Genomic DNA, 57,671 nt, shown 5'->3' on the forward strand with positions numbered 1-57,671 from the left:
TTCAGAGGGGGGCTCCGCAAGCCTTTTTTACAAATTCGTGAAAATAAGTTTTGCGAGGTGCCAGCGCGGGCCGGAAATCAGCCCGCCAGGTCGAACAGGTGGTACTTCTTCTTGCCCAGGCGCAGGATAAAGAAACGGCCGTGCAAGGCCCTGCCGGCAGCAAAAACCCCGGCCGGGTCACCGTTGCTGTCCATCCCCACGGGCTCGCCGTTGACCAGCACGGCATTGCGGCCCAGCGCGTCCTTGACCTGCTTGCCGGATTGGGCCATGCCCGCCTCCACCAGCAGGTGGATCAGGGTCTGCTGGCCAAACTCGCCCGGCAGTGCAGAGCTGGGCAGGCCATCGAGGCGCAGTTGCTCCAGGTCTCCCAGCGACAACTCGGCACTGTCGCCGGAGAAGAGCGCATGCGAAATGCGCTCGGCAGCCTGCAGCCCCTCCTCGCCGTGCACTTCGCGGGTCACTTCCCGCGCCAGGATGCCCTGGGCCTCGGGCCTGCCGGCGCGCTCGCGGTCCGCGGCCTCGACCGCATCGATTTCGTCGACCCCCAGGAAGGTGAAGTAACGCAGGAACTTGTAGACATCCGCGTCGGCGGTGTTCAGCCAGAACTGGTAGAAGGCGTAGGGTGAGGTGCGGCCGGGATCCAGCCAGATAGTGCCGCTTTCGGTCTTGCCGAACTTGGTGCCGTCGGACTTGGTCACCAGCGGCAGCGTCAGGCCGAAGACCTTGCCGCGGTGCTGGCGCCGGGCCAGGTCCACACCGCCGGTGATATTGCCCCACTGGTCGGAGCCGCCGATCTGGAGGGTGCAGCTGTGGCGCTGGTAGAGCTCGGAGAAGTCCATCGACTGCAACAGTATGTAGGCGAACTCGGTGAAGGAGATGCCCTCGCCTTCCCGCTGGATCCGCTGCTTGACGGATTCCTTGTTGACCATATTGTTGACGGAGAAATGTTTTCCTACATCTCTGAGGAAATCGAGCACACTGAGGTCTTTGGTCCAGTCCAGGTTGTTGACGACTGCGGCACTGTTTTCACCACAGTCAAAGTCGATAAAACGGGACACCTGGGCCCGGATTTTTTCCACCCAACCGGAAACCACCTCCGGTGTATTGAGGCTCCGCTCCTGCGCCTTGAAGGAAGGGTCGCCAATCAGGCCGGTTGCGCCGCCAACGAGTGCGATCGGTTTATGTCCTGCCGCCTGAAACCTCTTCAACGTGAGAAGTGGTACTAGACTGCCAATATGCAGGGAATCCGCGGTGGGGTCGAAACCGCAATAGAGTGTGCGACTCTCCGCCAGGTGCTGTGTCAGCTCGCCGTCGCCCGTGGCCTGATTGATCAGCCCGCGGCGGTCCAAGTCTTTAAGCAGTGTCGCATCGACCCCGGCCATGGTTTTCCCTCGTCTATTTCTTACTGAGAACGCCGCCTTGCGGCGGCAAAATGGGCTGCAACATTACCGAATACAGCGGTAAATACAAGATCAGCGGTCAGGTGTAAACCACTGCCAGGGAACCGGTGCAGAGGAACCGAATCATGGATAGACAGGTCAATTACTCCGTGAACAAGGGCGTGAATTTTGTTATAAAGCCGCTTTGGTGTTCGTTTTTTAGGCACGAGATCGTTCCACCAGTAGCAGTAGTACCGACAGTAGCAGTAGTACCGATAGTACCGACAACAATCACAAGCAGCGCCATCCGTTAAGACCATGCACAATCAACGCAAACCGACGCCAGCGCGCCTGCTCGGCGCCCTGCGCCAGCATTTCCCGCGCACCCACGCCCTGGCGGCCGGTGCCGCCAGTTTTGCCCTGGCGCTGACCATGTTCGTCTCCACCCCGGAAGTGGAGGCGCGAAAGCATTCCCTGCCAGTGAAGTTGACGGCGATCGCCGCCGGGGAGGCACCGGCGACGGCGGCAGAAGCACCTGCCGCCGAACCGACCGCAATCGAACCCTCCCTGAGTGAGCGCACGCTGGAGGTCGGGAATGGGGATACCCTCTCAGACCTGTTCCAGCGCGCCGGCATCAGCGCCGCAGAGATGTATGAACTGCTGTCGAGCAGCGAAGAGGCCCAGCAGTTGGCGAAGCTCAATCCCGGCGAGGAGCTGACCTTCCACATCGACAACGACGGGGCGCTGCAGAGCCTGGAAGTCCACCGCGACCGCCTCAACCTGGTGGAATTCTCCCGCGGTAACAGTGGTGTCTACCAACACATCCTGCACCAGCGCCAGCCGGACAGCTACACCGCTTTCCGCCAGGGCGAAATCAACAGCTCCCTGTTCGTGGCCGGCAATGAAGCCGGGCTCAGCAACAACCTGATCATGGAAATGGCCCAGGTATTCAGCTCCGATATCGATTTCGCGCTGGATATCCGCAAGGGCGACAGTTTCAACGTGATGTTCGAGGAGGAATTCCTCGACGGCGAGAAAATCGGCAACGGCGCCATCCAGGCGGCCTCCTTCACCAATCAGGGCAAGACCTTCAGCGCCGTGCGCTACATCGACAGGAACGGCGACGCCAGCTACTACACCCCGGACGGCAAGAGCATGCGCAAGGCGTTTATCCGCACCCCGGTGGATTTCACCCGTATCAGCTCCCACTTCAACCCGCGCCGTCTGCACCCGGTATTCAAGACCCGCCGGCCGCACAACGGCACCGACTACGCGGCTCCCACCGGCACCCCGGTCTACGCCGCTGGCGACGGCCGGGTCGTCAAGGCCGGCTACAGCAAACCGAATGGCAACTATATCTTCATCCAGCACGGCCAGCGCTATATGACGCGCTACCTGCACCTGAGCAAACGCCGGGTCAAAACGGGCGATCGCGTCAAGCAGCGCCAGTTGATCGGCAATGTGGGCTCCACCGGCTACGCCACCGGCCCGCACCTGCACTACGAGTTCCTGGTCAACGGCCACCACCGCAACCCGGCCACCATCGTGCGCAAGCTGCCCAAGGCAAAATCCATCCCCGACTCGGAGATGGCCCGCTTCAGGGCGCAGACACAGCCGCTACTGGCACAGCTGCAGAGCTACGAACAGCCCGCACTGGCGCAGCGCAGCGAAGACAACGAGAACAACAACGTCAACTAACGGACCCCTTCCAGATGCCGGATCTGTATATCGGCCTGATGTCCGGCACCAGCGTCGACAGTATCGACGCGGTGCTGGTCGATTTCGGCGATCGAGAAAACAGCAAACCCAAAATCCTCACCGCTATCGGTCACCCCATAACCTCATCGCTGCGCGAAGCAATACTGGCCCTCTGCGCGCCCGGGCCATCGGAACTGGACCGCGCCGGCCAACTGGACCGGCAGATAGGCCAGGTGTTCGCAGAGGCGGTGCAGACGCTGCTGGCCCGTGCCGGCGTCGACCCCGGCGATGTCTCCGCCATCGGCAGCCACGGCCAGACGGTGCGCCACCGCCCACCGGGCAGCGTGGCCTCGCCCTTCACGATACAGCTGGGCGATCCCAACACCATCGCCGCCCTCACCGGTATCACCACCGTGGCGGATTTCCGCCGCCGCGACATGGCCCTGGGCGGCCAGGGCGCGCCGCTGATGCCGGCCTTCCACCGCGCCGCGTTCGCCACCGACCGCAACCGCGCCGTGGTCAATATCGGCGGCATGGCGAATATTACCGAGCTGGCCGCGGACGGCAGCGTCTACGGCTACGACACAGGTCCCGGCAACGCGCTGCTCGACTACTGGATCGGGCTGCACCAGGGGCATCCTTTCGATCGCGATGGCGCCTGGGCCGCCAGCGGCCGCGTCCACCCGGAGCTGCTGAACCGGCTGATGGCCGATCCCTACTTCGCCGCCGAGCCGCCGAAGAGCACCGGTCGCGAAACCTTCAACCCCAGCTGGCTGGAGCAGGCCTCCGCCGGCCTGCAGATAGCCCCGGCGGATGTACAGGCGACCCTGGCCGAAGTCACCGCGGCCAGCGTGGCCGAGGCCGTGCACCTGTTTGCCGATGGCGGTGAACTGCTGGTGTGCGGCGGCGGCGCCAGGAACAAGGACCTGCTGTCGCGCCTGCGCCGGCGGCTGCCCACCTGGTCCATCGCCTGTACTGGCAGCTACGGTATCGACGCCGACTGGCTGGAAGCGGTGGGATTTGCGTGGCTGGCCCGACAGACACTGCGGGGCCTGCCGGGCAATTGCCCCAGGGTGACCGGGGCGAAAGAGGAGACGGTGCTGGGGGGGATCTATCCGGCCTGACGCCGCGGTCCATCAATGGCCGTGACGATGCCAACAGGCGGGCTCCCCGATTACAGATCAGATGGAGAAAGAGGAGCCACAGCCGCAGGTAGAGGAGGCGTTGGGATTGGTGACCACAAAACGGGAACCGGACAACCCCTCCTCGTAATCGACGCTGGCACCCACCAGGTAGGGGTAGCTCATGGCGTCGACCAGCACCTCGATGCCGTCTTTCTCGACCACGGCATCATCCTCGGCCACCAGTTCGTCGAAGGTAAAGCCGTACTGGAATCCGGAGCAGCCGCCCCCGGTGACAAACACCCGCAGCTTGAGCTCGGGGTTGCCCTCCTCTTCCAGCAGGTTCTTGACCTTGGCCACTGCCTTGTCGGTCACCATTACCGGTTCGGGTGAAAAGGATACAGCTTCAGACATAGGTCTCTCTCAGAACTTACAGGCGCTTACCGCTCGTACAGAAATTATACTGAGCCCCGCCCCAAGGCGGCCATCTTGCTAAAACCCAGAAATTCAGTCAAGTATTGGATGGCCGCGGACCCGGCGCGGCGGGTCCGCAAGTGCCCCGGATGGGGCCGGGAAGGGATCAGTCGGCGTCGATGACCGTCTCTTCTTCGGAAGAGTACTCGATCATGCGCGGCTCGCCAGTGGTGTCCATATCCACATTCGACACCAGCGCGCCGTTGACCTGGGCGCCCTTCACCATCTCGATCAGCTTGTAGTGGACATTGCCCTCCACCATCGCCTTGGAGGACAGCTCCAGGTGGCGCGCGGCGTAGACATCGCCATTCACATTGCCGTTGATCACCACGTGCGGTACGCGAATCTCGCCCTCCACGGTACCGCCGTCGACGATCTGCAGGCGCGCGTCGCTGTCGCTGTGCGCGCTGACATTACCCTTCACCTTACCCTCGACCACCAGGTTGCCGCGGAAGTGCATATCGCCGGACACTTCGGTCTGGCGTGCAATCAGTGTCGTGTGGTTGCTACCGGAGCTGGCCATAGTGCTGTCAACCTTTTCTTTTTTACTAAACATAACTCGTGTCAAACCTCATGCATTCAACGCCGGGCTAGCTCTTCTGCACCAGCCAGCCGTAGCGCTGCTCGATGTTGAAACCCTTGCGCCCGCTGGACTTGAGCGACAATTCCACCCCTTCCGGCTCAAAGCCCTGGGGCAACTGTAGCTCGCCCTCGATATTCTGGAAGTACTTGAAGCGCAAAAGAATCTTTTCGCTGTCCACCTGCCGCGACAGAGCGCTGAGCGGATAGCGTTTTGGCTGTCCATCCTGGCTGCCCACAACGATGAAGGAAGCGTACCCCTTCACCACGTTGTGCCGCGTGGCCGACTGCTGCACCAGCAACTTGTACTGGTAGCGGCGCGCATCGGACGTCTGCGAAATACTGAAGCGGCCGATGGAAACGCCGTCGCTGCCATCGGCCGGGGCCATCAGGCCGCGGTAAAAGGAAATTTCCTGCTTGAGCTCGGCGATGCGGCTCTCTTTCTGCACCAGCTCGGCGCGGACCTTGTCGTTGGCCTGCTCGCCGATGGTCAGGGACTGCTCCGCAGTGGCGACACGCAGGCGCAGCGTCTCATTTTCGCTCTTCAGCTTGTCGAGCTGCCCCAGGGCCGACTCGTGCGCCCGGGATTTCTTGTCGAGACTGCGGCTCAGGTGATACTGGCCGGCGTAGTAGGCCGAGGCCGAGGTCACCAGCGCCAGCAGCGCCGCGCCGACAATGGACACGACTCCGGAAAACGGGCGATGAGGCACCACCTTCATGCGGTACTGCTTGCTGCCTTTGACTTTGCGCGCCATGGAATCCGCTGTGTTGTTCTGGTTATAGGTGATTGGTCGGGGTAAGAGTGCCGATTCTAAGGCAGCAGCGCCGGCCTCTCCAGTGCCAGCGTCTCATTTAACCCGAACATGATATTCATATTCTGAATCGCCTGCGCCGAGGCGCCCTTGGCCAGGTTGTCGATGACCGAAAGCACGACAACGGTATCACGCCCCTGGGGCTGCAATACCGCCAAACGGCACAGGTTGGTACCGCGCACACTGCGGGTCTGCGGGTGGCTGCCGGCGGGCAATACATCGACAAACGGCTCACCCGTATAGCGACTCTCGAACAGCTGCTGCAGTTCCTCGATACCCGTACCTTTTTGCAGGTTTGCGAACAGGGTGGCATGGATACCGCGCACCATCGGCAGCAGGTGCGGTACAAAGGTCACGCGCGCGGCGTCGCTGCCGGCCGGCTGCACCCGGTTCAGCCCCTGCTCGATCTCCGGCAGGTGGCGGTGGCCGCCGGCGGCGTAGGCGCGGAAGTTGTCGCTGTTCTCGGCGAACAGCAGCTCCGTCTTGCCCTGGCGCCCGGCGCCGGTGGCGCCGCTGGCAGCGCTGGCAACCAATTGTTTCGGGTCCACCAACCCCGTCTCCAACAGCGGAATCCAGCCCAACTGGATCGCCGTGGGGTAACAGCCCGGACAGGCCACCAACTGGGCGCCGGCAATATCCGCGCGGTTGACCTCCGGCAGCCCGTAGACCGCCTGCGCCGCCAGCTCCGGTGCCGCGTGCGGCTGGCCGTACCACTCTTCCCAGGTGGGGATATCCACGATGCGGAAATCCGCCGACAGATCCACCACCCGCACACCGCGGCGAATCAACTCCGGCACCTGCGCCTGGGCCACGCCGTGGGGCGTGGCGAAGAACACCAGGTCGCAGCGGCCCAACTGCTCGATATCCGGTTCGCAGAAGGCCAGGTCGCAATGGCCGCGCAGGTTCGGGAACAGTTCCGCCACCGGCGTCCCCGCCAGCGCGCGGGACGTGATCGCAGTCAGTTCCACTTGCGGATGGGCCGTCAACAGCCGCAACAATTCCACGCCCGTGTAGCCGGTCCCGCCGACTATTGCTACCTTGATCACCTTTTACGAATCTCCTGTGCTCGCGCGCCACCGCCCTGCGCGGCGGAAGGCCCCTGTATAATCAGCCCAGCACTCTACCACAAGCTCCGACCCGAATAAGGATGTGTCGTGTCACAGCGCCCCGGCGACCCCGGAAAAAAAACAGCCCCCCTGTGGCCACAGCGCGAGCGCGGCCTGGAAAAACTGCGCCTGCTGCTCTCCTCCCAGGAGGCGCTGGGCCCGCTGGTGGCGATGGCCCTGATCACCGGCATCTGCGCCGGCGCGGTCACCGTGGCCTTCCGCATCGCCAGCGAATGGCCGGCCGGTTTTTTCCTGGCGATCCCCGACCGCTACGAATCCCTGCCACCCCACTGGCGTTTCGGGCTGCCGGTGATGGGGTCACTGATTCTCGGCGGCGTGTATCACCTGCTGCAGGCACGGCGCCGCCAGGTGGGCGTGGTGTATGTGCTCGACCGGCTGCACAACCACCAGGGGCAGATGCCGGTGCAGAATGCGCTACTGCAGTTTTTCGCCGGCGCCACAGCACTGGTCAGCGGCCACTCGGTGGGCCGCGAGGGCCCCGCCGTACACCTGGGCGCCACCAGCGGCAGTTGGGTGGGCGGGCGGCTGAAGCTGCCGCACAACTCGATGCGCAGCCTGTTGGGCTGCGGCGTCGCCGCCGCCATCGCCGCCTCCTTCAACACGCCGCTGGCGGGCGTGGTATTCGCCATGGAAGTGGTGATGCTGGAGTACTCGGTGGCCGGCTTCCTGCCGGTCATGCTGGCCGCGGTGGCCGGCAGCGCCATCGCGCAACTCGCTTTCGGCAACCAACCCGCATTCAATGTGCCCGCCATCCAGATGAACTCACTGGCCGAGCTGCCGGTACTGTTCCTGTGCGCGCTGGTGATCGGCACCCTGTCGGCGCTGTTTATCCGCGCCCAGCGACTGCTGGTGCGGCAGCAGTACCGGCCACCGATGCTGCGCTTCCTGGTAGTGGGGCTGGTCACCGGCACCCTCGGCATCTGGGTGCCGGAAATCCTGGGCGCCGGCTACGACACCCTGGAAATGGCCATGCTCGGCGAACTGGGCCTGACCGCACTCGCCGTCATCGTCGCCGCCAAGCTGGTGGCCACGGCGGTGGGCAGTGGCCTCGGCATTCCCGGCGGCGTCATCGGCCCGAGCCTGTTTCTCGGCGCCTGCATGGGCGGCATCGCCGGCGGCCTCACCAATTTATGGTTGGGCGAATACACCGCCAGCCCCGGCTTCTACGCCATGGTGGGCATGGCGGCGATGATGGCAGCGCTGCTGAACGCCCCCCTGGCCGCGCTGCTGGCGATACTCGAGCTGACCTACAACCCCAATGTGCTGTTTCCCGGCATGATGATGATCGTCGTCGCCTGCCTGGTCAGCCGGCACTTCTTCGGCACCGAAAGCATTTTCCAGGAGACCCTGCGCGCCCTCGACAAGAGCGGCACCCCCAGCTGGCGCCAGCAGATGCTGAGCCGCGTGGGCGTGGCCAGCGTCATGGAACGACGCTTTATCGTCTCCCCGCGCAATGTCAGCGAGGCCGAGGCCACGCGGCTGATCGGGCGGCATCCGCAGTGGATCCTGATCGACCAGCCGGACGAACCCACCCCGCAACTGCTGCGCGCAGCGGACCTGGCGAGCTTCCTGGAACGGGTGCGCGAGGCGCGCGAGGAGGGCCGCGAGGACAAGAAACGCGACGCCGAGGACAATATCGACCTGGTGAAACTGCCCGGCGAGCGCCTGCAACTGGCGTCACTGACCTGGCGCGCCACCCTGCTCGAGGCCCAGCAGAAACTGGACAGCAGCGGCGCCGATGCCCTCTATATCGATCGCGGTCACGGCGGCACACTGGACAAGAGCGCGGCGGGTATTATCCTGCCTGCGCATATCGATAACTATTACCGGAAGTAATCAGCGGGACTCGGGACTCGGGACTCGGGACTCGGGACTCGGGACTCGGGACTCGGGACTCGGGACTCGGGACTCGGCGTAGGGTGCGCCGTGCGCACCATCCGGTCAACGGTGCGCACCCTGCGACTGGATAAGAATTCCGAGATCGGACGCGAAGGCCCCGATGCCGGCCTCTCTTACTCGTCGACCGGATGGATCGCAAACAACTTCAAATCGAGGGGGAATAATCAATGCTGTGGGTCAAAGCCTTTCACCTGGTCGCCGTGGTCTGCTGGTTCGCCGCGCTCTTCTACCTGCCGCGCCTGTTCGTCTACCACGTGGATGCCACCGATGCCGTCAGCCGCGACCGCTTCTGCATCATGGAGCGCAAGCTCTACCGCGGCATTGCCATGCCGTCGATGATCGCCACCATCGCCCTGGGTATCTGGCTGCTGACATACAACTGGGGCTACTACAAGACCGCCGGCTGGCTGCACGCCAAACTGACTTTTGTCGTGCTGCTGATCGGCTACCACCATATCTGCGGCGCCTACGTGCGCAAATTTGCCGCCGGCACGGTGACCAAGAGCGGGCGCTTCTTTCGCGTATTTAACGAACTGCCGGTCATCGTCCTGATCGCAATCGTGATCCTGGCAGTGGTGAAACCCTTCTGACCGTGTTCAGATGGGCAGCAAATCACTCGGGACCGGCGATATGCAGCAACTAAACTGAGATGGACAGCCACCCACACAGACCGACTATGGATACGCACCAACCCGTCGTCCTGACCATCACCCATCACGACCCGAGCGGCAGCGCCGGCATCACCGCCGACACCGAGACCGCCGTCAGCCTCGGCTGCCACTGCACGTCGGTGGTCTCCGCCATCAGCGTCGGCGACACCGGCGAACTGATCGGCGTCGCGCCGGTGGACGACACCCTGCTGGTGGAACAGACGCGCGCAGTGCTGGAGGATATGCCGGTCGCCGCCATCAAGGTGGGCTACCTGGGCTCGGTGGAAAACGTGCGCGCCCTGCACAGCGTGCTGCGGGACTATCCCAATATCCCGGTGATCATCGACCCGGACGCCACCCTCGCCGACAAGGACAGCCTGCTGGCGCCGCCACTGTGGGAGGCGATGACCTCGCTGCTGCTACCCCACGCCACCATGGCCTGCCCCAACCGCCGAGAGGCCTGCGCCATGGCCGTGGAGGCCGACGTGCTGGACGCCATGGCACAGGAGCTGCTGGAGAGCGGTTGCAACTATCTGCTGGTGACCGGCGTGCCCCGCGAACAGCAACTGGAAAACCGCCTCTACGACGAGCGCGGCCTGATCCGCCAGTTCCACTGGGAGCGGCTGCCACCGGCCGCCTACGGTACCTGCGGCACCCTGGCCACCGCCATCGCCTGCCATATCGCCCACGGGCTCACCATCATTGAGGCGGTCACCCGCAGCCAGCAGTTCACCTGGAGCGCCATTGCCGACAGCCGCCGGCTGGGGATGGGACGGCCGATTCCGAACCGGTTTTTCTGGTCGAAAAGGTAGGATCGGGACTCGGGACTCGGGACTCGGGACTCGGGACTCGGGACTCGGGACTCGGGACTCGGGACTCGGGACTCGGTCAGCAGGTTGCACTAACCCGAAAAAGAATACAAAGGCCTGATGTGAAGGCCCCGAGTTACCTGACAGACTCCCGCCGTCAGAGCCCGCAACTCCCCACACTGCTCCAATAGTTTGTAGGACAGCCCCGCGGCCGCGATAATAGCCCGCCAAATCCTCCGAGCAGTCTGCAGATTCCTATGAGCAAATCAGAGCAACTCTTTGCCGAAGCCCAGCGTGTGATCCCCGGGGGCGTCAATTCCCCGGTGCGCGCCTTCCGCGCCGTGGGCGGTACGCCGCTGTTTATTGAGCGCGCCGAGGGCGCCTACCTGTACGATGTCGATGGCAAACGCTATATCGACTATGTGCAGTCCTGGGGACCGATGATCCTCGGCCACGCGCAGCCGGACGTGATCGACGCAGTGACCGAGCAGGTACAGTCCGGCCTCAGCTTCGGCGCGCCCACCGAGCTGGAGACCGAACTGGCAGAGGAACTGTGCCGCCTGTGGCCGAACATGGACCTGGTGCGCTTCGTCAGTTCAGGCACCGAAGCCACCATGAGCGCCATCCGCCTGGCGCGCGGCTACACCGGCCGCGACAAGATCGTCAAATTCGAGGGCTGCTACCACGGCCATTCGGATTCCCTGCTGGTCAAGGCCGGCTCCGGCGCCCTGACCATGGGCGTGCCCTCCTCCCCGGGCGTACCGGCGGCGCTGGCCGACCACACCATCACGCTGAGCTACAACGACGCCGACGGCGTGCGCCGGTGCTTCGACGAGATCGGCGACCAGATAGCCTGCATCATCGTCGAACCGGTGGCCGGCAACATGAACTGCATCCCGCCGGTGCCCGGTTTCCTGGAAACCCTGCGCGAAGTCTGCGACCAGCACGGCGCCGTGCTGATCCTGGACGAAGTCATGTCCGGTTTCCGCGTTGGGCTGACCGGCGCCCAGGGCCACTACGGCATCGAGGCCGACCTCACCACCCTCGGCAAGGTCATCGGCGGCGGCATGCCGGTGGGCGCCTTCGGCGGCAAGCGCGAGGTCATGGAACAGATAGCGCCGCTCGGCCTGGTCTACCAGGCCGGCACCCTGGCCGGCAACCCGGTGGCCTCCGTGGCCGGCCTGGAAACCCTGCGCCTGGTGCAGGAACCGGGACTCTACGAACAGCTCAACGCCAGGACCGAGCGCCTGGTGGAAGGCGTGCTGGCCGCGGCCGCCGAGGCCGGTATCCCGCTGACCGCCAACCGGGCCGGCAGCATGTTCGGCTTCTTCTTTACCGGGGAACCACAGGTGACCAACTACCAGCAGGTCATGGCCTGCGACACCGAGCGCTTCAACCGCTTCTTCCACGGCATGCTCGAACAGGGCGTCTACCTGGCGCCGGCGTCCTACGAAGCCGGCTTCATGTCCGCCGCCCACTCCGACGAGGATATCGACGCCACCATCGCCGCCGCGCGCAAGGTCTTCGCCGACCTCGCCTGACGGCGGCCACAGGCCCGCAGATACTGCGGGCCTTCCCTTCCACCAAGCTTCTCCCGCATTTCCCTACAATCTCGCTTGCAGATTTCTACGCTTCCCCGTAAAAATGTATACATTTTTCAAAAGGTATACATTGTGCAGCGATCCATCTGGGCGGATACCAGTCTGTCCGCCGTCAGCGCCGGCTTCGTCGCCGTACTGGTGGGCTTCGCCAGTTCCGTGGCCATCGTCTTCGAGGCGGCCCGCGCCGCCGGGGCCGGCGAGGCGGAAATGATCTCCTGGGTCGGCGCCCTGGGGCTGGGTATGGGCCTGACCTGTATCCTGTTCTCCTGGTACTACCGGGCGCCGGTGATTACCGCCTGGTCCACTCCCGGCGCGGCGCTGCTGGCCACCGGCCTGGCCGGTGTGCCCATGAGCCAGGCCATCGGCGCCTTCCTGTTCAGCGCGCTGCTGACGCTGCTGCTGGGCCTGTCCGGCGCGTTCGAGAAGGTCATGCGGCGCATTCCCACACCCATCGCCAGCGCCATGCTGGCCGGTATCCTGGTGCAGTTCGGACTGTCGGTGTTCACCTCGCTGCAGACCAGCCCGCAGTTGGTGGGCGCCATGCTGCTGACCTACCTGGCCGGGCGGCGCTGGCTGCCGCGCTACGCGATCATCCTGGTGCTCTTGGTAGGGTTTGGCGCCAGCTGGCTGCTGGGGCTGCTGCAGTTCGGCGAGCTGCACTGGGCCCTGAGCAGACCCGTGTGGGTGGCGCCCGAATTCGAGCTGGCCACGCTGCTGGGCGTCGGCCTGCCGCTGTTTATCGTCACCATGACCTCGCAGAATATTCCCGGCGTCGCCACCCTGCGCGCCAGCGGCTACGAGCGGGTGCCGGTATCGCCGGTGATCAGCGGCACCGGCCTGACGTCGCTGTTGCTGACGCCGTTCGGCGGTTACGCCTTCAACCTGGCGGCGATCACCGCCGCCATCTGCACCGGCCCCGAGGCCCACCCGGACCCGGGCAAGCGCTACACCGCCGGCATTGCCGCCGGAATTTTCTACCTGCTGTTCGGCCTGTTCGGCGCCGGCGTGGTGGCCCTGTTCGACGCCTTCCCGCGCGCACTGGTGGCCAGCCTTGCCGGACTGGCGCTGATCGGTACCATCGGAACCAGCCTGGAGGGCGCCACCCGCGATGCCGACCGCCGCGAGGCGGCGCTGATCACCTTCCTGATCACCGCCTCCGGCGCCTCCTTCTTCGGTATCGGCGCCGCCTTCTGGGGTTTGCTGGGCGGCCTGGCCAGCGACTGGATCATGCGCAGGGGAAGTTGAATGACTCTCTACGAGCAGATCAAATCGGACCTGCAGCAGGGGCGCCTGCGCCCCGGCACTGTCCTGAAGCAGACGGAACTGGCGCAGCGCTACAACGTCAGCCGCATCCCTGTTCGGGATGCCCTGCAGCGATTGAAGAGCGAGGGCTGGCTGGCGCCGCACGGCAAGCGCGGCGTCGCCGTGCCGCAGTTCGACCCGCTGGAAGTGGAGGACCTGTACTGGATGCGCGCACAGCTGGAACCGCTGCTGTTGCGGTTCGCGGCGGACAGGCTCAGCGGCGAAACACTCGGCCGCGCGCGGGATATTCTCGACTCGATGGAGCGGCAGCCGGACCTGTCCGCGGCCGCCATCGGCGACCTGAACTGGCAGTTCCACGCCTGCCTCTACCGCGCAGCGCAGCGCTCCACGCTGTTCGCGACGGTGGAGCAGCTGAATCGCCAGTACGAACGCTATATCGGCTACCAGTCCCGCAGTCTCGACTACCAGCGCACCAGCCAGCGGGAGCACTACGCCATGCTGGATGCCCTGCAGAAAGGCGATGGCGAAGCCGCCGCGACGCTGCTGGAACGGCATATTGCCGCCGCCGGGCGCAAACTGCTGGCGCACCTGCGCGACAGCAGATCCTGACTCAGGCGGCGGCCAGTGCCGCCAGTACCAGCAGCCACAGGCAGCAGGCAAAGCCCGCAAACCAGCACAGTGTGCGGGCGCTGGCCCAGTCTTTCAGGTAGCAGACACCGTACAGTACCCTCGCGGCGATAAACGCGAGCGACAGGCCGGCCAGCCAGTGGCCGCCGACACCGGCGGCAATCGCCGCAAAGACACCGGCGAGAAACCCCGGCAGTGCCTCGAAACTGTTGCGCTGCGCCCAGTCCGCGCGGCGCGACAGGCCCGACTGTTTTTCCAGGAATTCCCGCGGCGCCCGGTTGTTGTAGCGCTCGCTGGCGGTGGCCTTGGCAATGGCCGCAAACCCCGGCGGCATCAGCACCGCCACCAGCAGACACCAGAATGCAACGGCCATGACAGGCTCTCCATTTTGATATGATTGCCGCCAGCTTAGCCGCACCGCCGAGTGTGCGGCAAAACCCTTTGTTCCAGCCGGAGTGATTATTCCCATGAGCAGCAGCCTTCACCGCGGCGCCTACCCCCACACCCGCCTGCGCCGCCTGCGCGCCAACGACTTCTCCCGCCGCCTGGTGCGCGAGAACCGCCTGACCAGCGACGACCTGATACTGCCGCTGTTCGCAATCGAGGGCCGCGGCGAGACGCAGAAGGTCGCCTCCATGCCCGGTGTCGAGCGGCTGACCGTGGACCTGCTGGCGGACAAGGCCAGGGCACTGGTCGAGCTGGGCATCCCGGCGGTGGCGCTGTTTCCGGTGGTGGATCCGTCGGCAAAATCCGACGACGCCCGCGCCGCCTACGACGCCGACGGCCTGGCACAGCGCGCCGTGCGCGAGTTGAAAAACGCCGCGCCGGAGCTGGGTGTGATCACCGATGTGGCCCTGGATCCGTTCACCAGCCACGGTCAGGACGGCCTGATGGACGACAGCGGTTACATCGTCAACGACGACACGGTCGAGGTACTGGTGCAACAGGCGCTGTCCCACGCCGCCGCCGGCGCCGATGTGGTGGCACCGTCCGACATGATGGACGGCCGTATCGGCGCCATCCGCGAGGCGCTGGAACGGGAGAACCTCATCAACACCCGGATCATGTCCTACGCCGCCAAGTACGCCTCCGCCTACTACGGCCCGTTCCGGGATGCGGTGGGCTCCGCCGGCAACCTCAAGGGCGGCAGCAAGGCCAGCTACCAGATGGACCCGGCCAACGGCGACGAGGCGCTGCACGAGTGCGCACTGGATCTGCAGGAAGGTGCGGATATGATCATGGTCAAGCCGGGCATGCCCTACCTGGACGTGGTGCGCAGAGTGAAGGACGAACTGCGCGTGCCCACCTTCGCCTACCAGGTCAGCGGCGAGTACGCGATGCACTGCGCCGCGTTCGAGAACGGCTGGCTGGACCGCGAGGCGGTCATCATGGAATCCCTGCTCGGTTTCAAGCGCGCCGGTGCCGACGGTATTCTGACCTACTTTGCCGAGGACGCCGCACGGCTCCTGCGCAGCTCCTGACCCCGACAAGGCGCGGTAGCCGGATCTACCGCGCCGCCACTCCCCCGCGCTATAGTGATCCGCAAAAGATCCACCGTTCTGCTGCCCCGCGTTTTCCCGAACTGCGCTCACCCGATTCCCCCGGACCCATATTGAACGCCGCCACCAAAGTGGGACGAAGCCGGCCCCCGCTTCCGACAAGATCGGCGTAGCCGGCCGCGGGTCGGGGTTTTCGATGAGGGAGAAACCGATAATGAGAAAAATACTGATCGCAATACTGACCGCCCTGGGCCTCGCGTCGACGACCGCGGCCGCCGGCGATTTCCTGCGCACCGAGGGCACACAGATTGTCGACGGCGCCGGCAAACCGGTCATCCTGCGCGGCATGGGCCTCGGCGGCTGGATGCTGCAGGAGGGCTATATGCTGCAGTTGGGGGAATTCGGCCAGCAGCATGTGATCCGCGGGAAGATCGAGGCGCTGATAGGTCCGCAAAAAACCGGGGAATTCTACCGCGCCTGGCGCGCCAACCACGTGCGCGAGGCCGATATCAAAGCCATGGCGGACTGGGGCTACAACTCGGTGCGCCTGCCGATGCACTACAACCTGTTCACCCTGCCGGTGGAACGGGAACCGGTGCCCGGGGAACAGACCTGGCTGGAGACCGGCTTCGCGCTGACCGACCAGTTGCTGGAATGGTGCGAGAAATACGGCCTCTACCTGATCCTCGACCTGCACGCGGCGCCCGGCGGCCAGGGCAACGATTTCGCCATCTCCGATCGCGATCCGGACAGGCCCTCCCTGTGGCAGAGCGAGGCCAACCGCGAGAAGACCATCGCCCTGTGGCGCAAGCTGGCCGCGCGCTATAAAGACGAACCGAACATCGCCGCCTACGACCTGATCAACGAACCCAACTGGGGCTTTTCCGACGCCGGCGACCGCCACGGCTGCGACGAGCGATACAACTGGCCGCTGCGCCAGCTGTATCGCGATATCAGCGCGGCCATCCGCTCGGTGGACAGGAAGCACATGCTGATCATCGAGGGCAACTGCTGGGGCAACAACTACGCCAGCGTGCTGCCTCCGTGGGACGACAACCTGGTGATCAGCTTCCACAAATACTGGAACGAGAATACCCGCGACAGCATCGCCGGCGCACTGGCACTGCGCGACCGCTACGACGTGCCGCTGTGGCTGGGGGAATCCGGTGAAAACTCCAACGCCTGGTTCGCCGACGCCATCGAGCTGGTGGAAAGTGAGGGCATCGGCTGGGCCTTCTGGCCACTGAAAAAGATCGGCTTCAACAACCCGCTGGAGATACGCCCCAACCCCGGCTACCAGAAACTGCTCGATTACTGGAAAAACGGCGGCCCGAAACCCTCCGCGGAGGAGGCCTATACGGCGCTGATGCGGCTGGCACGCGAGGATATCCGCTTCGACAACAACCTGGTGCATCGCGATGTGGTGGACGCGATGCTGGACCAGCCCCACCGCGACGGCACCCTGCCGTTCCGCACGCACCGTATCGGCGCCGACGGCGGCCGGTTGCTGGCGGTGGACTACGACCTGGGCCGCCCCGGCAGCGCCTACGCCGACCGCGACACGGCCAACTACCACGTCACCACCGGCGGCCCGCGCGCGCCCTGGAACCGCGGGCACATCTACCGCAACGACGGTGTGGATATCGCCGCGCCGCAGCGGGACACACTGGTAGTGGAGATGCAAGCGGGCGAATGGCTGCAGTACACGCTGGCAGTGCGGGAAGCCGGGCGTTTCCGTGTCGAAGTCCGGCTGCCGCAACGGGATGAGGACACGGCCCTGTGGCTGCAGCTCGGCGAACGCCGCTATCCGCTGGCGCTCTCGGCGCGGGACGGCGGCGCACTGGGCATCGCGGAAGTGGAGCTGGAGGCGGGCGCGCAGGCAGTACGGCTCGGCCTCGAGCGCGGCACTGCCAGCCTGGAGCAGCTGCGCCTCGCGCCGCTCTGAATCAGAGCAGGCGGGCCCAGGCCCCCGGATCGGCGACGGCGACGAACGCCAGCCCGATCACCGCGCCCCAGAAATGCGCGTCGTGGTTGATGCGCCGGCTGCGGTCGCGGCCGGCGTAGTAGCTGTAGGCCAGGTACAGCAGGCCGAAGATCCAGGCCTGGATCGGGATCGGCAGGAACAGCAGGAAGAGTTCCGCCTGCGGGTAGTAGACGATAAACGCGAACACCACCGCGGAGATGGCGCCCGAGGCACCGACGCTGGCGTAGTCCGGATTCTGCCGCTCCTTGAACAGGGTCGGCAGGTGGCTGCCCACCAGGGCCAGGCCGTACAGCAGCGCAAAGGCAGGCGTGCCAATCTGCCGTTCCAGCGGCGGGCCGAACATCCACAGGCACCACATGTTGACCGCCAGGTGCAGCAGATTCCCGTGCACGAAGCCGCCCAGTACCAGCGAGCCCAGTTGCCGGCCGCGCCAGACGAGCCAGGGCCGGAAGGCACAGCGGGCCAGCAGCCCCGGCGCGGCGTAGAGCGCCACCAGGCTGAATGCGGTGGTCGCCACCAGCAGCACGCCGGTGGCCGAGGAGAAAAATCCGTTCACTGCCGCCCCCGCTCAACGGCCCCGTGTAGCGGGATCAGGGCCACTGGTCCTCTTCATCCGGCGGCCAGGGCTGGGCCTCTTCCACCGGCGCCCCTTCACCGCGGCTGCGGCGGAGCTCCTCGTTGCGACGCTGGCGTTCCTCGATGATGCGCCGCTCCTCTTCGGCCCGGCGCTCCTGCTCCAGGTAGCGCTGGTCGTCGCCCTGGGGCAGTTGCAGCGGTTCTTCCCCGGATTGCGGCGCCTGCTGCATCTCATCGTCGCGGCGCAGTTGCTCCTGCAACTGGCGTTCGCGCCGCTCCCGTTCCCGGCGTTGCTGTTCCTCTTTCGGGTCTATGCCCCAGCCGGGTGTCATCTCCTCCCGCGGCGCCGCCTCCCGCTGGTCGCGGTCATCGCCGAAGAAGTCCTTGAACCAGCGCCAGCGGTCGCGCCCGCGGCACTCGGGGGCCGGCTCCAGCTTGGTCTCGTAGGAAAAGGGCAGCTCGATACCGCCGCGACAGTACTCGGGATCCATGTACTGGCCGCGCTGGTTTACCGCCTTGAACTCGACCCCGCGCGGCGGCTGCACACGCCCGTGGCGATGCGGCAGCTGGCGCATGATCTCGGTCCAGATCTTGAGCGCGCCGGTGGCGCCGGTGAGGCTGGTGCGCTCGTTGTCGTCGCGCCCCAGCCAGACCACGGCGGTGACGCCGGGGGAGAAGCCGGCAAACCAGCTGTCGCGATAGTCGTTGGTGGTGCCGGTCTTGCCGGCGAAGGGCACACTGCCGGGCAGGCGCCGGTAGGCGCTCCTGCCGGTACCCTCGCGCATCACCTGTTCCATCGCGTAGCGCAACAGGTAGTCGGGCACGGCGTCGACGCCGCGGTTGCTGCGCGGGCGAAAAAACTGCACCTGTTCGCCCTCGGCATTGGCGACCGCCACCAGGGTGCGCAACTCCACGTTCTCGCCACCGTTGGCAATGGTCTGGAACATGCCGGACACCTCGAACGGCGTCAGCTCCACCGCACCCAACAGCATCGACGGCACCCGCGGCAGGTCCGCCTGCACACCCAGCCGACGGATGGTCTGGCGCACATTCTCCAGCCCCAGGTCCAGTCCCAGGCGCGCCGTGGCCAGGTTGTAGGATTTGACCAGGCCCATGTACAGCGGTATCTGGCCGTGGGCGCGCTTGTCGAAATTCTGCGGCATCCACACATCGCCGTTGTCACCCTCGATGCGGATGGGGGCATCCTCGATCGGCGTGGCCAGGTTGTAGTCGAACGGCCGTTCGAGCGCGGTCAGGTAGACCGCCGGCTTGATCAGCGAGCCGATCTGGCGGCGCGCCTCCAACGCGCGGTTGAAGCCGGGGTAGTGCGGGCGCCGGTCGCCGACCATGGCCAGCACATTGCCGGTGCCGTTTTCCACCACCACGGTGGCGGCCTGCAGTGAATCCTTCTGGATTCCCCGGTCCTGTTCCAGTTCAGCCGCGCCTTCGCTGATCGCGTCCTCGGCCAGCTTCTGCACCGATGGCGCCAGCGATGTGTAGACACGCAGGCCGGCGGTGCGCAATTCCTCGTAGGAGTAGTAGGGCCGCAGCTCTTCCAGCAGGCGCTCGGTAAAGGCCGGATAGGGATTCTGCGCCGACTCGCCGGCAGTGGCCACCCCCAGCGGTTTGGCCTGGTAGCTGTCCAGCTCATCGGTGGCGATCAGGCCCTGCTCCGCCATCAGTTCCAGCACCGTGTTGCGCCGCTCCAGGGCGCGCTCCGGGTTGCGCCAGGGGTTGTAATAGGAGGCACCCTTGGCCAGCCCCACCAGCAGCGCTATCTCCTGCGGCTCCAGCGTGTCCAGGGGCTTCTGGAAATAGAACTCGGACGCCAGGCCGAAACCGTAGATGGCGCGACTGCCCTGCTGCCCCAGCCAGACCTCGTTGATGTACTCCTGCAGGATGTAGCCCTTGTCGTAGTGCAGCTCCATCAGGATCGCCATCAGCGCCTCGTTGAACTTGCGCCACAGGCTGGGCTCGTGGTCGAAAAAGATGTTCTTGACCAGTTGCTGGGTGATGGTGGAACCGCCCTGGACCACATGTCCGGCCTTGATGTTGGCCACCATGGCGCGGGCGATGCCGCGGGGAGAGACGCCGAAGTGGCTCAGGAAGTCCTGGTCCTCCACCGCGATCAGGGTATTGGCCAGCAGCGGCGGGATATCGTCGAAGCGCACCGGGTTGCGGTCGTCGCCGCCGCCCAGCAGGGTGCCGATATTGGCGGCGTCGAGGCGGAATTTCTCGAGCCGCTCGCCGTTTTCGCCGCGCAGGTTACTGATCTCGTCGTTGCGCAGGCGGAATGAGACCCTGGCCGCCGGCTCGCGACCGTCCGGATGCACGAAGTCGCGGCGCCAGACCTGGTAGTCCATGCCCTCGCGGGTCCACTGGCCGGGCTCGCTCAGTTCGCCGTTCTCGCGGTAGTTGAGCGCCGTGAATTCGGCCGCCAGTTCATCCGGACGCATCACCATGCCGTTGCGCAGCACCAGCGGACGCGCGAAGACCCGCGCCGGCAGCTGGTACTGGCGGCTGTCGAGGCGTTCGCGCAGCTGTACGTCCAGGTAGACCATATAGCCGGCCAGCACCACACCGCCCAGCAGTGCGAGCAGGCCGAGGCGCACCATCCAGCGGTGCAGTCTTCCGGGTCTGGACGCTTTGGCGCGCCGGCTTTTCTTCGATGCCATATAACTGTTAAACCAGAGTTCTCATTCAACTATAGATAGGTAGGATGTCTTTGGCGCTCGGCGACTAGTCGCCAGTGCATAGTCGGGCCTTTATAAGGTCTGATGGCTCCCACCTCAAGCCGGCGGGCGCCTTGCACTTGTCCGGGGGGCGGCCATAATGCGCCCATTCCGGAACAACTGAAAAGGATCCCCATGCACCAGTACGATCTCTACGGTATCGGCGCGGCGCTGCTCGACACCGAAATCGAAGTCAGCGACAGCGACCTGCAGCGGCTCGGCGTCGACAAGGGTGTCATGACCCTGGTGGACGATCGGCGCCAGCGGCAGTTGGTCGGCAACCTGGAGGATCACCTGGTGACCGCCAAGCGGGCCTGCGGCGGCTCCGGCGCCAACACCGTCATTGCCGCCAGCTACTTCGGCCTGCGGACTTTCTACTCCTGCAAGGTGGCCGCGGACGAAAACGGCGACTTCTACCGCGCCGACCTGACCAGCGCCGGCGTCGACTACCCGTCCGCGCTGACACAGGCCGACGGCGGCATCACCGGCAAGTGCCTGGTGCTGGTCACGCCGGACGCCGAGCGCAGCATGAATACTTTCCTCGGCATCAGCGCGGAGCTGTCGGTGGCGGAGCTGGACCGCGAGGCGCTGGCCGCGTCCCGCTGGGCCTATATCGAGGGCTACTTGGTGTCCTCCCCCACCGGCCGCACTGCGGCCATCGCCCTGCGCGAGCAGGCCGAGGCCGCCGGCGTCAAAACCGCCCTGAGCCTATCCGACCCCGCGATGGTGCATCTGTTCCACGACGGCCTGCTGGAAATGATTGGCGACGGCGTCGACATGCTGTTCTGCAACCGCGACGAGGCGCTGCACTTTACCGATACGCAAACGATAGAAGATGCCGCCAGGGCACTGACCCGCTACTGCCGCAGCTTCGCCATCACCCTGGGCGCCGAGGGCGCACTGGTGTGGGATGGCGAGCAGCAGCACCGTGTGAGCGGCACCAAGGTGCACGCGATCGACACCAATGGCGCCGGCGATATGTTTGCGGGCGCTTTCCTGTACGGCATCAACCGGGAGCTGCCCTTTCCCGAGGCCGGCGAGCTGGCCTGTCGCGCTGCCGGCCAGGTGGTAAGCCAGTACGGGCCGCGGCTGCGGGCGGAACAGTACGAGGAACTGCTGGCACCGGTGGTGTAGGGGGGCCTGATATTCACCCATTCTGGCTCGGGGGCACCTGAAGCTCAATTTCGTTAGCAGGCTTGGTGCAGGAGCCGAAAAGAACTATGAAGCCGATGCGAAGGAGCTGATACCGATGGCTGTTTGCCAGACCTTATGAGACATGGATGTCGATTAGAGCGTACAGGGATGTATTCACCGGGGGCGCCCAGCCCGTGTCTGGCAAACAGCCATCGGTAGCAGCGCCGCCACCTCGCTGGCTAACGGGAAACCAATGGCGGGCTTAGCAAGCAGGGCGAACACAAGATTCGCCCCTACGACCGGGCCTCGGGATGGCGCGGATCGCTGATCTCGGGCAGGCAGGCCGCTGCCGCAATCCCGAAGCCCTGGGCATAGTCCACCCCCATCCGCCGCAGCTTCTCGATCAGCTCCGGCGTCTCGACAAACTCGGCGATGGTGCTGATGCCCATCTGTTTGGCCAGGTGGTCGACGGTGCTGACCATGGCACTGTCGATTTCGTCCTCGAGCATATTGCGCACGAAGCTGCCGTCGATCTTCAGGTAGTCCACCGGCAGCTGGCGCAGGTAGGCCAGCGATGAGACGCCGCGGCCGAAGTCGTCCAGCGCGAAGCTGCAGCCGGCGGCGCGCAGTTTGTGGATAAAGATCAACGCCCGCTCCAGGTTGTCGATGGCGCTGGTCTCGGTGATCTCGAACTGCACTCGCGACGGCGCCACCCCGGCCTCGGTCAGTTCGCGCAACACGAAATCGGCAAACTGGTCGTCGCCGAGGCTGATGCCGGAGATATTGATCGCGTAGCTGAAGCCGGTCACACCCTCACGCTGCTCCAGCGCCATATAGGCCAGGATCCTCCGGATCACCCAGCGATCCACCTCCTCGATCAGGCCATAGCGCTCCGCCGCCGGCAGGAACAAGCCGGGCGAGATCACGCCGCCATCGCGACCGCGCATACGCACCAACACCTCGTAGTGGTGTACCCGCAAACCGTCCTGCAGGGCCACCACCGGCTGGCGGTACAGCAGGAACCGGTCCTCGCGCAGCGCCGCGTGTATCTCTGCCACCCAGGTAGTCTCGCGGCGCTTCTCCAGCACCTTGCGCGAATCGCTGAACAGCTTTACCCGGTTGCGCCCCTGGTCCCGTGCCGCGCAGCAGGCATCGTTGGCGGAAGCCAGCAACTGGCCCGCGGGTGGCGAGTGGCAATCGACGGTCACCGCACCGATGGAGACGGCCACGCGATTCTCGTTTTCCTCCCACAGGAAGGAAAAGCCTTTCACGGCCTCCCGCAGGCGCGTCACCACGCGTCGCGCCTCCTCCACCGTGCAGTTGCGCAGCAGCATCGCGAACTCGTCGCTGCCCACGCGCGCAAACAGGTCCGCGGTCGAGAGACAGCGCTGCAGCAACTGCACCAGCTGTACCAGCAGCTGGTCGCCGGCGGCGTAGCCGAGCGTGTCGTTGACCACCTTGAACTGGTAGACGTCCAGGTACAGCAGCACATGGTGGTGGCGCCGGTCGACGCAGGCCGACAGGGTGTTCTGCAATTCGTTCTCGAAATACTGGCGGTTGGGCAGGCGCGTGAGGCTGTCGTGGCTGGTCTGCCAACTGAGGCGGGAGGAGATCCGGCGGGCGGCGGAAGTGTCCCGCAGCACCAGCACGAAGTTCGTCAGCGTCGCGCCGTCGCGCACTGCGATGACCTGCGCAGTGATATCGACCGACCGCTCGCCATCCCGGCGGATACAGGCACTGAATTCCCGCATAGCGGGCAACTCTGCCATTTGCTCGCCAGTCGGCAACAGGGGCTCGAGGGGCTGGCCGTCGCGGTCGAGGAGCTGCAGGTTGTCGTTGAGGGATTGCCCCGGCAACAGGCCCACCAGGTCTCCGGTAAGCTCGCTTACCAGCGGATTGCTGTAGGTGACCCGGCCGCGGGCATCGGTGACGATGACGCCGTCGGCCACTTCGCCCAGGGCGACCTCGGCGGCCCGCAGACTGAGTTCCGCAGCGGGCATCAGCCCGTCCTCGACCTGTGCCAGCAGGCCGAGATACTCGACGGATTTCGGATCGTACTCAGTCAAAGCTGCAAGCTCGCGTCTTATCTGGTTTTGCGCGTCGTTTGCAGGGGACTATAGGCGCTCGCGCCACACCCCGCCGACAGCACTGCGAATTCGCCAACTCCATCACACAAACCCGCCTGTTCACATCCAGTGAGCGCTCCCTGCCCGCCCTGCCTGCCAAATCAGGTACAAAGTTGCCTATTCAGCGGTTGGCGCGCAAGAAGTTTTTCAGCTTCTCGTCCTCGAAGGCGCGTTGCAGTGTTGCGCTGAGCAGACCGTTGATACGCGTCTCCACCTCCGCGCGGTCGGGTTTGATCAGGCTGCGGTCCTTGCCGCTGGAGCGGTAGTTGCCGTAGTAGGTGGCGCCGCCGATCCTGACCTCCAGCTGCACCTCGGCCTCGGTGTCAACCTTGGTGGTGTAGATCTTGTCCGGACTGTCGTAGCGCAGGCCGGTCAGGTTGGCGACCACCTGGACGTCCGCGGAACTGCCGGCGGGGCGGAAGTTCCAGCTGGCAAAACCGTCGCCCAGCGTCTGTGCGATGGCATTCTCCACATTGTTCCCCAGTTGCACCTGGTCGTCGCTGGCGTAGACACCGCCGAGGGAACCCAGGCCGCCGCCGGGCAATTTGTTGACCCCGCGCACATTGATCGTGCGGCCGGCGCCGATATCCGCCGGCGCCACCTCCACCTGCGGGCGCACCTGGATCTGGATCGGGCTGTGGGCGCAGGCCGCCAGGGTACAGGCGCCCAGGAATAACAGCAGTTTTTTCATCGAATTCTCCCCCTGATCGATTGGGCAGTTGTAATACAAGGTTTTGTTCTCGAGACACGCGGCTCGGGGAATGGTCCCCAGGCCCTTCGTTGCCAACCGGCATCGAAAGTTCAGCCGTGGTGGTGCGCGCCCCCCGGCGCTGCCCGCAGGCTGCGCACCGGCACCCGGATATCGATGGCGTCGCCACTGGCAAAATGCAGGCGCAGCGGCAGGCTGTCGCCGGCGCGCAGCTCCACGCCGCGCAGCATCAGGTGCACGCCGCCCGGCGCCATCTGCACCTCGCCGCCGGCGGGCACCGACAGCATGTCCAGCGGGCGCATGCGGCTGACACCGTCGCGCTCTTCGGTGGTGTGCAGGTCCGCGGAGGCACCCGACCGCCCCGGCAGTTCCACCCGCACCAACTGGCGCCTCTCCTGCGCGCCGTTTTGCAGCGTCAGGTAGGCCGCGCTCATGGCGGCGCCGGGCAGGGTTTCCCGCGCATAGCCGTCGATTTGCAGCGTCGCCTCCGACGCGGCGGCGGATACGCTCAGCAACAAAGCCGACAACAGGCCACAGAGTCGTTTCACGCGCTATCTCCCGTGTTTATTGTTGTGTCTGAAGGATCAGCTGCGGCGGGCCGCCGACGCGAATATTGGCGCGTACCCGGTAGTCGCTCACCGCCTCCCTGAGCTGCTGGTAGATCCAGCGTCCCTCGGCGTCACTGCGGGCGATGATCACCACCCGCAGATCTTCCCGCTGGATGCGCCGTGCCGTCCGCTGCAGCAACTGGATCGCCGGCTCGGATTTCGCCGACAGGGCGCCGGCGGGCAGCGTGATCGTATCGCCCTGCGGCAGCCGGACCGAGGCGCGGCTGCGCTCGCGCACCAGTTGCGCGCGCACTTCCTCCACCAGCGCGTTGCCCGGTGCGAGTTGCTCGGCGCGGTTCAGGAAACTGTTTACCTGGCCGAAGGAGCGGCGGCGCAGCGCGTCCCGGGCGCGCCCCACAAGGTCGATGACGATGGTCTGGATACCGGCGGCGGCGCGGCTGTTGCCCGGGTCCAGCTGCCGGACCCGCAGGTAGTAGTCGTAGGCGCTGGCACCGGCGGGCTGGGTCAGGTAGCCCCGCGCCTGGGCCGCTTCCGCCCGCTGCAGGAAAAACTCGACGTTGCGCCGGCGGATCTCCTCCGGCGAGGGCCCGGCGGGCTTCTCGGGTTCCGGCAGCGGCACCGCCCGCGGCGGCGGTACCGGCGGCGTGGTGACACAGCCGCCCAGCCACAGGGCGGTGAACAAACAGATCCAACGGCTGCAGGAAGCGCCTATCGAGGACAAGACCCATCTCCCACTGTTGTTTTTTTGCACCGCGCGCCCGGCTATACTGCCGACGCAGCGGTCGTCGCTGAACCGCTGCAGACTGCAACAGTCAGACAACTGACTATAAAGAATTTTTACTCCCATGGCTGTGATGACCGACATTTTCCGCAAAAATTTCCTCACACTGCTGGCGATACTGTTGCTGCCGGTCTCGCAGATGCTGTCGATGCCGGCCGGCGCCCAGAGCAGCTTCGGCAGTGAGTCCCCCGTCGCGGTGCAGGACGAGTTCCTGCCCGTGGACCGGGCCTACCAACAGGATTTCCTGTTCGATGGCGACGGCATCTCCGCCATTTTCCAGATAGCGCCGGAGTACTACCTCTATCGCGACAAGCTGGCCCTCTACCGCATTGATGGGACTGAAAAGACCGAACTGCCACTGACCCTGCCCGAGGGCGAGGTCATCTGGGACGACTACTTCGAGAAGGAGACCGAGGTCTACCGGCTGCAACTGGAAATCCCCGTCGCCGTGCAAGCGGACGGGCCGCTGCAGCTGGAAATGCACTACCAGGGCTGCGCCGATGCCGGTCTCTGCTACCCTCCGCAGGTGCGCCAGTTCCGGCTGGATCCGACCCGCGGCAGCGTCGCGCCAATGGAGGCTTCGACGCCGGCCGCCCCCCTCCCGGGTTCCGGCGGCAGCACCGCCAACGGCACCGATATGGCCCTGCCTCTCGCCCTGCTGCTGGCCTTTGCCGGCGGCCTGCTGCTGAACCTGATGCCCTGCGTGTTCCCGGTGCTGTCGATCAAGGTGCTGGCCATCAGCCAGGGGGCGCAAAGCCCGCACCGGCGCCACGCCCACGGCTGGGTCTACGGCGCCGGCGTGGTGTCGAGCTTCGTACTCATCGCGGCGCTGATGCTGGCGCTGCGGGCGGGTGGCGAGGCCGTCGGCTGGGGTTTCCAGCTGCAGTCGCCGATACTGGTCGCGTCGCTGGCCTACCTGTTCTTCGCCATGGGCCTGAGCCTGTCCGGCGTCACCGAGTTCGGCGGCAGCCTGATGGGCGTTGGCGGCGGGCTGGGTGCGCAACACGGCCTGCGCGGTTCCTTTGCCACCGGCGTGCTGGCGACGGTGGTGGCCAGCCCCTGCACGGCCCCGCTGATGGGCTCGGCACTCGGCTTTGCGGTAACGCAACCCGCCGCCGTTGCCCTGTCCGTGTTCGCGGCACTGGGCGCCGGCATGGCCGCCCCCTTCCTGCTGCTGACCTACATTCCGGCACTGGCCGAGCGACTGCCGCGGCCGGGCCCCTGGATGGACCGGCTGAAGCAACTGCTGGCCTTCCCCATGTACCTGACCGCGGTGTGGCTGCTGTGGGTACTGGGCCGGCAGACCGGCAGCGACGGCGTGGCACTGGTGCTGGCCGGCGCCGTCGCCATCGCCTTCGCGCTGTGGCTGTGGCCCCGACCCGACTGGCGCTGGGGCAAGGGCGGCGCAGCACTGGCGGCGCTGCTGCTGGCGGCACTGCTGTTGCCGCGGCTGGCACCGCTGCAGCAGTCCGCCGGCATCGGCAGCGGTTACTGGCAACCCTACTCGCCGGAGCTGCTGGACAGCGGCCGCAGCGAGGGGCGCCCGATACTGGTCAATATGACCGCCGCCTGGTGCATCACCTGCCTGGCCAACGAAAAAGCGGTCCTGTCGAGCGACGAGATTGCCGACGCCGTCGAGCAGCTGGATGTGATCGCGCTGAAGGGCGACTGGACCAACCAGGACCCGCAGATCAGCGAGCTGCTGGCCCGTTACGGCCGCACCAGCGTGCCGCTCTACCTGCTCTACCCCGCCGGCGGCGGCGACGCGCAGATACTGCCCCAGGTGCTGACCCGGGACGGCCTGCTGGCGGCGCTGCGGGCCGCCGCCGGAAACGGGGCCATCACTGCGACGGGCGATGCCGGCCCCTGACGGCCTTTATAGCCAGATTGGCCGGCAAACAGGCCACCCTCTTCAGCCATCTTGCGCCAAAGATCGCGGAAAACACCCTGAAGTTCCGCTAACGTCAAGAAACCTGGAATCCAGCATGGACAAGGGGTCACTTTTGCGGCACACTCGCTGAAAATTCGGCCAGAAGGCCGTAAAACTGGCGGAAGCCTGCAAGTTAGCCGACTTTCGTCAGGTTTTTGTGACCGTTTCGCGCTTTTTCTTCAGGGCAAGCTATGGCGAACATTCTTCTGCTGCACGGGCCCAATCTCAACCTGCTCGGCAGCCGCGAGCCTGAAATCTATGGCGCCACCACCCTGGCGCAGATCGACGACGCCGCGCGCAGCCAGTGCGAGGCCGCCGGCCATCGACTGCAGACACTGCAGAGCAACAGCGAGGCCACACTGATCGACCGCATCCAGGCGGCGCCCGGCGAGGGCATCAATTTTATCGTCATCAACCCCGCCGCCTTTACCCACACCAGTGTGGCCCTGCGCGACGCCCTGGCGGCGGTCGCCATCCCCTTTATCGAGTTGCACCTGTCCAACCCCCACGCGCGGGAGGAATTCAGGCGCCACTCCTATTTTTCCGACCTGGCCCGGGGGGTCGTGTGCGGCTTCGGCGCACACAGCTACACCCTGGCCATCGAGGCCGCCATGCAGCAGTTGAGCCTGGCGCCATCCCCCCATTGAACGACCAGACACAGAGAGCGAAGTACTATGGATATCCGCAAGATAAAGAAACTGATTGAACTGCTCGAAGAATCGGATATCGGCGAGCTGGAGATCAAGGAAGGCGAGGAATCGGTACGCATCAGCCGCGGCACCAGCGGCGCGGCCCAGCACGCGGCGCCGGTCATGGCCGCACCGATGCAGGCGCCGGCCCCCGCCCCGGCCCCGGCGCCAGCTGCACCGGCCCCCGCCGCCGAGCCCGCCGAATCCGAATCGGTGCCGGCGCTGACCGGCCACCCGATCAAGTCGCCGATGGTGGGCACTTTCTACGCCGCCTCCAGCCCCGGCGCCGACCCCTTCGTAAAAGTGGGCCAGCAGGTCAAGGCCGGCGACGTGGTCTGCATCGTCGAGGCGATGAAGATGATGAACCAGATCGAGGCCGACAAGGCCGGCACCATCGACCAGATCCTGGTGGAAGACGGCCAGCCGGTGGAGTTCGACCAGCCGCTCGTGACCATCGTCTGAGCGGGGGTGACTTATGTTTGACAAGATACTGATCGCCAACCGCGGCGAAATCGCCCTGCGCGTGCTGCGCGCCTGCAAGGAGATGGGCATCGCCACCGTCGCCGTGCACTCGCAGGTGGACCGCGACCTGAAACACGTGCGCCTGGCGGACGAGGCCGTCTGCATCGGCCCCAACCCGTCGCCGCAGAGCTACCTGAATATCCCCGCGATCGTCTCCGCGATGGAGATCACCGATTCGGTGGCGGTGCACCCCGGCTACGGCTTCCTGTCCGAGAACGCCAATTTCGCCGAGCAGGTGCAGAAGAGCGGCTTCACCTTTATCGGCCCGGACGCCGACACCATCCGCCTGATGGGCGACAAGGTGTCTGCAATCAGGGCGATGAAGAAGGCCGGCGTGCCCACGGTACCGGGCTCCAACGGCCCGTTGCCGGAGAATGGCGAACGCTGCCTGGAGATCGCCCGCGAAATCGGCTTCCCGGTGATCATCAAGGCCGCCTCCGGCGGCGGCGGGCGCGGCATGCGCGTGGTGCACACCGAAGCGGCCCTGCTGAACGCCATCTCGGTGACCAGGTCCGAGGCCGGCGCGGCCTTCGGCGACAGCACCGTGTACATGGAAAAATTCCTGCAGAACCCCCGCCACGTGGAGGTGCAGGTAATGTCCGACGGCCAGGGCAACGCCATCCACCTGGGCGACCGCGACTGCTCCCTGCAGCGCCGCCACCAGAAGGTACTCGAGGAAGCGCCCGCGCCGGGTATTCCCGACGATGTGCGCCGCGGTGTGCAGGAGTCCTGTGTACAGGCCTGTATCGAAATCGGTTACCGCGGCGCCGGGACCTTCGAGTTCCTGTACGAAGACGAGCGCTTCTACTTTATTGAGATGAATACCCGCATCCAGGTGGAACACCCGGTCACCGAGATGGTCACCGGTGTCGACCTGATCAAGGAGCAGATCCGCGTCTGCTCCGGCGAGAAGCTGTCGCTGAAGCAGGAAGATATCGTGATCCGCGGCCACGCCTTCGAGTGCCGCATCAACGCCGAGGACCCGAAGACCTTTTTCCCCTCCCCGGGTAAGGTCAACAATTTCCACACCCCCGGCGGCCTGGGCGTGCGCGTGGACTCGCACCTCTATTCCGGCTACACGGTACCGCCCAACTACGACTCGATGATCGCCAAGGTGATCACCCACGCCGAGGACCGCAAGGCCGCCCTGGCGCGCATGCGGGTAGCGCTGTCGGAACTGATCGTCGACGGCATCAAGACCAATATCCCGCTGCAGGAACAACTGGTGCGGGACGAGGCCTTTGCCGAGGGCGGGGTGAATATTCACTATCTTGAGAAGAAGCTGGGGCTGTAAGGTCGGGACTCGGGACTCGGGACTCGAAAAGAATACCGAATTCCGATGCGTGGGCCCTGATGCCGCAAGCTGTTTGCGGCACCTTATGAGACAGGGATGTCGATTAGAGCGTTCAGGGATGGATTCACAGCGTGTCCCGCAAACAGCTTGCGGCAGCAGGGCCGACCCCGAATCTTCTTACATCTGCCCTCCCGGGAAACCCGCTGCCCCCATCGCGGCCATGGGCCGCTCCCGGTCGGGCCGCTCCCGGCCGGACCGCTCCCGGCCGGACCGCTCCTACACACAGACCAACAACCACCGACCACCCCTATGCCCTGGCTCCAACTCCGAGTAGACACCAACCGCGAGCACGCGGACAAAATCGAGGATGCGCTGCTGTTCGCCGGCGCCGTGTCCGTGACCATGCAGGACAACGCCGACCAGCCGATCCTGGAACCCGGCCTGGGCGAGACGCCGCTCTGGGACCAGACCCGCGTCACCGGCCTGTTCGACGCCGAGGTCGATACCGCCGTGACCGAGGCCAAGGCCGCCTCCTTCCTGTGCGAGCTGCTGCCCAATACCCGCTGGGAACAGCTGGAAGACAAGGACTGGGAGCGCGAGTGGATGAGCCACTACAAGCCCATCCAGTGCGCAGACAACCTGTGGATCTGCCCCAGCTGGTGCGAACCGCCGGACCCTCAGGCGGTCAACCTGCTGCTGGATCCGGGCCTGGCCTTCGGCACCGGCACCCACCCCACCACCTTCCTGTGCCTGCAGTGGCTCGCGGGCGAGGACCTGGCCGGCAAGAGCGCGATCGATTTTGGCTGCGGCTCCGGCATCCTCGGCATCGGCGCCCTGCTGCTCGGCGCCGGGCGCGCCCTGGGTACCGATATCGATCCCCAGGCACTGATCGCCAGCCGCGACAACGCCGCCCGCAACGGCCTGGAGCCGGAGCGCTTCCCGGTCTACCTGCCGGAAAAACTGCCGCGGGAACCCGCGGACGTGATGCTGGCCAACATCCTCGCCGGCCCGCTGGTGGAACTGGCTCCGCAGCTGACCGGGCTGACCAGGCTCGGCGGCCGTATCTGCCTGTCCGGCATCCTCGCCTCCCAGGCGGACACCGTGAAAGCCGCCTACAGGGAGTGGATCGATTTCGATGAGGACGGCCGGCGCGAGGAGTGGGTGCGCCTGAGTGGCACCCGTGTACGCTAGGGGCAAATCTTGAATTCGCCCCTAGGGCCACCTCGTTAGACGGTTCCGTGGCGGTGCTGCTCCCGGCAGCAGGGCCGCCCCTAAGCTAACTTACTGGCACTCTCCTGAAAGGTTCGCCCCCACCCGGCCTGCTGATACACTTGGCGCCCCGATAAAAATTACGCAATCCGATGTCGCAACTGGTTACCCGCTGCCCCCACTGCAGCACCTCTTTCCATGTCAACGAGCAGCAGCTGCGCGCGGCCCGCGGCGCCGTGCGCTGTGGCTCCTGCCTGCAGGTATTCCGCGCCGACGAGAATATCGTCTTTACCGAGAGCGACCCCAAGGCCGGCCGGGATCTCGAGGCCCTGCTGGAAGACGATGATTTCCTGATCCACGACGATATCGACCTGGACGGCGACGGCAGCGCACCGGCGCCGCCCACCATGCCCGTTGAAGACGCAAGCGATGCCGCCCAGAAGAGTGAAATACAGCGAGACGAACCGCTGATCGGCGAGGCTTTCGGCGACCAGCAGTGGCGCGAGATCAGCACCGGGACACCGGCAGACGGAGAACCGGACGACGATATCGATGCGCTGCTACCGGACCCGGACGAAGATCCCTGGGCCAACGAATCACCGGATCCGCCGCCCCGGCGCGAACCCGCCCCCTCGACACCGTGGGACGACGAACCGCCCCGGGACGAGATGTCCGAGCGGCTGCAGCAGATTGAAACCCGCGCCGCTGCCGCACGCGACGACGGTGGAGAGATTTCGCCACAACGCGAGCGCGATCACCTGATCAGCGCCATTGAGCCGGCGCCGGTGGAAATGTCCTGGCAGCCAAAGGTGGACCGGCGCATCCCCGGCTGGCTGTGGACACTGCTGGCCCTGGTGCTGCTGGCGGGCCTGGCGGCGCAGGTGGCCTACTACCGTTTCGACAGCCTGGGCAAGCAGCAACCCTGGCGCCAGCTCTACGCTGTGGCCTGCCCGGCCCTTGGTTGCGAGCTGCCGCCGCTGGTGGACCTGCAGGCGATCCGCGCATCCAACCTGGTGGTGCGCAGCCATCCGGAACTGGCCGGCGCGCTGGTGGTGGACGCGGTACTGCTGAATACCGCCCCCTTCCCCCAGTCTTTCCCCAGCCTGCAGCTCAGCTTCACCGACCTGAAGAACCGGCCGGTCGCCAGCCGCCGATTCGCCCCGCGGGACTATCTGCGGGGCGAGCTGGCCGGCAGCCGGCAGATGCCCAGCGGCAGCCCGGTGCATATCGCCATCGAGATTGTCGACCCGGGCAGCGAGGCGGTGAACTACGAACTGCACATAGTGAATTAGCGCTCACATACTCAACGGCAAGAGGCGCCGTAAGGCGTTTAAATCCGCAAAAACTGCGCAATCGGCACACTAAACGCGCACTCGACAACCAATTTGCGCGCTTTTTCGCTTTTCCAACGCCGGGGCAACCGCTATCATAGGCGGCTCTTTTTACGGAGCAGGAGCGCCGCGGCGCCCGCCGACAACCCACCGGAGTGACTGTGTCCATTGCCATTGGCCCCTACATTATCGGCACCCCGGTAATTCTGGCGCCGATGGCCGGTGTGACCGACCGCCCCTTCCGCCAATTGTGCCGGCGCCAGGGCGCGGGCCTGGTAGTGTCGGAGATGGTGACTTCGGACACGCGCCTGTGGAACAGCCGCAAGTCGCGGCTGCGCCTCGACCACGGCGGCGAGGCGGAACCCATCTCCGTGCAGATCGCCGGCGGCGACCCCGCAATGATGGCGGAGGCCGCGCGCGAGAATGAGCGTCGTGGCGCGCAGATCATTGATATCAATATGGGCTGCCCGGCGAAGAAGGTCTGCAGGAAAGCGGCGGGGTCGGCCCTGTTGCGGGACGAGAAACTGGTCGCGGAGATTCTGGAAGCCGTGGTCCGGTCCGTCTCAGTTCCCGTGACCCTGAAAATCCGCACTGGCTGGTGCACGGATTCTCGCAACGGGGTCACGGTGGCCAAAATGGCTCAAGACATCGGCATTTCAGCCCTGGCCGTACACGGGCGCACCCGCGCCTGCGGGTATCGCGGTCAGGCCGAATTCGATACCATTGCCGATATTGCATCCAGGGTGAAAATTCCGGTTTTCGCCAATGGTGACATCGCCAGTGCACAGCGGGCCCGGGAGGTGCTCGACTACACAGGCGCCGCTGCAGTGATGATTGGCCGTGCAGCACAGGGACGGCCATGGATATTTCGGGAGATTGGGCACTTCCTCGCCACGGGGGAGATGCTTCCGGAACCCGCACTGGAAGAAGTCAGGGATATTTTGCTCGCCCACCTGGGCGAATTGCACCGTTTCTACGGTGAATTGATGGGGGTCCGTATCGCCCGCAAGCATGTGGGCTGGTACCTGAAGACACTCGCGGGGAGCGAGTCCTTTCGCAAGACCTTTTTCCAATTAGAAAGCGCAGAAGCACAACATGCCAGCGTTCACGAGTGGTTTGAACGCCGAATAACGAGAGGGGCACAAGCGGCATGAATAATGAAGCACTGATTCCGGATGCCGGCAACGAAGAGGTATCCACAGGGGGGCAGACGCAACTGGCGCAGCCGCAGCAGCAGTCACTGCGCGATGCGGTCGAGCAGGCGATGGAGAATTACTTCCGTCACCTGGATGGCCAGATGGTTACCGACGTCTACGACATGGTGCTGTCCGAGATCGAGGCGCCGATGTTGGAAGTGGTCATGAAGTACACCCGCCACAACCAGACCCGCGCCGCACAGCTGCTGGGCCTGAACCGCGGCACCCTGCGCAAGAAGCTGAAGCGTTACGGGTTGCTGTAAGCACTCGGGACCAATACATAGAGAGATACCAAGCCGCGCATCGCGCGGCTTTTGTGTTTCGGGTCAGATGCCTTAAGTGGGTCCGGGGCGGCCCTGCTACCGGGAGCTGTTTGCGGGACACGCCGTGAATACGTCCCTGTAGGCTTGTCGGCGAGGTCCCTCTCGCCAACAGTCCCGCAAACAGCTCCCGGTAGCAGGGCCTTTGCATCGAATTTCGATATTCTTTTCGAGTCCCGAGTCCCGAGTCCCGAGTCCCGAGTCCCGAGTCCCGAGTCCCGAGTCCCGAACACAAGATTACCCAACCAACACTAAACTCCAACCTACCTAAAACTGGAACGGACCCCCAATGACCGACCAAACTCCCATCCGCCGCGCGCTGATCAGCGTTTCGGACAAAAGCGGCATTGTCGATTTTGCCCGCGCCCTCTCCGAACTGGGCGTAGAAATCCTGTCCACCGGCGGCACTCACCGCCAGATCAAAGAGGCCGGCATCCCGGTGGTGGAAGTCTCCGACTACACCGGTTTCCCGGAGATGATGGATGGGCGCGTAAAGACCCTGCACCCGAAAGTCCACGGCGGAATCCTCGGCCGTCGCGGTACCGACGACAGCGTCATGTCGGAGCACGGCATCACGCCGATCGATATGGTGGTGGTCAACCTCTATCCCTTTGCCCAGACCGTCGCCAGGCCCGACTGCACACTGGAAGAGGCGATCGAGAATATTGATATCGGCGGCCCGACCATGGTCCGGGCCGCGGCCAAGAACCATAAGGATGTAGCCATCGTCGTCAACGCCGGCGACTATGACGGCATCGTCGAAGAGATGAAGGCCAATAACGGCGCCCTGAGTCACGACAGCCGCTTCGACCTCGCAGTGAAAGCATTCGAGCATACCGCCGGCTACGACGGTGCTATCGCCAATTACCTGGGCTCCATCTCCGCAGACGGCGAAAAGCAGGCTTTCCCGCGCACTTTCAACTCTCAGTTCGAGAAGAAGCTGGACCTGCGCTACGGCGAGAATCCGCATCAGAAAAGTGCCTTCTACGTCGAGCCGAATGCGGCCGAAGCCAGCATCGCCACCGCCGAGCAGTTCCAGGGCAAAGCGCTTTCCTACAACAATATCGCCGACACCGACGCGGCACTGGAATGCGTAAAGAGCTTCGACGAGCCCGCCTGTGTGATCGTCAAGCACGCCAATCCCTGTGGTGTGGGTATCGCTGCGGATATCCACCGGGCCTACGACCTGGCCTTCGAGACCGACAGCGAGTCCGCCTTCGGCGGCATCATCGCCTTCAACCGCGAGCTGGACGGCGAAACCGCAAAAGCCATCGTCGCGCGCCAGTTTGTCGAGGTGATCATCGCGCCGTCCGTGTCCGAGGAAGCAAAAGCGGCCGTGGCCGAGAAGAAGAACGTACGCCTGCTGGCCTGCGGCCACTGGGGCGCGCAGCGCATTCCGGGGCTGGACTACAAGCGCGTCAACGGCGGCCTGCTGGTGCAGGATCGCGATGACGGTCTCATCACCGAGGGCGACCTGAAAGTGGTGACCAAGCGCCAGCCCTCTGAAGAGGAAATCCGCGACCTGCTGTTCACCTGGAAGGTGGCGAAATTCGTCAAGTCCAACGCCATCGTCTATGGCAAGGACGGCCGCACCGTCGGTGTCGGCGCCGGCCAGATGAGCCGCGTCAATTCCGCCCGTATCGCCGCCATCAAGGCAGAGCATGCGGGTCTGGAGGTGAAGGGCTCGGTCATGGCGTCCGACGCCTTCTTCCCCTTCCGCGACGGTATCGACAACGCCGCCAGGGTGGGCGTGCGCGCGGTAATCCAGCCGGGCGGCTCCATGCGCGACGAGGAAACCATCGCCGCCGCGGACGAGCACGATATGGCCATGGTCTTCACCGGCATGCGCCATTTCCGCCACTAACGGGCATCATTGATCATAAACTGGTCACAAAAGCCGGCGCACAATGGGCCGGCTTTTTTCTTGTCCGGTGGGCAATCGGGCTAGAATAGGCCTCCAACAGGAAACCACCGGCCGACTCAGGGGGATTTAGAGAATGAATGTATTGGTAATCGGCGCAGGCGGCCGCGAGCACGCCCTGGCCTGGAAAGCGGCCCAGAACCCCGCCGTCGACACCGTGTTCGTGGCGCCGGGCAATGCCGGCACCGCGCGCGAACCCAAACTGAAAAATGTCGCCATCGGCGTCGACAACTTCTCCGCGCTGACGGATTTCGCCGAGGAGAACGGCGTCGAACTGACCATTGTCGGTCCCGAGGCGCCGCTGGTGGACGGCATCGTCGATTTCTTCAACAGCCGCGGCCTGGCCATTTTCGGCCCCAGCAAGGCGGCGGCCCAGCTCGAGGGCTCCAAGGCCTTCACCAAGGACTTCCTCGAGCGCCACCGGATCCCCACGGCCGACTACCGCAATTTCACCGAGGTGGAGCCGGCGCTGGCATATATCCGCGAGAAGGGCGCGCCCATCGTGGTCAAGGCCGACGGCCTGGCTGCCGGCAAGGGTGTGATCGTGGCCGAAACCGAACAGCAGGCGGAACTGGCGGTGCGCGATATGCTGTCCGGCAACGCCTTCGGCGACGCCGGCTGCCGCGTGGTGATCGAGGAGTTCCTGACCGGCGAGGAAGCCAGCTTTATCGTTATGGTGGACGGTGAGCATATCCTGCCGATGGCCACCAGCCAGGACCACAAGCGCGTCGGCGACGGCGACACCGGCCCGAATACCGGCGGCATGGGTGCCTATTCACCGGCACCGGTGGTTACCGACGACGTCTACCAGCGCATCATGGCCGAGGTGATCGAGCCCACGGTGAAGGGCCTGGCCTCCGAGGGCATGCCCTACACCGGCTTTCTCTACGCCGGTCTGATGATCAATGCCGACGGCGCCCCCAAGGTGATCGAGTACAACTGCCGCTTCGGCGATCCGGAGACCCAGCCGATCCTGATGCGCCTCAAGTCCGACCTGGTGGAACTGTGCCAGGCCGCGGTGGAGAAGCGCCTGGACGAGACGAGTGTCGAGTGGGATTCGCGCCCGGCGCTGGGCGTGGTGCTGGCCTCCAATGGCTACCCCGGCAGTTATCGCAAGGGCGACGCCATTTCCGGGCTGGACAGTGCCGACAGCGACAATGCCAAGGTCTTCCACGCCGGCACCGCCCTGGACGGCGAGCGGGTGGTGACCAGCGGCGGGCGCGTGCTCTGCGCCACTGCACTGGGCGACACCGTGGCCGAGGCCCAGGCCAATGCCTATCGGGCCGCCAAGGGCATCTACTGGGACGGCGTCTTCTTCCGCAAGGACATCGGCTACCGCGCCATCGAGCGCGAGGAAGCGGCCACCAGCTGAATCGGCGCAGGGTGCGCTGTGCGCACCCTGCATCGGAATATCTTCAGGTCTCAAGCGGTGAAAGGAACAACTTGTGAGTGAACGCAAACTGACCGGTATCGATCGCCTGCTGCTGCAGGCGGACCGCGCCCTGCGCACACTGAGCCCCGGAACACCCTGCCACGGGCGCCAGTCACCAGCCGGTGCCGAGCCGGAGGCCGAGCTGAGCGATGCGGAGCGACGCCACGCGGCGGGACTGATGCGCGTGAATCACAGTGGCGAGGTGTGCGCCCAGGCCCTCTACCAGGGCCAGGCGCTGACCGCCAGGTTGCCGGAGGTGCGCGGCGAGATGGAAAAAGCCGCGGACGAGGAGATCGATCACCTGGCCTGGTGCGAACAGCGGCTGGCGGAACTGGACAGCCGCCCCAGTCTGCTCAACCCGCTCTGGTACGGCCTGTCCTTTGGCCTCGGCGCCGCCGCCGGCAAGGTTGGCGACCGCGTCAGCCTGGGCTTTGTCGCCGCTACCGAGGAGCAGGTGTGCAAACACCTGGAGAGCCACCTGCAGCAACTGCCGGCACAGGACCGCAGGAGCCGCGCGGTGGTGGAGCAGATGCGGATCGATGAGGAGGAGCACGGCCACGCGGCGCTGGAAGCCGGCGGCGCGCGCTTCCCGGCCCCGGTCAAGGGCCTGATGACGCTGGTGTCCAGGGCGATGACGGCGGCCAGCTATAAAGTCTGATCACACTTCCTCGATGCGGTAGCTGTGCGCTATCTCCACGCCGGCGTTCTTCAGCATGATGGACGCCGAGCAGTACTTGTCCGCCGACAACTCCACCGCCCGCTTCACCTGGCTCTCCTTGATATTGCGGCCGCGCACGACAAACGCCATCTCGATACGGGTAAAAGGCGCCGGGGTAGCATCCGGGCGCTCGCCGTTCAGTTCGCAGTGACAGGAGAGGACGTCCTGGCGCGCCTTCTGCAGGATGCTGACCACGTCGTAGGAAGCGCAGCCGCCCACTCCCAGCAGGATCATCTCCATCGGGCGGATGCCGTTGTTCTTGCGCCCACCTTCCATTACCACCGAATTACCGCTGCCGGCCTCGCCGACAAACGTCAGCTCGTCTACCCAGGTCACTTTGCCCTGCATGATCCAACTCCTTCAGAATACGAGGGCGCGAAGCTTACCACATCCACCGGCGCCGCCCGCTTCGCCGGCTTTTCCGGTATAGTGGTTCCGGCCCTGTCACAAAAAGACAACACTTCGATCACAGAATCGGGGGCGGTTGCCACTGAACCCCGCAGCCGCTATAAGGTCTCACTGTGCTGCTGTAAGCTGGGTGGCTATCCGGGGCTCACGCCGGGCGCCAATGCGCGCGAAACAGCAGACTCTGGCAGGGCAATAGTGTTCCAGGTCACACTGCGAGCGTTTCCCGGGCCCGACCACTGTTGGGGACAGGCTTTTAGCGCCATAATTCAGCTGTTGTGCTGTGGCGCCTTCCGGTCGGGATCAGGCACACAAGTCAAAAATTATAAGGAGTAGGTCCGTGACGGTTGCTACCGAAGAACCCATGTCTATCGGCAATATCGAAGATTTTCTCGCTCACTGCCACCGGCGTCGCTACCCGGCCAAGAGCACCATCATCTACGCGGGCGACCGCTGCGAGTCACTCTACTTCATCATGCGGGGCTCGGTGACCGTGCTGATCGAGGACGACGAGGGCCGCGAAATGATCGTCGCCTACCTGAACGACGGTGATTTCTTCGGTGAAATGGGTCTGTTCGACCAGGACACCCGCAGCGCCTGGGTGCGCACCAAGACCGAGTGCGAGGTCGCGGAGATCTCCTACAGCAAGTTCCAGGAGCTGACCCGGCAACACCCGGAATTCCTGTTCGCCCTGGCCACACAGATGGCCGGCCGCCTGCGTAACACCACCCGCAAGGTGGGCGACCTGGCCTTCCTCGACGTCACCGGCCGCGTGGCCCGCACCCTGCTGGACCTGTGCAACGAACCGGACGCGATGACCCACCCGGAAGGGATGCAGATCAAGATCACCCGCCAGGAAATCGGCCGCATCGTCGGCTGCTCGCGGGAGATGGTCGGCCGGGTACTGAAGACCCTCGAGGAGCAGGGGCTGGTATCGGTGAAGGGCAAGACGATGGTGGTTTACGGCACGCGCTGATTGAACGGTCAGAGGCCTGTAACCAGTGAAGGGCGAACGTTAGTTCGCCCTTTTTGATTGGGGCTCCTTCAGCTGGTGTTGTTAGTTGCGGCGGTGGCGGCACTGCTACCGATAGCTGTTTGCCAGACACGCTGTAAATACATCCATGTACGCTCTAATCGGCATCCATGCCTCATAAGGTCTGGCAAACAGCTATCGGTATCAGCGCCTTCGCATCGACATTCGAATTCTATTTGGATAGTTGGAAAAGAACACCTAATTTGCTGCGAAGGCCCTGCTGCCACCCATTTGCTTAATGGCACCAGCCTGAAGTGCACAAAAACAAGGGCGAACACAGAGATGACACTGGGCGGTGCACACGGCGCGCCTTACCCGAGTCCCGAGTCCCGAGTCCCGAGAATCAGTTAAACATCTCCATCAACTTGCGCCCCGGCTCCGGCTCGCGCATAAACGCCTCCCCTACCAGGAAACTGTTGACGTTGTGACCGCGCATGGCTGCGACGTCGTCGGTGGTGTGGATGCCGCTCTCGGTCACCACGATGCGGTCGTCCGGTACCAGGTCCAGCAGCCTGAAGGTGGTTTCCAGCTGTACTTCGAACGTATGCAGGTTGCGGTTGTTGATACCGATCAGGCGGTTGGGCAGTTTCAGGGCACGTTCCAGCTCCTCGCGGTCGTGCACTTCGACCAGTACATCCAACCCAAGCTCCTGCGCCAGGCCGTTCAGGTCCTGCATCTGTGCGTCCTCCAGGCAGGCGGCGATCAGCAGGATACAGTCGGCGCCGATGGCCCGCGCCTCGCACACCTGGTACGGATCCACAGTGAAATCCTTGCGCAGCACTGGCAGGCGCACGGCATTGCGGGCCTGCTGCAGGTAGGCATCGCTGCCCTGGAAGAAATCCACATCGGTCAATACCGACAGGCAGGCGGCGCCGCCCTTTTCATAGCTGGTGGCGATCTCCGCCGGAATAAAGTCCGGGCGGATAACGCCCTTGCTCGGCGAGGCTTTCTTGATCTCCGCGATTACCGCCGCCTCACCGGCCTGCAATCTGGTCTCGAGTGCCGATACAAATCCGCGCGCCGGCGGCTGGTCCACCGCCCTGGCCCGAAGCTCTGCCATCGGGCACTGCCGCTGGCGCTCGGCCACCTCTTGCCACTTGCGCTCGACAATGGTCTTCAGGATCGTCGGGGTGCTCATGAGCGCTTCTCCTCGATGGGTTCCGGCCGGAAGGCGCTGGTGAAGGCCGCCAGGTCCTTGATCCTCTCCCCGGCGATGCCGCTGGCAATGGCGTCCTGGGCCATGGCCACGCCCTGCTCGGCGCTGTCCGCCACGCCGCTGACATAGATCGCCAATCCCGCGTTCATCGCGATCACATCGGCGGCCTTGCGGGCCGCCTCGCTGTCGTCGCCGGCCAGCGCCGCGCGGATCAGGGCCAGGGATTCCTCGGCACCGGACACCGTCAGGCCGGAGAGATCGCGGCGCTCGATGCCAAAGTCCTCGGGGCGGATGCTGAATTCCCGCAGTTCGCCGCCTTTCAGCTCCACCGCGTGGGTATCCGCCGCCAGGCTCACCTCATCCAGGCCGTCTTCGCTGTGAACCACCAGTACATGTTCGGAACCGAGACTCTGCAAAACCTCGGCGAGAATGCGGCAGTAGCTGCGGTCATAGACACCGATCACCTGGCGCGTCACGCCGGCCGGATTGGTCATCGGGCCCAGCAGGTTGAAAATGGTGCGCAGCCCCAGCGCCCGACGCGCGCCCACCGCGTGGCGCATGGCGCTGTGGTAGGTGGGTGCGAACATAAAACCGACGCCGACAGTATCGACGCAGCGCGCCACCTGCCCGGCGTTCAGCTCCAGATAGATACCGGCCCGGTCCAGCAGGTCCGCCGCGCCGCTGCTGGAGGAGACCGAACGGTTGCCGTGCTTGGCCACCCGCGCCCCCGCCGCCGCGGCGACAAAGCTGGCGGCACTGGAGACGTTGAACAGGTTGGCGCCGTCACCGCCGGTGCCGACGATATCCACCGCATGGGTCAGGTCCAGTTGCACCGGTGTTGCCAGTTCGCGCATCACTTCCACCGCGCCGGCGATTTCCTCCACTGTCTCACCGCGCAGCCGCAGCGCCACCAGCAGGCCACCGATCTGCGCCTCCTCGGCCTCGCCGCGCATGATCTGGCCCATGGTGTCGCGCATCTCGGCGCGCGTGAGGTGATCGCCTTCCACCAGCTTGGCGATGGCCTGTTGGATATTCATTTTTTCTCCCCTGATCCCTGTGATATATGCGGCCCGGCTGCCGCTCTTGTCGATTCAAGCCTCGAGAAAGTTTCTCAGCATATCGTGGCCGTGTTGCGTAAGGATGGACTCGGGGTGGAACTGCACCCCCTCCACCGGCAGTTCGCGATGACGGAAGCCCATGATCTCGTCGATCTCACCGCTCCCGGTCTCGGTCCAGGCGGTGACTTCCAGGCACGCCGGCAAACTGCCCTTCTCCACCACCAACGAGTGGTAACGGGTGGCCTCGAACGGATTGGACAGGCCGTGGAACACCCCCAGGTTGTTGTGCACTATCTGCGATGTCTTGCCGTGCATTACCTGGCCGGCGCGCACCACGCGGCCGCCGAACACCTGGCCGATGCTCTGGTGGCCGAGGCAGATGCCCAGGATCGGGATCTGCCCGGCGAAGCGGCGGATGGTATCCATGGAGATTCCCGCTTCGTTGGGCGTGCAGGGTCCCGGCGAAATCACGATTTTCTCCGGCGCCAGCGCGTCGATATCGTCGACGGCGATCTCATCGTTGCGCACGACTTTTACATCCGCGCCCAGCTCGGCCAGGTACTGCACCACATTCCAGGTAAAGGAGTCGTAGTTATCGATCATCAGAATCATTGTGCGGCTCCTCTATCCATTGCTTTCTCCAACTCTTGCATTTCGGGCTCCATGCGCTTCTGCAGTCGTGCCAGGGCATGCTGTGTGGCGCGCAGCTCGCGCAGGATTTCCGTCTGGCTGGGCGGCAGCTGCAGCTCGTCCAGGCGGCGCAGCTTGGCCTCTTCCAGGTTGTTCAGCACCACGCCGATAAACAGGTTGATCATCACGAAGGCGCCCATCACCACAAAGCTGATGAAGTAGACCCAGGCCCAGGGCATGGAATCCATGGCGGTGTACATGATATCGGTCCAGTCCTCGAAGGTGACGATCCGGAACAGGCTCAGCAGCGCGATCGGCAGGCTGCGCCAGTGGGTCGGGTCGATCTCGTGGAACAGGAAATAACCGGCCACCCCGTAGATATAGAAGATGATGCTCATCAGCAGCGCAATATGGAACATGCTGGGCAGGCTCCTGAGCAGTGTATCCACCAGCAGGCGCAGCTCCGGGAAGGCCGACACCAGGCGCAGTACCCGCAGCACCCGCACCAGGCGCGCGAGCGTGGCCAGCGGCCCGGCCGCCGGGATCAGGCTCAGGGCGATGATACTGAAATCAAAGCAGTTCCAGCCGCTGGCAAAGTAGCGCCAGGGGCGGCTCCCGTGCGCCGCCATCTTGATCGCCGCCTCGACGATGAAGGACACCAGGATCAGTTGGTTGACGCCGTGCAGCAGGTCGCCGAAGCGGCCCACAAACCACTGCGAAGTCTCCAGCCCTACGGCCACACCGTTGAGCAGGATCAGGCCGATAATTGCCTGGTTGAACAGCGGCGCCTCGACAAGACGCCGGCAGAGCCCGGCCAGGGACGGGCTGCTGGGAATACTAACTTCGTTCATCACTGGTGACTTTCGCTGTGCTGTTGCTCTCACCGCCGTCACCGACCGACAGCGCCATGGCCGCGGCGCGGAACAGCGCACGGGCCTTGTTCATGGTTTCGTCCCACTCGGATTGCGGGTCCGAGTCGGCCACCAGGCCGGCGCCGGCCTGGATATACAGTTGACCGTCCTTGATCACCGCCGTGCGGATGGCGATGGCGGTGTCCATATTGCCGTTCCAGGCCAGGTAGCCGACCGCGCCGCCGTAGATGCCGCGCTTCTCCGGCTCCAGCTCGTCGATGATCTCCATGGCGCGGATCTTGGGCGCGCCGGATAGAGTGCCCGCCGGCAGCGCCGCGCGCAGCGCGTCGATACCGGTGAGGCCGGACTTCAACCGGCCGGCGACATTGGAGGTGATGTGCATCACGTGAGAGTAGCGCTCCACCACCATCTGTTCGGTCACCTTGACGCTGCCGGTCTCGGCCACGCGGCCGACGTCGTTGCGGCCCAGGTCGATCAGCATCAGGTGTTCGGCGACCTCCTTCGGGTCCGCGAGCAGCTCGCGCTCCAGCGCCGCGTCCTCCTCCTCGCTGGCACCGCGGCGGCGGGTGCCGGCCAGCGGGCGCACGGTCATTTCGCCGTCCTCCAGGTGCACCAGGATCTCCGGGCTGGAGCCCACCACCTGGTGGTCGCCCAGATCGAGAAAGTACATATAGGGCGACGGGTTCAGGCTGCGCAGCGCGCGGTAGAGATTCAGCGGCGGCGCGCTGAACGGCGCCGACAGGCGCTGGGATGGCACCACCTGCATCACGTCGCCGGCCAGCACATACTCTTTCACGCGGCCGACCGCCCGCTTGAATGCCTCCTCGCCGAAGTGGGAGTGAAAGGCGGACTCGTCGATACCGTTGCCATCCAGGTCCAGAGGCACCGTTTCCGGCAGCGGCTGTGCCAGCTTGTCGACCAGTTGATCCAGGCGCTCGCCGGCGCGCTCGAAATCCCCGTCCAGCGCCGGATCGGCGTGGACGATAAGGATCACCGCCCCGGCCAGGTTGTCGAACACCACCAGCTCGTCACTGACCATCAGCAGGATATCCGGGTTGTCGAGAATATCCGGCGGCGCGCTGTCGGCCAGGCGCGGCTCGATATAGCGCACGCAGTCGTAGCCGAAATACCCCACCAGGCCACCGTTGAAGCGCGGCAGGCCCGGCAGTTCCGGCACCTTGTAGCGCTGCTGGAATTCCTCCACGAATGCCAGTGGATCCTCCGCCTGGTGCCGCTCAATCACCTCGCCGCCGCGCTCGACGGTGACGGTGTGATCGCGAACCCGCAGCAGAGTGCGCGCCGGCAGGCCGATGAACGAGTAGCGGCCCCACTTCTCACCCCCCTGCACCGATTCCAACAGATAGCTATAGCGACCCGCGGCCAGTTTCAGGTAGGTGGACAGCGGTGTCTCGATATCCGCCAGCACGCGGCGCACCAGCGGTATGCGGTTGTAACCCGCGGACGCAAGTTGGGCGTATTCACTTGGGGTCATGGCGACTCCAGTCAGTTTGCAAAGATTCGATTGGCGGGCGGGTGGATACAGCGGGCGCCCACGGGATAGGCGGCCAGGCGGCGTCGATGCCGGTTGTTGGCCTCAGCGGACTAGCGGCGCCATCGCCAGCTGTTGATGTGGGGGGCAGTGTGGTTCACGGATGTTCCCTCAATTTGGGCGCATAAGTGTACAAATCCATTGTGGGGGCGGCAAGGGGTTCGGGACTCGGGACTCGGGACTCGGGACTCGGGACTCGGGACTCAAGTAGGATGCGCCATGCACACCGGCCGGCCAACGGTACGCACCGACAGAAAAGCGCTCCTGCATTTTCTGCACTTCCGCCATCCATGGCACTCACCCTTCGGGCGCCCTCGGCGTCCAAACTTGTTCCCGACAAATTTGTCCCGGAGGGAGAGAGTAGCTACATAGTGAATCTCGGGGGTTACTTGGCCAGTTGCCGCCGCAGGGCGCCGATGGTCTCGGCGTAGTTGTCGGCGCTGAAGATGGCTGAGCCGGCGACGAAGGTATCGGCGCCGGCGGCGGCGATCTCGGCGATATTGTCCTGTTTGACGCCGCCGTCGATCTCCAGGCGGATATCCAGCCCGGAGTCGTCGATCAGCCGGCGCGCCTCGCGCAGCTTGTCGAGGGTCGCGGGGATAAACTTCTGGCCGCCAAAGCCCGGATTGACGGACATCAAAAGCAGCATATCCAGCCGGTCCATCACGTACCGGGCCGCATCCAGGCCGGTGGCCGGATTGAAGACCAGGCCCGCCCTGCAACCCAGGCCCTGGATCAGCTGCAGCGAGCGGTCCACATGGCGCGAGGCCTCCGGGTGGAAAGTGATGGAGGTGGCGCCGGCGTCGGCGAACATGCGGATCATATCGTCCACCGGCTCCACCATCAGGTGTACATCGATGGGCGCCTCCACGCCGTGTTTGCGCAGCGCCTGGCAGACCATCGGGCCGATGGTCAGGTTGGGCACATAGTGATTGTCCATCACATCGAAATGCACCCAGTCGGCACCGGCGGCCAGTACCGCGTCCACTTCCTCGCCCAGGCGGGCGAAATCGGCAGAGAGGATGGAGGGGGCGATCTTGTAATCCGGCATTGCGGTTCCCTGTGGTTCAGAAATTCATCGGCTCAGGCGCTGCTCGAGTCGCTGCAGGCGCTCGGGTGTACCCACATCGCACCAGTCGCCCTCATAGAGTTCCGCCTGCATCCTGTCCTCGTTGTGAGTAAACACCTCGCCGAGACCGAAGCAGGCGCGGGCGCGAGGGTACTCACTCAACGCTTTCGGATCCAGCCAGCTGATCCCCGAGAAGGTATAGCGGGGCTTGGCAGTGCCGGACAGGAGCCCATTCTCGATGCCGAAATCCCCCTCCGGGTTGTGCGGCGGGTTGGGCACCATCAGCAGGCGGCCGGGGCAGCGCTCGGGCAGCGGGCGCCGCAGCCACTGGCCCAGGTCGAAGTCGCACCACACATCGCCGTTGACCACCCAGAAGGGGCGGTCGCCGAGCAGCGGCAGCGCGCGCAGGATACCGCCGGCGGTTTCCAGCGGCTCCTCCTCGACGGAGTAGCGGATCTCCAGCCCCCAGCGCGAGCCGTCGCCCAGGTGCTCGCGAATCCTGTGGCCCAGGTGGCCGAGGTTGATCACGGCGCGGCGCACACCGACTTTCGCCAGCCGCTCGATGGCATACTCGATCAGCGGTCTGCCGGCCACCGGCAGCAGGGGTTTGGGGGTCGTATCGGTCAGCGGGCGCATGCGCCTGCCAAAGCCGGCGGCCAGCACCATGGCTGCGGGGGCGTCGGATGACGCCGGTGTCTGCTCTCTGTCCATCTCGCTCATCGGGACTGCTTATTCAATGGTGTTCTGTGGTCGCCGGCGCTGCGGTAGTCGCGATACCAGTCCTGTTGCTCGGCCAGGGGCAGCAGCGTGGCGCGGAACCAGTCTGCAAAGGGTTCCATCTGTGGATAGCGGCCAGCCACTTCCAGGGTGTAGCGGATCACCAGCGGCAGATCCGGCAGGTAGCCCCGCTTGCCATCGCGCAAGTAGAGGCGCGGGAACAGCCCCAGCACCTTGATATGGCGCTGCAGCCCCATCCAGTCGAACCAGCGCAGGAAAGTTTCCGGCGCCACGCCCTCCAGTATCCCCACGGATTCCGCCATGGCGGCATAGGATAGCGCCCAGCGCTCCACACTTTCCCGCGGCCAGCGCACATAGCAATCGCGCAGCAGCGAGACCAGGTCGTAGGTCACCGGCCCCCAGACCGCGTCCTGGAAATCCACCACACCCGGCCGCTCGCCGTCGCGCAATAACAGGTTGCGGCTGTGGTAATCGCGGTGCACCAGCACCCGGGGCTGCTCCGCGGCGCTGTCCAGCAGCAGGGAGAAAGTCTTCTCCAGCAGTTGCCGGTCCGCATCGGTGAGGGTATGGCCGAGCAGCTTCTCCGCCAGCCACTCCGGCAGGATACGCATCTCGGTCAGCAACAGTTCGCGGCTGTAGGGCGGGAACAGATCTCCCACCGGCGGTATCTGCTGCAGGCACAGCAGTTCGCTCAGCATCTCGGCGTAGAGGCCCTCGACACTGTCTTCATCGAGCTGTTCATACAACAGCTGGTCGCCGAGATCCTCGAGCAGCATGAAGCCGTGCTCGACATCGGCGGCGAGCACCAGCGGTGTATGAATCCCGTAGCGGCGCAGGTGGTCGGCCACGGCCACAAAACGCGCCGGGTTGGTGCGCTCGGGCGGCGAGTCCACCGCGATCAGCGGCGGCGTCGTCCCGGTGCGGAAATAGCGGCGGAAACCCGCATCCCCGGCCAGGGTCCGCAGGTCCACGGGAGCGGCGCGATCGAGCGCGCGGCCGGACCACTGGCCCAGGGCCTGCCGCCGCCGATCTGTCACGTCTGTCAAAGGCTCATTCATGCGCCGCTACTACTCCACCATAGGCCGCAGGGCCCACCTGCGGGCCCCGCATTGTAACCGTGCCGCCAACGCCGTCCAGCGAGGCGACTATATTTGCCCCAATCTGCCGACCACCGCGGAAAGAGAGTCCGCGGCGGCCCGGGTCAGTGTTATCGGGCTCTACATTCAAGTAGAATCGTCCGCTGATTTTTGCGGGTTCCGCCCGCGGGGCCCGCCGAGCGCTCCTCTCTACGGAAGAAACTCTAAAGATAGCCGGAACTATTCACCTGATGCTGCATGCTTCCCGGTGGCGCCGCCTGGCGCTGGCCATTGGACAAATCTCGCGCCCGCGCTCCGTTGCCACAGGCCTGGCCATCGGCCTGGCCGCCGCACAGCCGCTGTGGGCCCGCGCCGCGGACGATGGCGCCGCCACCGGCCCCGAGTACAACCCCTACCTCTACCTGGACTGGCTGCCCCGCTCCCGGTTGAGCCCGCAGCAGCGCGCCACCCTGCCGGCCGCCTGCACCGGTGCCTTCGTGGCGCCGCCGCGCAACTATGCCGACGCCGACCTGCTGCCGGACGAGGCGCCGCTGCGGGCCACCGCCGACCAGTCCGAGTGGCTGGACGACGGCACCGCGCAGCTGCGCGGCAACGTGCACGTCACCCAGGGCTACCGCCAGCTGTTCGCCGATCAGGTGGACGTCAACCGCACCGATAACACCGCCTACCTTCGCGGCGCCATCGAGATACGCGAACCGGGTATGTTAGTGCGCGGCAAGGCGGCGGAAGTTCACACCGACAGCCAGGCGGCCGCGATCGAGGATGCCACCTACGTCCTGCACGACGACTTTATCCACGGCAGCGCCCGCTATGCGGCGCGCGAGGCCAGCGGCGAACTGACCCTGACCGAGGGCAACTACACCCGCTGCGAACCCGGCGACGAGATCTGGCGCATGACCGGCGGCCAGATCAGTATCGACAATGTCGAACGCCAGGGCGTGGCGCGCAATGTGCGCCTGGAGATCGCCGATGTGCCGGTTTTCTATTTCCCCTACCTGCGCTTCCCGGTGGGCGATGCGCGCCTGTCCGGACTGCTGTTCCCCAGTATCAGTCACAGCGACGAAAACGGCTGGGATCTTGCCGTCCCCTACTACTGGAATATCGCGCCACAAATGGATGCCACCATCGTGCCGCGCTATATCCAGCACCGCGGCAGCGGCGCCGAGGTCGAGGTGCGCCACCTGAGCACCTGGTTCAATACCGAGGTGCGCGCCGCCGGCCTGCCCGACGACAAGGGCGGCGACGACGAGGACGCGCGCGAACTGATCCAGCAGGGTTTTCCGGAAGACCTGGTACTGCCGGCCAAGGGCGAGGACCGCTGGCTGATCAACCTGGAGCAGCAGGGCGGCAACGACAGCTTCTGGCGCACCGATATCGACTACACCAAAGTCAGCGACCCGGATTACTTCCGCGACCTGGACACGGCCAACCTGGCCGTGTCCGCGGAGCGCAAGGTCAACCAGACAGTGCAGGGCCGCCTGTCGCTGGGTGAAAACTGGCAGGCCAGCCTGCGCTCCCAGGAATACCAGCTGCTGGAAAAAGACACTTTCGACACCTTCAGCCAGCTGCCGCGCATGGATATCGACGGCGCCTACCGCTGGGGCAACTGGGCGCTGTCGATGGATCACCAGCTCACCCGCTTCGACCACGAAAGCACACAGACAATCCGCTATATCGCAGATGTCGACGACCCCGACAGTGTGACCACGCGCACGCGCAACTTCATCAACGCCGACCGCCTGCGGCTCGACTATGAACTGGACTGGGACAAGCAGTGGTTGTGGGGCTATTTCACCCCGGGCGTGGCACTGCGCTATCTCGGCTACGAACTGGACGACCAGTTCCTGGCGCCGGACGTCTCCGATTCGCCGGAGGCCTCCGCCGCGCAGTTCACACTCAACACCGGGCTGTATTTCGAGCGGGACGGCAACGCCTTCGGTCGCCGCTATATACAGACGCTGGAGCCGCGGCTGTTTGCACTGGCCAGCTCCGACGCGAACCAGGAGGACTTCCTCGACCTGGGCAACAGCGCCATCGGCAATATCGATCCCAAGAGCAGCAACCTGCTGTACGACACATCGCTGTTCACCCCGAGTTTCTACCAGCTGTTCCGCGACAGCCGCTTCAACGGCAACGACCGTATCGATGACGCCGACCGGGTGGCCCTGGGCCTGACGACCCGCCTCATTGATCCCCCCAGCGGGCGCGCGCTGCTGTCCGCCAGCGCGGGGCAGATCTTCTACTCCGACGACACCCGCATCGAACTGGACGAGACCATCGTGGACTCGCCGCGCTCGGAGTTCGCGGTGGGTATCGAGAGCCGCCCGTTACAGTCACTGCGCGCGAGCAGCACGCTGATCTACGACGAAGAGGAGCACGAGCTCAACCGCGGCAGCTTCACCGTCCGCTACCTGGACGAGGATTTCCGCCTGTTCAACTTCGGCTATCGCTACCTGCGCCGCGATGAGCGCTTCGAAAACGGTAACCTGATCAGCGGCCCGGTCGAACAGCTGGACACCTCCGCGGTGGTGCCCATCAGCGCCAGCACCTCGATCCTGGCGCGGGCCAACTACGATATAACCTTTGACCGGGAACTGGAGTACATGGCCGGCGTCGAATATGACAGCTGCTGTTACCGGGCGCGCCTGGTGTGGCGCCGCTCGCTGGACAACGATCTGGCCGACGTGGTAACTCCCGAGGAGCTGGAGTTCGACGAGGGTGTCTACCTGGAGATCCAGCTCAAAGGCCTGGCAGGCCTGGGCACTACGGTCACCCGTATGCTCAGCCAGGGCATCGCCAACTTTGATCAGAGAGAAGTACTGAAACAGTGAAGAGAATAATGACTAAGTCCGCTTGCACACAGGGTCTAATGGCACGACTGGCGCTCTGCGCACTGACCGCTCTTTTGGCCCTGAACACCCACGCGCAGGTACAGACGCTGGACCGGGTGGTCGCGGTCGTCGACGACGACGTGGTCATGGCCAGCGAACTGCAGCAGCGGCTGGACACCATCGTGGCCCAGATCCAGTCGCAGAATGTACAGGCGCCGCCGATGGACGTGCTGCGCCGCCAGGTGCTGGAACAGCTGATCATCGAGCGGCTGCAGCTGCAGATGGCCCAGCGCGCCGGCGTCACCGTCTCCGACGCCGAGCTCGACCAGGCCATCGCGCGCGTGCAGCAGAACGCCGGCGCCAGCCCCGAGCAGTTCCGCCAGCGCCTCGCCGCCGACGGCATCTCCATGGACGCCTTCCGCCAGCAGATCCGCCAGGAACTGCTGATCCGCCGCGTCGAACAGGGCAGCGTCAACCGCCGCATCCAGATCACCGACCAGGATATCGACAACTTCCTGCGCTCCAAGGAGGGCGAATTCTGGAAATCGCCCCAGTACGAGCTGGGCCATATCCTGATCCCGGTCAACTCCAGCGCCCCCAGTGACGAGGTGAGCGAGGCGCGCAACAAGGCCGAACAGCTGGTCGAGCAGATCCGCGGCGGCGCCGACTTCCGCCGCCTGGCGATCGCCAACTCCGCCGGCCAGAACGCCCTGCAGGGCGGTGACCTGGGCTGGCGCAAGACCGTGGAACTGCCAACCCTGTTTGCGGATGCACTCGAGGGCCACAAGGTCGGCGATGTGACCGATCCTTTCCGCAGCGACGCCGGTTTCCACATGCTCAAGATCCACGCCGAGCGCGGTTCCAACGAGCAGCTGGTGGAACAGACCAAGGTGCGCCATATCCTGGTCAAGACCTCCGCCATCCGCGATGACGACGCCGCCTACAACCTGCTGCTCGACCTGCGCCAGCAGGTACTCGACGGCGCCGACTTCGGCGAACTGGCCCGCGAACACTCCGAGGATATCGGCACCATGCTTAATGGCGGCGACCTGGGCTGGTCGAACCCCGGCCAGTTCGTGCCCGAGTTCACCCAGGCGATGGAAAACACCCCGGTGGGCGAAATCAGCATGCCGTTCCGCAGCCAGTTCGGCTGGCATATCCTGCGCGTCGACGGCCGCCGCCAGCAGGACATGACCGACCAGTACATCCGCAACCAGGCCGCCAACCTGCTGCGCAACCGCCGCTACGAGGAAGAGCTGCAGAACTGGCGCCGCGAGATTCGCGACGAGGCCTATGTGGAAATCAAGCTGCCGGAGCTGAAGGAAGACGAAGGCGAACAAAGCGATGCGCAATGATCCCCAGGATTGCCCTCACTCCCGGTGAACCCGCCGGCATCGGCCCGGAGCTGGCGGTCAGGCTGGCCGCCACCGGACATCGGGCGCAGATCGTGGCGGTCGCCGATCCGCAACTGCTCGAGGACACCGCGGCGCGGCTGCGCCAGCCCCTCGAACTGATCCCCTTCGATCCCGCGGCAGCCGCCGCGGCAACGGCCCCCGGCAGCCTGTACCTGCAGCCGCTGGCGATGGCCGGCGCCGCGTCGCCGGGCCACCTGGACAGCGCCAACGGCCCCTACGTACTCGAGACACTGCGGCGCGCCGCCGCGGGCTGCCTGTCGCGGGAATTCGATGCACTGGTGACCGGACCGGTACACAAGGGGGTGATCAACGACGCCGGGATCGCCTTCAGCGGCCATACGGAATTCTTTGCCGACCTCGCCGGTGTCGAGCGCGTCGTGATGATGCTGGCGGCGGAGGAACTGCGTGTGGCCCTGGTCACCACCCACCTGCCGCTGAAGGATGTCAGCGCCGCGATCACCGCCGAACGGCTGGAACAGGTCGCCACCATCCTGCACCGCAGCCTGCGCAACCAGTTCCGGATCGAAAACCCGCGTATCGGCGTCTGCGGCCTCAACCCCCACGCCGGTGAGGGCGGCCACCTGGGGCGCGAGGAAATCGACATCATCGAACCCTCACTGAACAAGCTGCGCGCCCTGGGCCTGGAACTGATCGGCCCGCTGCCGGCGGACACCCTGTTTACCCCGCCACAGCTGGCCCGCTGCGACGCGGTGCTGGCCATGTACCACGACCAGGGGCTGCCGGTGTTAAAATTCAAGGGATTCGGCCACGCGGTGAATATCACCCTCGGGCTGCCGTTTATCCGCACCTCGGTGGATCACGGTACCGCCCTCGATATCGCCGGCCAGGGCCTGGCCGATGGCGGCAGCCTGCAGGCGGCCCTGTCCCAGGCAATCGAGTTAGCGCGGCTGCGCCACCTGTAGGATGGGCAAAGGAGTGCAGCGACGTGCCCATCACTGGCCTCCGATGGGCACGCTGCGCTTTGCCCATCCTACGAAAACCAAGCGAATAATTTTTTGATGGACAACTTTTTCGAACACAGGGCGCGCAAGCGCTTCGGCCAGAATTTTCTGGTGGATGAAAATATCATCGAAAAGATCGTGCGCGCGATCGCCCCCAAAGAGAGCGACCACCTGGTGGAAATCGGCCCCGGCCAGGGCGCCATTACCCGACTGCTGCTGCAGCGCTGCCCGTCGCTGACCGCAGTGGAGCTGGACCGGGACCTGATCCCGCTGCTGCAGTTCAAGTTTCGCGACTACCCGGCATTCAGCATCATCGAGCGCGATGCGCTCAAATTCGACTTCGGCGAACTGGCCGGAGAGCGGCCGCTGCGTATCGTCGGCAACCTGCCCTACAACATCTCCACGCCGCTGCTCTTCCACCTGCTCGGCTTCCGCGGCAAGGTGCAGGATATGCACTTCATGCTGCAGAAGGAGGTGGTCGATCGGCTCAGCGCCGCACCGGGCAACAAGTCCTACGGCCGCCTGAGCGTCATGGTGCAGTATCACTGCCGCGTACAGGGTTTGTTCCCGGTGCCGCCGCAGTCCTTTCGCCCGGCGCCCAAAGTCGAATCCGCCATCGTGCGGCTGGTCCCCCACGCGCAGCCGCCCCACCCGGCCAAAGACGAGCCGCTGCTCGAACGCATCGTCAACGTGGCCTTCCAGCAGCGTCGCAAGACATTGCGCAACGCACTGAAACCGCTGTTCCCCGAGCTCGACGCCGACAGCCTGCCGGTGGATGCCGGCCGCCGACCGGAGACCCTGAGCGTGCAGGAATTTGTGGAACTGGCAAACTACTGCGCAGATCTCGAAGAGCAATAAAAGATTCCGGGGGAGTGTTTTGGCCACCTATGCCATCGGCGATATCCAGGGTTGTTTCGAACCGCTGCAACGGCTGCTGAAGAAAATCCACTTTCGCCCGGAGCGCGACAAACTCTGGCTCGCGGGCGACATGGTCCACCGCGGCCACGACAGCCTCGGCACCCTGCGTTTCCTGTACGAACACCGCCACCAGGTCACCGCCGTACTCGGCAACCACGACCTGCACCTGTTGGCCCTGGCCCACGGCGCCAAGCGGCTGACGGACAGGGAGCACGACCTGGCCAAAATCCTGCGCGCCAGGGACGCCGACCGGTTGCTGACCTGGCTGCAGGAACTGCCGCTGGTGGTACACAAAAAAGGCTTCACCATGGTACACGCCGGCATCCCGCCGATCTGGAGTGTCACCAAGGCGCTGGAGCTGTCCCGGGAAGTGCACAAAGCACTGTCTGACGACGCCCTGGCCAAGGCCTTTTTCTACGGCATGTACGGCAACGAACCCCACTGCTGGAGCGATCACCTGCTGGGTATCGAACGGCTGCGTTCCATTACCAACTATTTCACCCGCATGCGCTTCTGCCGGGCCGACGGCACCCTGGACCTGGTCACCAAGCGCGGCCCGCAGGCGGAACACGGCGACTACAAACCCTGGTTCAGCTTTCCCGCCAGGAAAACCAGGAACGACAAAATCATTTTCGGCCACTGGGCCGCGCTGGAAGGCCGCGCGGACACGAAGAATGTCTACGCACTGGATACCGGCTGTGTCTGGGGCGGATACCTGACGGCAATGCGGCTTTCCGATGAAACGTTTTTCTGTGCGGATTGCAGCCTCTGACGCCCTGTGCCCTGTTTTTCAATCGGCGCTTTAGTACTCAGTACGGTGGACAGCGAATTTTTCCTGCCGGACAACGGCGATATCCGGGCGAAGTATGATTCCCCGTTGCGCCGACGCTACATGGTGCTGACACCCGCCGGTACCGGATCCTCCGTTACCGGCTTCTGTTCCCTCAACAACGGCGATTCCACGCCCTGCGAAATATTCCGGGTCCCCGACAGTTGCCGGCGCAGTAATACGGCCGTGGCGAGCATCTCCGCGCTGGCCAGGTTTCCGCCCAGCGCGAAGTGGCGCCCGTTGTCGACCCACTCCACCAGAGCCACCTCGCCCTGCGGCAGTGCACCCGGGCCAAAACTGTCCATGGGTACACTGTAGAGCGCCAGGGTAGTACCGTCGGCCGCGGTGAAATGGAATTCCGCCACATCCGCGACCGCGAGGGCTTTATCCACCTCCGCCGGCGACTCCAGGCTCGCGAAAGTGGGCGCCGTATCGGCCGCTACTTCAACCCCGACCTGAGAAGTTTCTGGCGGATAGAGCGCCAGCCCCTGATCCCTGTTCCAGAGCCAGGGGAGAACCATTGCACAGGCCAGTATTGCCGCGGCAATGCCCGCATAAAAAGCCCCTCCCCGCTGGGGGGGCGGTGGAGGAGCAGAAACCCCGGCGGCGGAAGCGCCTCCCAGCGCCTCCAGCAGGTCCGCCTCGTGTCTCCAGTATGAAAATACGCGCTCGGCGGCCGCGGGATCGGCACGCAGATGGGCCGCCACCCGGGCGCTGCGTGCGGGTGGCAAGCGGCCATCGGCGAACGCGCTCAGATCTTCGTCGGTGACGACCTCTGTGAAATCTCGACCCATCATTATTTCACTCTCCTGAGAAGCGGCCCGGGGGCGGGCTCCGCCTCCACGTCGCTCTCGCATTGGCGGCGCACGGCCTCCCTTGCCCGGGACAGGCGCGACCGCAAAGTACCGACATTGATACCCAGTATTTTCGCCGCCTCCTGGTAACTGGGCGCCTCCAGCACCATCAACATCAACGCCGCGCGCTGGTCCGGCGGCAATCCCTGCACCGCCTGTACTGCGTCGCGACATTCCAGCTGCGATTCCTGCGCGGCATCCACCTTCAACTCCCATCCGGCATCCGCCGCGGTGGACTCCCGCCGCACCCGGGCCGAGGAGAGATGGTTCAGGAACAGGTTGTACAGCAGGCGGAACAGCCAGGGCCGGATACCCCCGCGGGTTCGCCACAGATGTCTCTTGCGCAGCGCCCGCTCCAGGCAGTCCTGCACCAGATCTTCCGCCTCGATCTCGTTACCACACAGGCTGCGCGCATAGCGCCTCAGGCTGGGTATCTGCTCACAGACTTTTTCTTCAAAATTCATGCTGACCCGGTTTGTTATTCGCTGCCCTGCCCCCGAAAAGGCCCGACAGACTCTCCCTGGGAGGACCACTAGTGGGCCGCTTGTAAAGTTCGGTAACAAAGGAGCACAGCCAAATCGTTCAGGTCAAGGCGAGAAAGCGCTGGAATAGCAGCGTTATTTCAAGCTTTCTCAACGCAGAGCTGGGCGATTTGGCGAAGCGAACTGTTACCTAACTTTGCGAGCGGCCCACTAGGCAGTGGTCCGACTCGGACCGCCGGGATACCGAAAGCAGTTCTCGTCTTTCCAGCGGCTCCTGCATGCAATAACAACAGTCGCACCGGGTTAGTTCCGCAACTGTTCATTTATTAAGCAATCAAAAAATTGGCAGAAATTCTGGAACCGATCGATGGTGCCCGCTGTTGGTAGGATCGAAGGTGCCGGAATTTTTGGCACCCCGACGTCAACAACCGGGAGTTAAATCGATGATCAAATGGACCAATGCGCTCACCGCACTGCTGCTTGCCCTGACCGTATCCGCCGGCGCCAGCGCCCAGGGAGCGGCCACCGACAGCGGTACCGACCAGGCCTACAACCCCGGCGGCACAGCCGCTGCAGCCAACTTCAGTGATTCAGAACTGGAAATGTTTGCCGAAGCCCAGGACAAAGTCGACAAGATGCGCACCTCCCTGCAGAGCACACTGAGCAGCACCCAGGATCCGCAGGAGGCGCAGAAAGCACGGCAGAAAGCGAACAGCGAAATGCTCACCGTCGTGCAGGCAAGCGGGTTGACAACGGAACGCTACAACGAGATCGCGCGCGCTGCCCTGAGCGACCCGGCGCTGGCCAAAAAAATCGAGCAGATGGAATAAATCCCCGTTACATCCGGCGGCCCAAGCGGCCGCCGGACCGGATCGACATGGGCCGTGTTAGTGGGCCGCTCGCAAAGATCAGAAGACACCTCGGCAAAGCACGAAAATCACCACCAACAGGTTGCCGAGCGCGTGCAGGAAAACCGGCAGCAGTACCGAACCACTTCTCTCCCTCGCCAGCCCCATCATCACGGAAAAGACGAAAAGAAACCCCAATTGCTCCGTACCGTAC

53 protein-coding genes (1 of these 53 running past the window's edge) are annotated in these 57,671 nt (G+C 64.8%); 29 read left to right on the forward strand and 24 right to left on the reverse strand.

The genetic code is table 11. The features are described from left to right. Window positions 1-77: 77 nt before the first annotated feature. Entirely contained in the window at window positions 78-1,382 is a 1,305-nt protein-coding gene (gene tyrS, locus MWN76_RS10685) for a tyrosine--tRNA ligase (RefSeq protein WP_250461406.1), read from the reverse strand. A 315-nt stretch (window positions 1,383-1,697) separates the two neighbouring features. On the opposite strand from tyrS, the gene MWN76_RS10690 reads away from it, so the two are divergent. Both MWN76_RS10690 and MWN76_RS10695 read left to right on the forward strand, forming a co-directional pair. Next, window positions 1,698-3,077, forward strand: coding sequence for a peptidoglycan DD-metalloendopeptidase family protein (locus MWN76_RS10690; RefSeq protein ID WP_250461407.1), 1,380 nt, complete (start codon window positions 1,698-1,700; stop codon window positions 3,075-3,077). Window positions 3,078-3,091: 14 nt separating this feature from the next. Continuing rightward, entirely contained in the window at window positions 3,092-4,201 is a 1,110-nt protein-coding gene (locus tag MWN76_RS10695; RefSeq protein ID WP_250461408.1) for an anhydro-N-acetylmuramic acid kinase, read from the forward strand. A gap of 57 nt (window positions 4,202-4,258) precedes the next feature. Here MWN76_RS10695 and erpA read toward each other — a convergent pair whose 3' ends face one another. The 4 genes from erpA to argC all read right to left on the reverse strand — a co-directional run bounded on the left by erpA (window position 4,259) and on the right by argC (window position 7,109). After that, complete coding sequence (gene erpA, locus MWN76_RS10700) at window positions 4,259-4,612, reverse strand: iron-sulfur cluster insertion protein ErpA (RefSeq protein ID WP_250461409.1); 354 nt, start codon at window positions 4,610-4,612, stop codon at window positions 4,259-4,261. 166 nt (window positions 4,613-4,778) lie between these two features. Further along, window positions 4,779-5,228 carry a bactofilin family protein gene (locus MWN76_RS10705; protein WP_250461410.1) on the reverse strand — a complete coding sequence of 150 codons (450 nt, stop codon included), beginning with the start codon at window positions 5,226-5,228 and terminating at the stop codon, window positions 4,779-4,781. Between the two features lie 34 nt (window positions 5,229-5,262). Next, on the reverse strand, window positions 5,263-6,006 hold the full coding sequence (locus MWN76_RS10710; RefSeq protein WP_250461411.1) for an Atg14 domain-containing protein: 744 nt from the start codon (window positions 6,004-6,006) through the stop codon (window positions 5,263-5,265). A 56-nt stretch (window positions 6,007-6,062) separates the two neighbouring features. Then, window positions 6,063-7,109 (reverse strand): N-acetyl-gamma-glutamyl-phosphate reductase, encoded by a 1,047-nt coding sequence (argC, locus tag MWN76_RS10715; protein ID WP_250461412.1) that lies wholly within the window; start codon window positions 7,107-7,109, stop codon window positions 6,063-6,065. 108 nt (window positions 7,110-7,217) lie between these two features. Here argC and MWN76_RS10720 point away from each other — a divergent pair, with 108 nt between their 5' ends. The 6 genes from MWN76_RS10720 to MWN76_RS10745 all read left to right on the forward strand — a co-directional run bounded on the left by MWN76_RS10720 (window position 7,218) and on the right by MWN76_RS10745 (window position 14,021). Then, window positions 7,218-9,026, forward strand: a complete 1,809-nt coding sequence (locus tag MWN76_RS10720) for a chloride channel protein (RefSeq protein ID WP_250461413.1) — start codon at window positions 7,218-7,220, stop codon at window positions 9,024-9,026. A 230-nt stretch (window positions 9,027-9,256) separates the two neighbouring features. Then, window positions 9,257-9,679 (forward strand): protoporphyrinogen oxidase HemJ, encoded by a 423-nt coding sequence (hemJ, locus tag MWN76_RS10725; protein WP_250461414.1) that lies wholly within the window; start codon window positions 9,257-9,259, stop codon window positions 9,677-9,679. An 86-nt stretch (window positions 9,680-9,765) separates the two neighbouring features. Then, window positions 9,766-10,551 (forward strand): bifunctional hydroxymethylpyrimidine kinase/phosphomethylpyrimidine kinase, encoded by a 786-nt coding sequence (gene thiD, locus MWN76_RS10730; RefSeq protein WP_250461415.1) that lies wholly within the window; start codon window positions 9,766-9,768, stop codon window positions 10,549-10,551. A 254-nt stretch (window positions 10,552-10,805) separates the two neighbouring features. Continuing rightward, window positions 10,806-12,089: a glutamate-1-semialdehyde 2,1-aminomutase gene (gene hemL, locus MWN76_RS10735; RefSeq protein WP_250461416.1), complete on the forward strand. Its 1,284-nt coding sequence runs from the start codon at window positions 10,806-10,808 to the stop codon at window positions 12,087-12,089. Window positions 12,090-12,221: 132 nt separating this feature from the next. Further along, entirely contained in the window at window positions 12,222-13,394 is a 1,173-nt protein-coding gene (locus tag MWN76_RS10740) for a benzoate/H(+) symporter BenE family transporter (protein WP_250461417.1), read from the forward strand. Beyond that, window positions 13,395-14,021: a GntR family transcriptional regulator gene (locus MWN76_RS10745; protein ID WP_250461418.1), complete on the forward strand. Its 627-nt coding sequence runs from the start codon at window positions 13,395-13,397 to the stop codon at window positions 14,019-14,021. 1 nt (window position 14,022) lies between these two features. On the opposite strand, the gene MWN76_RS10750 is transcribed toward MWN76_RS10745, so the two are convergent. Continuing rightward, a complete protein-coding gene (locus tag MWN76_RS10750) occupies window positions 14,023-14,412 on the reverse strand; it encodes an MAPEG family protein (RefSeq protein WP_250461419.1) in 390 nt (129 codons plus the stop codon). 94 nt (window positions 14,413-14,506) lie between these two features. Here MWN76_RS10750 and hemB point away from each other — a divergent pair, with 94 nt between their 5' ends. Further along, the gene (hemB, locus tag MWN76_RS10755) at window positions 14,507-15,520 is read left to right on the forward strand and encodes a porphobilinogen synthase (RefSeq protein WP_250461420.1); all 1,014 of its coding nucleotides are present in this window, start codon (window positions 14,507-14,509) and stop codon (window positions 15,518-15,520) included. A 232-nt stretch (window positions 15,521-15,752) separates the two neighbouring features. Next, complete coding sequence (locus tag MWN76_RS10760) at window positions 15,753-17,483, forward strand: cellulase family glycosylhydrolase (RefSeq protein ID WP_250461421.1); 1,731 nt, start codon at window positions 15,753-15,755, stop codon at window positions 17,481-17,483. Between the two features lies 1 nt (window position 17,484). Here MWN76_RS10760 and MWN76_RS10765 read toward each other — a convergent pair whose 3' ends face one another. Beyond that, window positions 17,485-18,078: a rhomboid family intramembrane serine protease gene (locus tag MWN76_RS10765; protein ID WP_250461422.1), complete on the reverse strand. Its 594-nt coding sequence runs from the start codon at window positions 18,076-18,078 to the stop codon at window positions 17,485-17,487. Between the two features lie 34 nt (window positions 18,079-18,112). Continuing rightward, on the reverse strand, window positions 18,113-20,773 hold the full coding sequence (gene mrcB, locus MWN76_RS10770) for a penicillin-binding protein 1B (protein WP_250461423.1): 2,661 nt from the start codon (window positions 20,771-20,773) through the stop codon (window positions 18,113-18,115). 192 nt (window positions 20,774-20,965) lie between these two features. Between mrcB and MWN76_RS10775 the strand changes: the two genes are divergently transcribed. Continuing rightward, a complete protein-coding gene (locus MWN76_RS10775) occupies window positions 20,966-21,964 on the forward strand; it encodes an adenosine kinase (RefSeq protein WP_250461424.1) in 999 nt (332 codons plus the stop codon). A gap of 293 nt (window positions 21,965-22,257) precedes the next feature. On the opposite strand, the gene MWN76_RS10780 is transcribed toward MWN76_RS10775, so the two are convergent. The 4 genes from MWN76_RS10780 to MWN76_RS10795 form a co-directional block, all read right to left on the reverse strand. After that, window positions 22,258-24,030, reverse strand: a complete 1,773-nt coding sequence (locus tag MWN76_RS10780) for an EAL domain-containing protein (RefSeq protein WP_250461425.1) — start codon at window positions 24,028-24,030, stop codon at window positions 22,258-22,260. 181 nt (window positions 24,031-24,211) lie between these two features. Further along, the gene (locus tag MWN76_RS10785) at window positions 24,212-24,781 is read right to left on the reverse strand and encodes a YajG family lipoprotein (RefSeq protein ID WP_250461426.1); all 570 of its coding nucleotides are present in this window, start codon (window positions 24,779-24,781) and stop codon (window positions 24,212-24,214) included. A 110-nt stretch (window positions 24,782-24,891) separates the two neighbouring features. Then, window positions 24,892-25,347 (reverse strand): copper chaperone PCu(A)C, encoded by a 456-nt coding sequence (locus MWN76_RS10790; RefSeq protein WP_250461427.1) that lies wholly within the window; start codon window positions 25,345-25,347, stop codon window positions 24,892-24,894. Window positions 25,348-25,363: 16 nt separating this feature from the next. After that, window positions 25,364-26,050: an N-acetylglucosaminyltransferase gene (locus MWN76_RS10795; RefSeq protein WP_250461428.1), complete on the reverse strand. Its 687-nt coding sequence runs from the start codon at window positions 26,048-26,050 to the stop codon at window positions 25,364-25,366. 163 nt (window positions 26,051-26,213) lie between these two features. Between MWN76_RS10795 and MWN76_RS10800 the strand changes: the two genes are divergently transcribed. The 11 genes from MWN76_RS10800 to coq7 all read left to right on the forward strand — a co-directional run bounded on the left by MWN76_RS10800 (window position 26,214) and on the right by coq7 (window position 38,651). After that, on the forward strand, window positions 26,214-28,019 hold the full coding sequence (locus MWN76_RS10800) for a protein-disulfide reductase DsbD family protein (protein WP_250461429.1): 1,806 nt from the start codon (window positions 26,214-26,216) through the stop codon (window positions 28,017-28,019). Between the two features lie 251 nt (window positions 28,020-28,270). Then, entirely contained in the window at window positions 28,271-28,726 is a 456-nt protein-coding gene (gene aroQ / locus MWN76_RS10805) for a type II 3-dehydroquinate dehydratase (protein WP_250461430.1), read from the forward strand. A gap of 27 nt (window positions 28,727-28,753) precedes the next feature. After that, window positions 28,754-29,230 (forward strand): acetyl-CoA carboxylase biotin carboxyl carrier protein, encoded by a 477-nt coding sequence (gene accB / locus MWN76_RS10810; protein ID WP_250461431.1) that lies wholly within the window; start codon window positions 28,754-28,756, stop codon window positions 29,228-29,230. 13 nt (window positions 29,231-29,243) lie between these two features. Then, window positions 29,244-30,584, forward strand: a complete 1,341-nt coding sequence (gene accC / locus MWN76_RS10815; protein ID WP_250461432.1) for an acetyl-CoA carboxylase biotin carboxylase subunit — start codon at window positions 29,244-29,246, stop codon at window positions 30,582-30,584. A 309-nt stretch (window positions 30,585-30,893) separates the two neighbouring features. Then, the gene (gene prmA, locus MWN76_RS10820; protein ID WP_250461433.1) at window positions 30,894-31,775 is read left to right on the forward strand and encodes a 50S ribosomal protein L11 methyltransferase; all 882 of its coding nucleotides are present in this window, start codon (window positions 30,894-30,896) and stop codon (window positions 31,773-31,775) included. 170 nt (window positions 31,776-31,945) lie between these two features. Then, window positions 31,946-33,085 (forward strand): DUF3426 domain-containing protein, encoded by a 1,140-nt coding sequence (locus MWN76_RS10825; protein ID WP_250461434.1) that lies wholly within the window; start codon window positions 31,946-31,948, stop codon window positions 33,083-33,085. 200 nt (window positions 33,086-33,285) lie between these two features. Further along, the gene (dusB, locus tag MWN76_RS10830; RefSeq protein ID WP_345780070.1) at window positions 33,286-34,278 is read left to right on the forward strand and encodes a tRNA dihydrouridine synthase DusB; all 993 of its coding nucleotides are present in this window, start codon (window positions 33,286-33,288) and stop codon (window positions 34,276-34,278) included. Beyond that, entirely contained in the window at window positions 34,275-34,583 is a 309-nt protein-coding gene (gene fis, locus MWN76_RS10835; RefSeq protein ID WP_250461435.1) for a DNA-binding transcriptional regulator Fis, read from the forward strand. The genes dusB and fis overlap by 4 nt, the downstream gene beginning before the upstream one ends. Before the next feature lie 346 nt (window positions 34,584-34,929). Then, complete coding sequence (gene purH, locus MWN76_RS10840; protein ID WP_250461436.1) at window positions 34,930-36,504, forward strand: bifunctional phosphoribosylaminoimidazolecarboxamide formyltransferase/IMP cyclohydrolase; 1,575 nt, start codon at window positions 34,930-34,932, stop codon at window positions 36,502-36,504. Between the two features lie 133 nt (window positions 36,505-36,637). Beyond that, window positions 36,638-37,933, forward strand: coding sequence for a phosphoribosylamine--glycine ligase (purD, locus tag MWN76_RS10845; protein WP_250461437.1), 1,296 nt, complete (start codon window positions 36,638-36,640; stop codon window positions 37,931-37,933). 73 nt (window positions 37,934-38,006) lie between these two features. After that, window positions 38,007-38,651, forward strand: coding sequence for a 2-polyprenyl-3-methyl-6-methoxy-1,4-benzoquinone monooxygenase (gene coq7 / locus MWN76_RS10850; protein WP_250461438.1), 645 nt, complete (start codon window positions 38,007-38,009; stop codon window positions 38,649-38,651). Here the strand turns inward: coq7 and MWN76_RS10855 are convergent, their stop codons facing one another. Then, a complete protein-coding gene (locus MWN76_RS10855) occupies window positions 38,652-39,059 on the reverse strand; it encodes an OsmC family protein (protein ID WP_250461439.1) in 408 nt (135 codons plus the stop codon). It abuts the gene before it with no gap. A gap of 397 nt (window positions 39,060-39,456) precedes the next feature. Between MWN76_RS10855 and crp the strand changes: the two genes are divergently transcribed. Beyond that, window positions 39,457-40,092 carry a cAMP-activated global transcriptional regulator CRP gene (gene crp / locus MWN76_RS10860; RefSeq protein WP_345780071.1) on the forward strand — a complete coding sequence of 212 codons (636 nt, stop codon included), beginning with the start codon at window positions 39,457-39,459 and terminating at the stop codon, window positions 40,090-40,092. A gap of 400 nt (window positions 40,093-40,492) precedes the next feature. Here the strand turns inward: crp and trpC are convergent, their stop codons facing one another. From trpC to MWN76_RS10900, 8 genes are all read right to left on the reverse strand, one after another. Then, window positions 40,493-41,287 (reverse strand): indole-3-glycerol phosphate synthase TrpC, encoded by a 795-nt coding sequence (trpC, locus tag MWN76_RS10865; protein WP_250461440.1) that lies wholly within the window; start codon window positions 41,285-41,287, stop codon window positions 40,493-40,495. Next, complete coding sequence (trpD, locus tag MWN76_RS10870) at window positions 41,284-42,342, reverse strand: anthranilate phosphoribosyltransferase (RefSeq protein WP_250461441.1); 1,059 nt, start codon at window positions 42,340-42,342, stop codon at window positions 41,284-41,286. Before trpD ends, trpC begins: the two co-directional genes overlap by 4 nt. A 54-nt stretch (window positions 42,343-42,396) precedes the next feature. After that, complete coding sequence (locus MWN76_RS10875) at window positions 42,397-42,975, reverse strand: anthranilate synthase component II (protein ID WP_250461442.1); 579 nt, start codon at window positions 42,973-42,975, stop codon at window positions 42,397-42,399. Next, window positions 42,972-43,844, reverse strand: a complete 873-nt coding sequence (locus MWN76_RS10880) for an ion transporter (RefSeq protein ID WP_250461604.1) — start codon at window positions 43,842-43,844, stop codon at window positions 42,972-42,974. Before MWN76_RS10880 ends, MWN76_RS10875 begins: the two co-directional genes overlap by 4 nt. Continuing rightward, window positions 43,831-45,357, reverse strand: coding sequence for an anthranilate synthase component I (gene trpE / locus MWN76_RS10885; protein ID WP_250461443.1), 1,527 nt, complete (start codon window positions 45,355-45,357; stop codon window positions 43,831-43,833). Before trpE ends, MWN76_RS10880 begins: the two co-directional genes overlap by 14 nt. 442 nt (window positions 45,358-45,799) lie before the next feature. Beyond that, window positions 45,800-46,465, reverse strand: coding sequence for a ribulose-phosphate 3-epimerase (rpe, locus tag MWN76_RS10890; RefSeq protein ID WP_250461444.1), 666 nt, complete (start codon window positions 46,463-46,465; stop codon window positions 45,800-45,802). Window positions 46,466-46,489: 24 nt separating this feature from the next. Next, on the reverse strand, window positions 46,490-47,203 hold the full coding sequence (gene murU / locus MWN76_RS10895; RefSeq protein ID WP_250461445.1) for an N-acetylmuramate alpha-1-phosphate uridylyltransferase MurU: 714 nt from the start codon (window positions 47,201-47,203) through the stop codon (window positions 46,490-46,492). Next, window positions 47,200-48,279: an aminoglycoside phosphotransferase family protein gene (locus MWN76_RS10900; protein WP_250461446.1), complete on the reverse strand. Its 1,080-nt coding sequence runs from the start codon at window positions 48,277-48,279 to the stop codon at window positions 47,200-47,202. The genes murU and MWN76_RS10900 overlap by 4 nt, the downstream gene beginning before the upstream one ends. A 269-nt stretch (window positions 48,280-48,548) precedes the next feature. On the opposite strand from MWN76_RS10900, the gene MWN76_RS10905 reads away from it, so the two are divergent. From MWN76_RS10905 to MWN76_RS10925, 5 genes are all read left to right on the forward strand, one after another. Continuing rightward, window positions 48,549-51,149 carry an LPS-assembly protein LptD gene (locus MWN76_RS10905; RefSeq protein ID WP_250461447.1) on the forward strand — a complete coding sequence of 867 codons (2,601 nt, stop codon included), beginning with the start codon at window positions 48,549-48,551 and terminating at the stop codon, window positions 51,147-51,149. A gap of 38 nt (window positions 51,150-51,187) precedes the next feature. Continuing rightward, entirely contained in the window at window positions 51,188-52,504 is a 1,317-nt protein-coding gene (locus tag MWN76_RS10910; protein ID WP_250461448.1) for a peptidylprolyl isomerase, read from the forward strand. Next, complete coding sequence (gene pdxA / locus MWN76_RS10915; RefSeq protein ID WP_250461449.1) at window positions 52,501-53,487, forward strand: 4-hydroxythreonine-4-phosphate dehydrogenase PdxA; 987 nt, start codon at window positions 52,501-52,503, stop codon at window positions 53,485-53,487. Before MWN76_RS10910 ends, pdxA begins: the two co-directional genes overlap by 4 nt. Window positions 53,488-53,583: 96 nt before the next feature. Further along, the gene (gene rsmA, locus MWN76_RS10920) at window positions 53,584-54,384 is read left to right on the forward strand and encodes a 16S rRNA (adenine(1518)-N(6)/adenine(1519)-N(6))-dimethyltransferase RsmA (RefSeq protein WP_250461450.1); all 801 of its coding nucleotides are present in this window, start codon (window positions 53,584-53,586) and stop codon (window positions 54,382-54,384) included. A gap of 19 nt (window positions 54,385-54,403) precedes the next feature. Then, a complete protein-coding gene (locus MWN76_RS10925; RefSeq protein ID WP_250461451.1) occupies window positions 54,404-55,216 on the forward strand; it encodes a symmetrical bis(5'-nucleosyl)-tetraphosphatase in 813 nt (270 codons plus the stop codon). Window positions 55,217-55,332: 116 nt separating this feature from the next. Here MWN76_RS10925 and MWN76_RS10930 read toward each other — a convergent pair whose 3' ends face one another. Together MWN76_RS10930 and MWN76_RS10935 are read right to left on the reverse strand one after the other, a co-directional pair. Next, window positions 55,333-56,070, reverse strand: a complete 738-nt coding sequence (locus MWN76_RS10930; protein WP_250461452.1) for an anti-sigma factor family protein — start codon at window positions 56,068-56,070, stop codon at window positions 55,333-55,335. Further along, entirely contained in the window at window positions 56,070-56,591 is a 522-nt protein-coding gene (locus tag MWN76_RS10935) for a sigma-70 family RNA polymerase sigma factor (protein ID WP_250461453.1), read from the reverse strand. The genes MWN76_RS10930 and MWN76_RS10935 overlap by 1 nt, the downstream gene beginning before the upstream one ends. A gap of 461 nt (window positions 56,592-57,052) precedes the next feature. Between MWN76_RS10935 and MWN76_RS10940 the strand changes: the two genes are divergently transcribed. After that, the gene (locus MWN76_RS10940) at window positions 57,053-57,439 is read left to right on the forward strand and encodes a DUF4168 domain-containing protein (RefSeq protein ID WP_250461454.1); all 387 of its coding nucleotides are present in this window, start codon (window positions 57,053-57,055) and stop codon (window positions 57,437-57,439) included. Between the two features lie 78 nt (window positions 57,440-57,517). On the opposite strand, the gene MWN76_RS10945 is transcribed toward MWN76_RS10940, so the two are convergent. Next, window positions 57,518-57,671, reverse strand: partial view of a CPBP family intramembrane glutamic endopeptidase gene (locus MWN76_RS10945; RefSeq protein ID WP_250461455.1) — the 3' portion only. It continues 488 nt past the right edge of the window; the window shows 154 of its 642 coding nt (coding positions 489-642); the start codon falls outside the window, past its right edge — the gene reads right to left on this strand; its stop codon occupies window positions 57,518-57,520.

The organism is Microbulbifer litoralis (assembly GCF_023634065.1).
In the GTDB taxonomy this organism is placed as follows: Bacteria; Pseudomonadota; Gammaproteobacteria; order Pseudomonadales; family Cellvibrionaceae; genus Microbulbifer; species Microbulbifer litoralis.

Coding starts and splice junctions, on each gene's coding strand:
- tyrS (WP_250461406.1), bottom strand. CDS start 1,382: ATGGCCGGGGTCGATGCGACACTGCTTAAAGACTTGGACCGCCGCGGG.
- MWN76_RS10690 (WP_250461407.1), top strand. CDS start 1,698: ATGCACAATCAACGCAAACCGACGCCAGCGCGCCTGCTCGGCGCCCTG.
- MWN76_RS10695 (WP_250461408.1), top strand. CDS start 3,092: ATGCCGGATCTGTATATCGGCCTGATGTCCGGCACCAGCGTCGACAGT.
- erpA (WP_250461409.1), bottom strand. CDS start 4,612: ATGTCTGAAGCTGTATCCTTTTCACCCGAACCGGTAATGGTGACCGAC.
- MWN76_RS10705 (WP_250461410.1), bottom strand. CDS start 5,228: ATGTTTAGTAAAAAAGAAAAGGTTGACAGCACTATGGCCAGCTCCGGT.
- MWN76_RS10710 (WP_250461411.1), bottom strand. CDS start 6,006: ATGGCGCGCAAAGTCAAAGGCAGCAAGCAGTACCGCATGAAGGTGGTG.
- hemJ (WP_250461414.1), top strand. CDS start 9,257: ATGCTGTGGGTCAAAGCCTTTCACCTGGTCGCCGTGGTCTGCTGGTTC.
- thiD (WP_250461415.1), top strand. CDS start 9,766: ATGGATACGCACCAACCCGTCGTCCTGACCATCACCCATCACGACCCG.
- hemL (WP_250461416.1), top strand. CDS start 10,806: ATGAGCAAATCAGAGCAACTCTTTGCCGAAGCCCAGCGTGTGATCCCC.
- MWN76_RS10745 (WP_250461418.1), top strand. CDS start 13,395: ATGACTCTCTACGAGCAGATCAAATCGGACCTGCAGCAGGGGCGCCTG.
- MWN76_RS10750 (WP_250461419.1), bottom strand. CDS start 14,412: ATGGCCGTTGCATTCTGGTGTCTGCTGGTGGCGGTGCTGATGCCGCCG.
- hemB (WP_250461420.1), top strand. CDS start 14,507: ATGAGCAGCAGCCTTCACCGCGGCGCCTACCCCCACACCCGCCTGCGC.
- MWN76_RS10760 (WP_250461421.1), top strand. CDS start 15,753: ATGAGAAAAATACTGATCGCAATACTGACCGCCCTGGGCCTCGCGTCG.
- mrcB (WP_250461423.1), bottom strand. CDS start 20,773: ATGGCATCGAAGAAAAGCCGGCGCGCCAAAGCGTCCAGACCCGGAAGA.
- MWN76_RS10775 (WP_250461424.1), top strand. CDS start 20,966: ATGCACCAGTACGATCTCTACGGTATCGGCGCGGCGCTGCTCGACACC.
- MWN76_RS10785 (WP_250461426.1), bottom strand. CDS start 24,781: ATGAAAAAACTGCTGTTATTCCTGGGCGCCTGTACCCTGGCGGCCTGC.
- MWN76_RS10800 (WP_250461429.1), top strand. CDS start 26,214: ATGGCTGTGATGACCGACATTTTCCGCAAAAATTTCCTCACACTGCTG.
- aroQ (WP_250461430.1), top strand. CDS start 28,271: ATGGCGAACATTCTTCTGCTGCACGGGCCCAATCTCAACCTGCTCGGC.
- accB (WP_250461431.1), top strand. CDS start 28,754: ATGGATATCCGCAAGATAAAGAAACTGATTGAACTGCTCGAAGAATCG.
- accC (WP_250461432.1), top strand. CDS start 29,244: ATGTTTGACAAGATACTGATCGCCAACCGCGGCGAAATCGCCCTGCGC.
- prmA (WP_250461433.1), top strand. CDS start 30,894: ATGCCCTGGCTCCAACTCCGAGTAGACACCAACCGCGAGCACGCGGAC.
- MWN76_RS10825 (WP_250461434.1), top strand. CDS start 31,946: ATGTCGCAACTGGTTACCCGCTGCCCCCACTGCAGCACCTCTTTCCAT.
- fis (WP_250461435.1), top strand. CDS start 34,275: ATGAATAATGAAGCACTGATTCCGGATGCCGGCAACGAAGAGGTATCC.
- purH (WP_250461436.1), top strand. CDS start 34,930: ATGACCGACCAAACTCCCATCCGCCGCGCGCTGATCAGCGTTTCGGAC.
- purD (WP_250461437.1), top strand. CDS start 36,638: ATGAATGTATTGGTAATCGGCGCAGGCGGCCGCGAGCACGCCCTGGCC.
- MWN76_RS10855 (WP_250461439.1), bottom strand. CDS start 39,059: ATGCAGGGCAAAGTGACCTGGGTAGACGAGCTGACGTTTGTCGGCGAG.
- trpC (WP_250461440.1), bottom strand. CDS start 41,287: ATGAGCACCCCGACGATCCTGAAGACCATTGTCGAGCGCAAGTGGCAA.
- trpD (WP_250461441.1), bottom strand. CDS start 42,342: ATGAATATCCAACAGGCCATCGCCAAGCTGGTGGAAGGCGATCACCTC.
- MWN76_RS10875 (WP_250461442.1), bottom strand. CDS start 42,975: ATGATTCTGATGATCGATAACTACGACTCCTTTACCTGGAATGTGGTG.
- MWN76_RS10880 (WP_250461604.1), bottom strand. CDS start 43,844: ATGAACGAAGTTAGTATTCCCAGCAGCCCGTCCCTGGCCGGGCTCTGC.
- trpE (WP_250461443.1), bottom strand. CDS start 45,357: ATGACCCCAAGTGAATACGCCCAACTTGCGTCCGCGGGTTACAACCGC.
- rpe (WP_250461444.1), bottom strand. CDS start 46,465: ATGCCGGATTACAAGATCGCCCCCTCCATCCTCTCTGCCGATTTCGCC.
- murU (WP_250461445.1), bottom strand. CDS start 47,203: ATGAGCGAGATGGACAGAGAGCAGACACCGGCGTCATCCGACGCCCCC.
- MWN76_RS10900 (WP_250461446.1), bottom strand. CDS start 48,279: ATGAATGAGCCTTTGACAGACGTGACAGATCGGCGGCGGCAGGCCCTG.
- MWN76_RS10905 (WP_250461447.1), top strand. CDS start 48,549: ATGCTGCATGCTTCCCGGTGGCGCCGCCTGGCGCTGGCCATTGGACAA.
- MWN76_RS10910 (WP_250461448.1), top strand. CDS start 51,188: ATGGCACGACTGGCGCTCTGCGCACTGACCGCTCTTTTGGCCCTGAAC.
- pdxA (WP_250461449.1), top strand. CDS start 52,501: ATGATCCCCAGGATTGCCCTCACTCCCGGTGAACCCGCCGGCATCGGC.
- rsmA (WP_250461450.1), top strand. CDS start 53,584: ATGGACAACTTTTTCGAACACAGGGCGCGCAAGCGCTTCGGCCAGAAT.
- MWN76_RS10930 (WP_250461452.1), bottom strand. CDS start 56,070: ATGATGGGTCGAGATTTCACAGAGGTCGTCACCGACGAAGATCTGAGC.
- MWN76_RS10935 (WP_250461453.1), bottom strand. CDS start 56,591: ATGAATTTTGAAGAAAAAGTCTGTGAGCAGATACCCAGCCTGAGGCGC.
- MWN76_RS10940 (WP_250461454.1), top strand. CDS start 57,053: ATGATCAAATGGACCAATGCGCTCACCGCACTGCTGCTTGCCCTGACC.